This is a genomic window from Vibrio qinghaiensis (assembly GCF_002257545.1).
Taxonomy (GTDB): domain Bacteria; phylum Pseudomonadota; class Gammaproteobacteria; order Enterobacterales; family Vibrionaceae; genus Vibrio; species Vibrio ordalii.
In genome coordinates, this window is the sequence record NZ_CP022741.1 from 518,264 (window position 1) to 575,934 (window position 57,671).

General features: G+C 45.1%; 44 protein-coding genes, 2 tRNA genes and 1 pseudogene (2 of these 47 running past the window's edge). 28 read left to right on the forward strand and 19 right to left on the reverse strand.

From position 1 onward, the window contains the following. The 7 genes from CCZ37_RS02590 to CCZ37_RS02620 all read left to right on the forward strand — a co-directional run. Nucleotides 1-719 carry the 3' portion of a metal ABC transporter solute-binding protein, Zn/Mn family gene (locus CCZ37_RS02590; protein ID WP_094499674.1) on the forward strand. The gene continues 205 nt to the left of window position 1, outside the view, so 719 of the gene's 924 nt are visible here — the last part of the coding sequence; its start codon lies beyond the left edge, outside the window; it ends in the stop codon at nucleotides 717-719. After that, nucleotides 719-1,480: a metal ABC transporter ATP-binding protein gene (locus tag CCZ37_RS02595; protein WP_094499675.1), complete on the forward strand. Its 762-nt coding sequence runs from the start codon at nucleotides 719-721 to the stop codon at nucleotides 1,478-1,480. The genes CCZ37_RS02590 and CCZ37_RS02595 overlap by 1 nt, the downstream gene beginning before the upstream one ends. Next, nucleotides 1,480-2,358, forward strand: coding sequence for a metal ABC transporter permease (locus CCZ37_RS02600; protein WP_010319567.1), 879 nt, complete (start codon nucleotides 1,480-1,482; stop codon nucleotides 2,356-2,358). Before CCZ37_RS02595 ends, CCZ37_RS02600 begins: the two co-directional genes overlap by 1 nt. A gap of 89 nt (nucleotides 2,359-2,447) precedes the next feature. Next, entirely contained in the window at nucleotides 2,448-3,278 is an 831-nt protein-coding gene (locus tag CCZ37_RS02605; protein ID WP_162097692.1) for a metal ABC transporter solute-binding protein, Zn/Mn family, read from the forward strand. 71 nt (nucleotides 3,279-3,349) lie between these two features. Next, entirely contained in the window at nucleotides 3,350-4,027 is a 678-nt protein-coding gene (locus CCZ37_RS02610) for a response regulator transcription factor (protein WP_010319569.1), read from the forward strand. Nucleotides 4,028-4,047: 20 nt separating this feature from the next. Next, nucleotides 4,048-5,427 carry a HAMP domain-containing sensor histidine kinase gene (locus CCZ37_RS02615; protein ID WP_094499676.1) on the forward strand — a complete coding sequence of 460 codons (1,380 nt, stop codon included), beginning with the start codon at nucleotides 4,048-4,050 and terminating at the stop codon, nucleotides 5,425-5,427. A 147-nt stretch (nucleotides 5,428-5,574) separates the two neighbouring features. Beyond that, on the forward strand, nucleotides 5,575-7,836 hold the full coding sequence (locus tag CCZ37_RS02620; protein WP_244187277.1) for a TonB-dependent receptor domain-containing protein: 2,262 nt from the start codon (nucleotides 5,575-5,577) through the stop codon (nucleotides 7,834-7,836). 121 nt (nucleotides 7,837-7,957) lie between these two features. Here CCZ37_RS02620 and CCZ37_RS02625 read toward each other — a convergent pair whose 3' ends face one another. Beyond that, nucleotides 7,958-9,094, reverse strand: a complete 1,137-nt coding sequence (locus tag CCZ37_RS02625; RefSeq protein ID WP_094499677.1) for a glycerate kinase — start codon at nucleotides 9,092-9,094, stop codon at nucleotides 7,958-7,960. Nucleotides 9,095-9,280: 186 nt separating this feature from the next. On the opposite strand from CCZ37_RS02625, the gene CCZ37_RS02630 reads away from it, so the two are divergent. The 6 genes from CCZ37_RS02630 (at nucleotide 9,281) to CCZ37_RS02655 (ending at nucleotide 15,362) form a co-directional block, all read left to right on the forward strand. Continuing rightward, complete coding sequence (locus tag CCZ37_RS02630; RefSeq protein WP_010317535.1) at nucleotides 9,281-9,667, forward strand: YacL family protein; 387 nt, start codon at nucleotides 9,281-9,283, stop codon at nucleotides 9,665-9,667. A gap of 191 nt (nucleotides 9,668-9,858) precedes the next feature. Next, entirely contained in the window at nucleotides 9,859-10,197 is a 339-nt protein-coding gene (locus CCZ37_RS02635) for a P-II family nitrogen regulator (protein ID WP_010317537.1), read from the forward strand. 27 nt (nucleotides 10,198-10,224) lie between these two features. After that, complete coding sequence (locus tag CCZ37_RS02640; protein WP_026027365.1) at nucleotides 10,225-11,454, forward strand: ammonium transporter; 1,230 nt, start codon at nucleotides 10,225-10,227, stop codon at nucleotides 11,452-11,454. Nucleotides 11,455-11,594: 140 nt separating this feature from the next. Then, entirely contained in the window at nucleotides 11,595-12,608 is a 1,014-nt protein-coding gene (locus tag CCZ37_RS02645; RefSeq protein ID WP_010317541.1) for a Fe(3+) ABC transporter substrate-binding protein, read from the forward strand. Between the two features lie 100 nt (nucleotides 12,609-12,708). Beyond that, the gene (locus CCZ37_RS02650) at nucleotides 12,709-14,334 is read left to right on the forward strand and encodes an ABC transporter permease (RefSeq protein ID WP_094499678.1); all 1,626 of its coding nucleotides are present in this window, start codon (nucleotides 12,709-12,711) and stop codon (nucleotides 14,332-14,334) included. Continuing rightward, the gene (locus CCZ37_RS02655; protein ID WP_094499679.1) at nucleotides 14,334-15,362 is read left to right on the forward strand and encodes an ABC transporter ATP-binding protein; all 1,029 of its coding nucleotides are present in this window, start codon (nucleotides 14,334-14,336) and stop codon (nucleotides 15,360-15,362) included. The genes CCZ37_RS02650 and CCZ37_RS02655 overlap by 1 nt, the downstream gene beginning before the upstream one ends. A 107-nt stretch (nucleotides 15,363-15,469) precedes the next feature. Here the strand turns inward: CCZ37_RS02655 and CCZ37_RS02660 are convergent, their stop codons facing one another. The 14 genes from CCZ37_RS02660 to hemL all read right to left on the reverse strand — a co-directional run bounded on the left by CCZ37_RS02660 (nucleotide 15,470) and on the right by hemL (nucleotide 38,103). After that, a complete protein-coding gene (locus tag CCZ37_RS02660; RefSeq protein WP_094499680.1) occupies nucleotides 15,470-16,882 on the reverse strand; it encodes a phosphoglucomutase/phosphomannomutase family protein in 1,413 nt (470 codons plus the stop codon). A 62-nt stretch (nucleotides 16,883-16,944) separates the two neighbouring features. Then, entirely contained in the window at nucleotides 16,945-19,350 is a 2,406-nt protein-coding gene (locus CCZ37_RS02665) for a glycoside hydrolase family 94 protein (protein ID WP_094499681.1), read from the reverse strand. A 93-nt stretch (nucleotides 19,351-19,443) separates the two neighbouring features. After that, the gene (locus CCZ37_RS02670; RefSeq protein ID WP_094499682.1) at nucleotides 19,444-21,357 is read right to left on the reverse strand and encodes a beta-N-acetylhexosaminidase; all 1,914 of its coding nucleotides are present in this window, start codon (nucleotides 21,355-21,357) and stop codon (nucleotides 19,444-19,446) included. A gap of 9 nt (nucleotides 21,358-21,366) precedes the next feature. Beyond that, nucleotides 21,367-22,242, reverse strand: coding sequence for a glucosamine kinase nucleotide-binding domain-containing protein (locus tag CCZ37_RS02675; protein ID WP_094499683.1), 876 nt, complete (start codon nucleotides 22,240-22,242; stop codon nucleotides 21,367-21,369). 2 nt (nucleotides 22,243-22,244) lie between these two features. After that, nucleotides 22,245-23,966 (reverse strand): glycoside hydrolase family 9 protein, encoded by a 1,722-nt coding sequence (locus CCZ37_RS02680; protein ID WP_094499684.1) that lies wholly within the window; start codon nucleotides 23,964-23,966, stop codon nucleotides 22,245-22,247. A gap of 147 nt (nucleotides 23,967-24,113) precedes the next feature. After that, complete coding sequence (locus CCZ37_RS02685) at nucleotides 24,114-25,106, reverse strand: ABC transporter ATP-binding protein (RefSeq protein WP_010319473.1); 993 nt, start codon at nucleotides 25,104-25,106, stop codon at nucleotides 24,114-24,116. Nucleotides 25,107-25,143: 37 nt separating this feature from the next. Beyond that, complete coding sequence (locus tag CCZ37_RS02690) at nucleotides 25,144-26,127, reverse strand: ABC transporter ATP-binding protein (RefSeq protein ID WP_010319474.1); 984 nt, start codon at nucleotides 26,125-26,127, stop codon at nucleotides 25,144-25,146. Nucleotides 26,128-26,129: 2 nt separating this feature from the next. Beyond that, nucleotides 26,130-27,155 carry an ABC transporter permease gene (locus CCZ37_RS02695; protein WP_094499685.1) on the reverse strand — a complete coding sequence of 342 codons (1,026 nt, stop codon included), beginning with the start codon at nucleotides 27,153-27,155 and terminating at the stop codon, nucleotides 26,130-26,132. A gap of 2 nt (nucleotides 27,156-27,157) precedes the next feature. Then, a complete protein-coding gene (locus tag CCZ37_RS02700; RefSeq protein ID WP_010319476.1) occupies nucleotides 27,158-28,144 on the reverse strand; it encodes an ABC transporter permease in 987 nt (328 codons plus the stop codon). A 166-nt stretch (nucleotides 28,145-28,310) separates the two neighbouring features. Next, nucleotides 28,311-29,981, reverse strand: a complete 1,671-nt coding sequence (locus CCZ37_RS02705; protein WP_010319477.1) for an ABC transporter substrate-binding protein — start codon at nucleotides 29,979-29,981, stop codon at nucleotides 28,311-28,313. A 746-nt stretch (nucleotides 29,982-30,727) separates the two neighbouring features. Continuing rightward, nucleotides 30,728-34,120, reverse strand: a complete 3,393-nt coding sequence (locus tag CCZ37_RS02710; protein ID WP_094500784.1) for a response regulator — start codon at nucleotides 34,118-34,120, stop codon at nucleotides 30,728-30,730. 198 nt (nucleotides 34,121-34,318) lie between these two features. Next, on the reverse strand, nucleotides 34,319-35,362 hold the full coding sequence (gene rsmC / locus CCZ37_RS02715; RefSeq protein WP_094499686.1) for a 16S rRNA (guanine(1207)-N(2))-methyltransferase RsmC: 1,044 nt from the start codon (nucleotides 35,360-35,362) through the stop codon (nucleotides 34,319-34,321). A gap of 83 nt (nucleotides 35,363-35,445) precedes the next feature. Further along, complete coding sequence (locus CCZ37_RS02720) at nucleotides 35,446-36,531, reverse strand: AI-2E family transporter (RefSeq protein ID WP_094499687.1); 1,086 nt, start codon at nucleotides 36,529-36,531, stop codon at nucleotides 35,446-35,448. Between the two features lie 276 nt (nucleotides 36,532-36,807). Then, nucleotides 36,808-38,103, reverse strand: a complete 1,296-nt coding sequence (hemL, locus tag CCZ37_RS02725; RefSeq protein ID WP_094499688.1) for a glutamate-1-semialdehyde 2,1-aminomutase — start codon at nucleotides 38,101-38,103, stop codon at nucleotides 36,808-36,810. Between the two features lie 320 nt (nucleotides 38,104-38,423). Here hemL and erpA point away from each other — a divergent pair, with 320 nt between their 5' ends. From erpA to CCZ37_RS02740, 3 genes are all read left to right on the forward strand, one after another. After that, complete coding sequence (erpA, locus tag CCZ37_RS02730; RefSeq protein WP_010319613.1) at nucleotides 38,424-38,765, forward strand: iron-sulfur cluster insertion protein ErpA; 342 nt, start codon at nucleotides 38,424-38,426, stop codon at nucleotides 38,763-38,765. Nucleotides 38,766-38,887: 122 nt separating this feature from the next. Then, on the forward strand, nucleotides 38,888-39,994 hold the full coding sequence (locus CCZ37_RS02735) for an efflux RND transporter periplasmic adaptor subunit (RefSeq protein WP_094499689.1): 1,107 nt from the start codon (nucleotides 38,888-38,890) through the stop codon (nucleotides 39,992-39,994). Nucleotides 39,995-40,002: 8 nt separating this feature from the next. After that, entirely contained in the window at nucleotides 40,003-43,101 is a 3,099-nt protein-coding gene (locus tag CCZ37_RS02740; RefSeq protein ID WP_094499690.1) for an efflux RND transporter permease subunit, read from the forward strand. Nucleotides 43,102-43,150: 49 nt separating this feature from the next. Here the strand turns inward: CCZ37_RS02740 and shyC are convergent, their stop codons facing one another. Next, nucleotides 43,151-44,446: a peptidoglycan DD-endopeptidase ShyC gene (gene shyC / locus CCZ37_RS02745; protein ID WP_094499691.1), complete on the reverse strand. Its 1,296-nt coding sequence runs from the start codon at nucleotides 44,444-44,446 to the stop codon at nucleotides 43,151-43,153. A gap of 129 nt (nucleotides 44,447-44,575) precedes the next feature. On the opposite strand from shyC, the gene tyrS reads away from it, so the two are divergent. Together tyrS and CCZ37_RS02755 are read left to right on the forward strand one after the other, a co-directional pair. Then, nucleotides 44,576-45,763: a tyrosine--tRNA ligase gene (gene tyrS, locus CCZ37_RS02750; RefSeq protein WP_013857629.1), complete on the forward strand. Its 1,188-nt coding sequence runs from the start codon at nucleotides 44,576-44,578 to the stop codon at nucleotides 45,761-45,763. Between the two features lie 54 nt (nucleotides 45,764-45,817). Further along, a pseudogene (locus tag CCZ37_RS02755) lies at nucleotides 45,818-45,934 on the forward strand (magnesium transporter); the annotation flags it as partial. On the opposite strand, the gene dacB reads toward CCZ37_RS02755, so the two are convergent. Further along, complete coding sequence (gene dacB / locus CCZ37_RS02760; RefSeq protein WP_094499692.1) at nucleotides 45,913-47,355, reverse strand: serine-type D-Ala-D-Ala carboxypeptidase; 1,443 nt, start codon at nucleotides 47,353-47,355, stop codon at nucleotides 45,913-45,915. The pseudogene CCZ37_RS02755 and the gene dacB overlap by 22 nt on opposite strands. 99 nt (nucleotides 47,356-47,454) lie before the next feature. Beyond that, a complete protein-coding gene (ompU, locus tag CCZ37_RS02765; protein WP_094133696.1) occupies nucleotides 47,455-48,420 on the reverse strand; it encodes a porin OmpU in 966 nt (321 codons plus the stop codon). Nucleotides 48,421-48,971: 551 nt separating this feature from the next. On the opposite strand from ompU, the gene greA reads away from it, so the two are divergent. Further along, on the forward strand, nucleotides 48,972-49,445 hold the full coding sequence (gene greA, locus CCZ37_RS02770; protein ID WP_010318528.1) for a transcription elongation factor GreA: 474 nt from the start codon (nucleotides 48,972-48,974) through the stop codon (nucleotides 49,443-49,445). 87 nt (nucleotides 49,446-49,532) lie between these two features. On the opposite strand, the gene yhbY is transcribed toward greA, so the two are convergent. After that, nucleotides 49,533-49,829: a ribosome assembly RNA-binding protein YhbY gene (gene yhbY / locus CCZ37_RS02775; RefSeq protein WP_010318529.1), complete on the reverse strand. Its 297-nt coding sequence runs from the start codon at nucleotides 49,827-49,829 to the stop codon at nucleotides 49,533-49,535. A gap of 119 nt (nucleotides 49,830-49,948) precedes the next feature. Here yhbY and rlmE point away from each other — a divergent pair, with 119 nt between their 5' ends. The 9 genes from rlmE to nusA all read left to right on the forward strand — a co-directional run. Continuing rightward, nucleotides 49,949-50,578: a 23S rRNA (uridine(2552)-2'-O)-methyltransferase RlmE gene (gene rlmE / locus CCZ37_RS02780; protein ID WP_010318530.1), complete on the forward strand. Its 630-nt coding sequence runs from the start codon at nucleotides 49,949-49,951 to the stop codon at nucleotides 50,576-50,578. A 98-nt stretch (nucleotides 50,579-50,676) separates the two neighbouring features. Further along, a complete protein-coding gene (gene ftsH / locus CCZ37_RS02785) occupies nucleotides 50,677-52,626 on the forward strand; it encodes an ATP-dependent zinc metalloprotease FtsH (RefSeq protein WP_094499693.1) in 1,950 nt (649 codons plus the stop codon). 58 nt (nucleotides 52,627-52,684) lie between these two features. Next, nucleotides 52,685-53,515, forward strand: coding sequence for a dihydropteroate synthase (folP, locus tag CCZ37_RS02790; RefSeq protein WP_094499694.1), 831 nt, complete (start codon nucleotides 52,685-52,687; stop codon nucleotides 53,513-53,515). A gap of 22 nt (nucleotides 53,516-53,537) precedes the next feature. Then, nucleotides 53,538-54,878: a phosphoglucosamine mutase gene (gene glmM, locus CCZ37_RS02795; protein WP_088720912.1), complete on the forward strand. Its 1,341-nt coding sequence runs from the start codon at nucleotides 53,538-53,540 to the stop codon at nucleotides 54,876-54,878. A gap of 263 nt (nucleotides 54,879-55,141) precedes the next feature. After that, nucleotides 55,142-55,477 carry a preprotein translocase subunit SecG gene (secG, locus tag CCZ37_RS02800; protein ID WP_010318534.1) on the forward strand — a complete coding sequence of 112 codons (336 nt, stop codon included), beginning with the start codon at nucleotides 55,142-55,144 and terminating at the stop codon, nucleotides 55,475-55,477. A 26-nt stretch (nucleotides 55,478-55,503) separates the two neighbouring features. Beyond that, nucleotides 55,504-55,587 (forward strand) — tRNA-Leu (locus CCZ37_RS02805). A 54-nt stretch (nucleotides 55,588-55,641) separates the two neighbouring features. Then, nucleotides 55,642-55,718 (forward strand) — tRNA-Met (locus tag CCZ37_RS02810). 210 nt (nucleotides 55,719-55,928) lie between these two features. Further along, nucleotides 55,929-56,384 (forward strand): ribosome maturation factor RimP, encoded by a 456-nt coding sequence (gene rimP / locus CCZ37_RS02815; protein ID WP_013857619.1) that lies wholly within the window; start codon nucleotides 55,929-55,931, stop codon nucleotides 56,382-56,384. A 36-nt stretch (nucleotides 56,385-56,420) separates the two neighbouring features. Continuing rightward, nucleotides 56,421-57,671, forward strand: partial view of a transcription termination factor NusA gene (nusA, locus tag CCZ37_RS02820; protein ID WP_094499695.1) — the 5' portion only. Its footprint extends 237 nt past the window's final position; only the first 1,251 of its 1,488 coding nucleotides appear in the window; its start codon is at nucleotides 56,421-56,423; its stop codon lies off the right edge, out of view.

The following is a 57,671-nucleotide window of genomic DNA, read 5'->3' on the forward strand; positions in this document are numbered from 1 at the left end:
CTGCGGACTTACTGCGGCTACAAAAGATGGATGTGATCGTCGTAAATGGTATCGGCCACGATGATTATGCGATAAAGGTATTAGCCGCAGCCGATCAGCCGAGCCTGAAGATCATTTATGCAAATCAACAAGTGCCCTTACTTGCCGCAATGGGAGCTTCTGTTGGCGATGGGGCGAGAAATCCTCATACCTTTGTTGGCATTGCAACCTCTATTCAAAAGGTCTACACCATTGCTCAAGCTTTGTCGGAGATTGACCCTCAAAATGGCCCGTTTTATCAAGCTAATGCTCGTAAATTTGCCAAACAGATGCGGCAGATAAAACAGCAAGCGATGCGGCAGCTACTGAACGCTAACGTTCAAACACTGAAAGTGGCGACCACTCACAACGCTTATAATTACCTCCTACAAGAGTTTGGCATTGAAGTCAGTGCCGTCATTGAACCGGCCCACGGTGTTGAACCGAGTGCCAGTCAATTGCAAGAGACCATCGAAAAGATCCACCGTTCAGGTATCAACGTCCTGTTTTATGAGCTCGATATGCCCAACCGATTTGTCGAGACTATCGAGCGAGAAACTGGGGTTCAGCTTTATCGTTTCTCTCACATGACGCACGGTGAATTTACCCGTGACAAAGTGTTACAGGAGATGAATGACAATACTCAAACTCTAGTGCAAGCGGTGCAGTATGCCAGTCAATTAGCTCGGGAACGCTCGTGATGAAAGGGCCAGCGATTGATCTTACGAAGATGAGCCTGAGCTATGCCTCACAAACGGTGATTGAAATGATGGATCACCATTTTGCTCAGGGACAGTGTCATATGGTGATGGGACCGAATGGCGGCGGAAAAACATCGCTATTGCGCTCAATCATGGGATTAACGCCCTTCGACGGCCAGATAGAGATCCACTGGCCAGAAGGTGCGCGGCAACGTATGGGTTATGTGCCACAAAAAGCGCTGTTTGAGTCCAGTTTACCCATTAGCGTATTGGATTTTATGTTACTCAATATGAGCCGTATTCCACTGTTTCTACAGTGGTTATCACCTCAACGCCATCTTGCAAAGCGTAAGGTGTTACTCAGCTTAGAGCGCGTTGGAATGGCGCAGCGTGCGCATTTGCGTTTGGGGCAATTGTCCGGTGGCGAGTTGCAGCGGGTGCTATTTGCACAAGCATTATTAGATGAACCTGAATTACTGATTTTAGACGAACCGACTACGGGGATGGATGAGAAAGGAGTTCAGTACCTTGAACAGTTGATCGTGCAGCTAGTGAACCAAGGCGTGACAGTGCTTGCGGTACATCATGATATTCACGCAGTAAAACGCATTCTTAACCAAACGCAAGGTGTTGTACATGTGATCAATCGCGGTTTGGTCGACAGTGGTTCAGTGAGTGCTGTCTTGCACCCTGATAAAATTGAACATCTTTTCCAGCATTACAGCAAGCACGCGAAATTGAATCCCAAGGTGGCAGCATGATGGACGCGCTGTTACACGCTTTACAGTGGGCTGTGGACAAAGGATGGCTTGCGCAAAGCTTTGGTTATGCCTTTATGCTCAATGCGTTAGTCGCTGCTTGTGTATTGGGGCCGCTACTGGGTGGGCTGGGTACTTTAGTAATTGCTAAGCGTTTAGCGTTTTTTTCTGAAGCCGTTGGTCATGCGGCGATTACGGGTATTGCGATAGGTATTTTACTTGGTGAAAGCCCTGAATCACCTATGATAGGTTTGTTTAGTTTTTGTCTTATCTTTGCTCTTTTGCTGCATTATGTACGCAATCGCACTCAAGTGCCTTATGACACTTTAGTCGGTGTTTTTCTTTCTGGTGCGTTAGCACTTGGCGCTGCGTTATTGATGTATGTGGCGCGTAAAATTAATATTCACTTACTCGAAAATGTTCTGTTTGGCTCGATTTTAACCGTGACACGGCAAGACATTACGCTGCTGGTTGCCATCTGCGCCTTGATCTTGGTCGTGCTGCTTTTGACCTACAACCGCCTCCTTCTTTCTTGCTTAAGTCCAGATATTGCAAAAGTTCGGGGCTTGTCTGTGCATGGTTATGATTATCTTTTCGTCATTATGATAACACTGGTTACCATAGTGGCAGTCAAGGTGATTGGTGCGGTGCTAGTGGGGGCATTACTGCTGATCCCCGGCGCAACCGCCCGTTTGCTGACTCGCCACAATGCCAGTTTTGTGCTGATGTCAGCCTTATTGGCCACCACAGCTTGCCTTGGCGGCACCATTTTACCACTGATTTATCAGTGGCCGATCCCCTCTGGAGCGGCGATCATTTTACTCTCTTCTCTCTTTTTTATGATGGCCACAATTTGGCGCGTGGCGAGGCCTAACGGATGATGATTATCAAGCAATGTTTTCTATCACAGTATTTTCAAACTAGGTGCGTTTTTTTTCGCCGTTTGTGCCTACTTGTTTGCTGCCTCTCTTTGAGTGGTTATACGTCTGCGAATCAAAGTGTATTGACTTCACTGCCAGCGACTTATTTGCTCACCAGCCAACTGCTGCAGGGTACTGATCAATCTGCAGTTTACCTACCGTCGCCGCGTTTTAGTTTGAATCGCCATCTCAGTTGGTTTACAAGCCATCAGCAAGAGGTCGCGGAAAAAGCACGATCTGCGCTTGCTGCAGTGACCATTGCATCGATTTGGCCGCAAGATCCTATCTATCCTCAGGTGCGTCAATTTAACGTACATATTGTCCCGATTGATGCTGCGCAAGCCATTTCTCCCAGAGCGCAAGCGGTTGCATCGTTGCGTGATAAAGAGGGCTCACTTTCGCCGTATGTGTGGCTCAATCCCGTCAATTTAACCACAATGCTCAATATTATCAGCCAAGATTTGCAACAACTATTTCCGCAACATGCACAGCGTATTGCGGATAACCAAAGTCAATCAGCGGCTGCGATTACGGCGCTTATGTTAGCGAATCAACAATTTTTATTTGACCAAGAGATCGAGAGTGTCGTGTTACTCGACCCCGCATTATTGGACTTTGCTGCGGGTTACTCTTTGTATGTGCACGGTCATTTATTTAAGCCAGAATTAGAATGGAATCAAAAAGATAAAAATCAGTTGAAACAATGGGTTGAGCAAGATCCTAGTGCTTGGGTTATTGCGACGCGAGCTCAAAGCAAGCAGCTAAAGCAGATCCTGCCGCAGTTTTCTCGTTATTTACTGGTTGATCCCATTCAGCGTTTTGACCGCGGCTTTGAGCGCACTTTACCTTGGCAGCGTTGGCAATTTACTTTAGCGAATTGATCATACTAGACTTGTATTCATCTTAATAATAAATAGAATAATAACTATTCTTATTTATATGTTTATTGATTATGCCCAATATCTTAGTTGCCGATGATGATCCTGCAATGTGTCAGTTGATCGAATCTGTCCTGCTTTTGGAAGGCTACCAAGTGATGAGCGCGCAAAATGGTGAGCAAGCCCTTGAGCTATTAGCATCGCAGCCTTTTGATCTGGTTTTGCTTGATGTTATGATGCCCAAGCTGAATGGATTACAAACCGCAAGGCGGATCTGCCAACGATTTTCTACACCGATTGTGATGATCAGTGCATTCGGTGACGAATCAGCCAAAATTGAAGGCTATGATGCTGGCGCAGATCACTACCTAGCGAAACCCTTCAGCATTGTTAAGCTGTTGACGTTAATTAAATCCACTCTCAGACGAGTAGCGCTGGAAAAGCAGCGCTACCAACCCCGTATGCAAGCGTGTGTGGATGAACTTGATTCACACGTCATACAAATACGCCGTTTACCTTTCACTCAGACTGAACTGGATTTAGTGACCTACCTAGCGGCGCATCCGCAAAAAGTGGTATCGAAAGCTGAATTACAACATACAGTATTACGCAAAGAGTTAAGCCCATTTGATCGCAATTTAGACATGCACATCAGCAATATTCGCCGTAAATTAACCCAAGCGGGTTTTTCAAAAAATACCATTCGCACCGCAAGAGGCTCTGGCTATCAATTTGAACTGGTTAATGGTTAATGGTTAATGGTTAATGGTTAATGGTTAAGGACTGGGCGAGGGCGAAACGCATTTTTCGCACCGTATCACAGCACCTAGTCGTCAAACTGTTTATGCATTTATCGGTTGGCGTGGTGCTGCTTCTCTCTTCGTACACCGCGATAGAAGTGCTGTTATTAGAACACTTTTTACGTTTACCCACTGCGATACATCGAGAGTTTCAAGTGCTCTCGGATGAGGCCGATACACTATTACGGCAAAGCAATGCACAGGATCTTGCTCGGTGGGAAGAAAAACAGAAGTATCTACTGTACGTGGTTGATGAGCATCTGCAGGCGATTGGCGGGCGAGAGGTTCACCCGCACGTACAGAAAAAGATGCATTACCAGAGGGGAATGGATGAGCCGATGGGCAATAAGGTGTCGCGCCCCATGATTGGTATCCCTCTACGCGATGCACATCAATTGATGATTCAACTGCCTTGGGAACTGCACCCAGCTCGGCGTTCGGCTTATTATCTATGGGCGTTGAACCTCATGATCAGTTTATTGATTTTAGGTATTATCTCGTGGGTGTTAACCAAGCAACTTCAATTGCCACTGACGCGTTTAAGATCCGCTAGCCACCGTTTATCTCAAGGGGCAACATCAGTGAGAGTCGCGCAGCAGCTTGGTCGCTCATCGATTGAATTTCAGCAATTAGCACACGATTTTGATCGTATGGCTGAACGTATTGAAGGACTCATTGGCGAACAAAAAAAGTTAGTGCGAACCTTGTCTCATGAGTTGAAAACCCCTCTTGCCCGCCAGCTACTCTTGTTGCACTTGCTCAAAAAAGATCACAGGGATGAGAGCGCTCAACTCTTCCTTGATCAGTTAGAGCATGAATCGCATCTGATGAACTCGATGATTGAAAAGATCTTAGAGCTTAGCCACCTAGATAGTGAGCATCTACATATTGTATTGACTCCACTTGATGTCAACGCTTACCTTGCTGAGCAAACGGCGAAGTTTGAATGCCATTTACAGCCAGAGCAACGTTTAACATTTATCGCCTCTCAATCAGCGCCTTGGATTTTAGCCGATAAGGTCTTGCTTGGAAGCGCGCTGGATAATGTCTTAACCAACGCGGTCAAATATGCTGGACCACAGTGCGCTATTGTCGTGCGAGTAACGCTTGATGAACAGCATGTACAGATCAGCATTTCTGACAATGGACCGGGAGTAGCACCTGCCGATTTAGCGCATATTTTCGAGCCATTTTATCAAGCAAAGCAAAGCTCCTCTTCTGATTCTGGGTATGGATTGGGTCTCTCTATCGTTTGCCAGTCGATTGATAAAATGCAAGGTAAGATCAAGGCCTATAGTGTGTCGGGGCTTGAGCTTGTCTTTACCTTTCCTTGTGAGCGATCCCTCCATTGAGAAAAGTTCCCTAAAACAGTGTAAAGATTGTAAAGTAAATACAATTGATAATTGTTATCAGTTAAATTCTGCGAGTTATTTTACTTAACCGTTTTGAAGCCTTTAAGGCTATCGAGGTGGTTCATCGAATAAAAAAGGAATAAACCGATGTTGTTGACTCGTAAAACGAGCTTAGCGATTGCGATTGCATCACTATCTCATTTGCCTTTTATTGCTCATGCGCAGAATCAATCTGACGATGTCATGGTGGTTACTGCGGCTGGTTTTGAGCAGAAACTGACTGATGCGCCTGCAAGTGTTACTGTGATCACCTCAGAGGAGTTGCGTACACAGCCTTATACTAACTTGCTTGATGCGTTGCGAAATGTCGAAGGCGTTGACATTGGTGAAAGTCAGGACAAGAGTGGGCAAAGTACCATCAGCATTCGAGGCATGGGTTCGGACTATACGTTGGTGTTGATTGATGGTAAGCGTCAGAACAATAGCGGTGATCTCTATCCCAATAACTTCGTCGGTTTCCAAATGGCGCACATTCCGCCACTTGATATGATTGAGCGGATTGAAGTAGTGCGCGGTCCAATGTCAACATTATACGGCGCGGATGCGATGGGTGGCGTCGTTAATATCATCACCAAACGTGCCAATAGCGAGTGGGGCGGGTCGATTTCTCATAGTCGCACACTGCAAGAAAATTCTGCATTAGGTGATGTTACCACTACTGATTTCTTCAGCTCTGGCCCTCTGATTGAAGATAAACTGTACCTTTCACTACGCGGTAGCATTTACGACAAAGCGGAATCGACACCCAGTTATGCGGCTACGACTGCGCCAGATGGCTCCACCTTCCAACCCTCGACCACCTTTGGTGGTGGTGGCAAAACATCAGATAATCAAAATTGGTCAGCGGGTTTTGGTCTGACATTTCTAGTTAATGAAAACAATGAACTGTTGCTTGACTATGATGCTTCTCGTCAAAAGTACGATAACAGTGAATCACAATTTGGTACGACAGATTCTGCCGATACGATTTATAAAAATGCACGTGTTGGTTATGCGCCAACGCAAAGAACATTACGTGATCAAATCTCGCTGACTCATATTGCTAAATGGGATTTTGGCCGTACCGAAGTGGGTCTTTCACATGTTGTGACCGAAAACTTAGGTCGTTCTTTGCCGCTGAGCTTACAACAGCGTCAGGAGCTTGCGAGTAAAAAAGCCTCATCTTCAAAAAATGAGACGATAGCTTGGATTGAGTCTGAATTGCTGCCTCGTCCACAACGTGAGTTGAGAAGTGCAAGTACCACCTTAGATGCGAAATTAGAAATGCCGTTCGGCGATCACTTCGTCGTGGTCGGTGGACAGTTGATCGACTCTGAAATGGAAGATGGCGTGTTTGGTATGCTAAGCAGTGGTTATCAAGCAGGCGCAGTGCAAGAACATAAGCAGTATTCACTGTTTGCTGAAGATAGCTGGCAGTTGACAGATGAATTGTCACTGACAGGTGGCGCACGTTATGATCATCACAGCACTTTTGGTAGTCATGTTTCACCTCGTTTGTATGCGGTCTATGCCCTCACTACCGATTGGACGCTAAAAGGTGGTGTATCAACGGGGTATAAAACACCTAAAACTTCCGATTTGTATGCGGGGATCACAGGTTTTGGCGGACAAGGAACAAGCCCATGGGTTGGTAACCCAGATCTGCAACCAGAAACCTCGGTCAATAGTGAATTTGCCGTTTATTACAGCTTGCCACAAGGCCACACATTCAATGCCACACTATTTTATAGCGAGTTTAAAGATAAAATAGAAAGTATTCATAACTGCTATGAGAATGCATCAAATTCGGCTTGTACAAATGTCGATGCTGCGAGTTGGAATGCACTTAATAGTGGTTATAAGCTGAGCTACAAAGATAACGTTGGTGATGCTGAAGTGAAAGGTTTAGAGCTGGCGGGTCGCTATGTAATGCCTTACGGACTTTCGTTGAAAGCCAATTATACCTACACAGATTCTGAAATTAAGAGTGGCGTGAGCAAAGGCAAGCCATTAACCAGCAACCCGGTGAAGCACATGCTTAATACCACCTTGAACTGGCAAGCGAATCAAGACTTCGCACTTTATCTTGTGATGGAAGCGAACTCTGATCGTTACCAAGGTCAAGATAGCCAAGGCAATGATCTTTTCTACAAAGATTTTGAAATCTTCCATTTAGGCAGTACGTGGGATCTTTCATCGGATCTAACGATTTCAGCAAGAATCAACAACTTGTTTGATAAAGATTTTTCTACCTATGATGTGGAGTGGACGCAAAACGGTGATGGAAGCTATATCGGTAGTAAGCAAGATCACTATAACGTGATCCACCAGTCACGTAATTTCTGGATCTCGGCCAATATGCGCTTCTAATTTTTGATTGATGCCCTTGGTAGTGATTGAGTTTGTGAACAATTAGCCGCTTTAATTGATCACTTATAGTTTTAAAGTAAGCCGAGCATTCTAGCTCGGCTTACTGTTTTAAAAAGGGGTATTACTTGCGAGACAAGCTAAAAACACACGCGACATTACGCGCGGTCATTTCTACATTTTGCGCCGCTTCGGCAAGGGCTGTCGGCAAGTCGACCGAGCGTGGAACGACACTGAATACCGCATCAATACCATGTGGGTGAACAATGGCGCAGTCCGCTGACAAGCAGCCTGCAATGCCGATCACTGGCACGGAAAAACGTTTGGCAGTGCGTGCAACACCGATTGGCGTTTTACCGTGAATGGTTTGGCTATCAATGCGTCCTTCCCCGGTGATGACTAAATCGGCATCCTTTACTACATCGCTAAGGTTCACGGCATCCATCACAATTTCAATGCCCGGACGAAGGCTCGCTCCTAGTAGACCAACCAGCGCCGCACCTAAACCGCCTGCCGCGCCAGCGCCCGGCATCTCTTTCACATCACGGCCTAATTGCGTTTTGATGATGTTTGCATAATGCGCAAGGTTGTCATCAAGTTGCGCGACCATCTCAGGTGTTGCTCCTTTTTGTGGGCCAAAGACATGCGAAGCGCCTTGTACGCCGCACAGTGGATTATCGACATCGCAGGCGACCTCCAGTTTGATGCGGGTTAAACGTGGGTCCAGTAGTGTGAGATCAATCGAGGCCAGTTTCGACAATTCACCGCCCCCAAAGCCTAATGGATTGCCATCTGAATCAAGCAGTTGAATGCCGAGGGCTTGCGCCATGCCGAGGCCACCATCGTTGGTTGCACTGCCACCAATGCCGATGATGATGTGTTCAACACCTTGATCGAGCACGGTTTTAATCAGCTCACCAGTACCGTAGCTGGTGGTGTTCATTGGGTTGCGTTGCTCTGGCGGCACAAGGTGTAAGCCCGATGCGGCCGCCATCTCAATGATCGCTGTTTTACCATCACCCATTAAGCCATAAAAAGCCTCGACTTGTTCACCTAGCGGCGCCGTTACGGTTGTGGTAACAATCGATCCATTAGTGGCATCAACCAGTGATTGGACCGTCCCTTCGCCGCCATCGGCCATCGGTAACTTAATGTAGTGCGCATCGGGCAACACTTGTTTGAATCCATTCTCTATCGCAGTGGCGACTTCCATCGCCGTTAGGCTCTCTTTATAAGAATCTGGAGCTATAACAATTTTCATTTTTAACACCTTAGCTGCGTTAAACAAACAAACTAGATTGAGTAAAAGTAATAATGGTCTAGCTTGCTATAGATGGGTATAAACCTTGATATCAAGGTTAGATTAACGCCCTAGTTTCTTTGAACCGCATAATCACCGATAATAACAAAGTTATCCGTATCCCCAAGCACCAATATCGAGAACCCGATGGACTACGAATTTAAAAAAAATACCCTAGATGGCAGCTATTACTGCTCTTTTTCGATGGGGCACGAAATTATTGGCCGTTGGCTACAAGAGGAGATCAGCAACGATCTTCCCAAAATAGATCAAGTTATTGCGCTAATGGCAGCATCGAAACGTGCATTTAATCAAGAGCAGACGCTTGAGGGGCAGGAAATCAGCGTGATGATTCTTGCCGATGAGGTCACGGTTCAGGCCAATGTTTTGACGCATGGTGAAGCGCTTGATAGTGACAGTGAGTTTGATTTTTACGATTGTGAAAGCACCGCAAGCTGCGGCATTGATGATTTTGCTTTGATGATCAAGCAGTGGTGCGAATTTGTACGTTACTCACCTGCGGACTTCACTTAGCGCTGCACAAAACTGGTGAAGATTAACCACTTCGCTTTATTTTTGGGAAAGGGTTGCACCTCATTTGTGCAACCCTTTTCTTTTTGGCATAGGAAATGGTTAAAAATCTTTTAAAATCATTGATTTAAAAAGTTGGCACGCAGCTTGGATTGTATTGATCGTAAACGGACTACTGCTTGTGAGAGGATGCAATGAAACTGATCAACGCGATAATTAAACCATTTAAGTTAGACGATGTGCGTGAAGCTTTGGCCGATGTCGGCATCGAAGGGATGACGGTTTCCGAAGTGAAAGGCTTTGGTCGCCAAAAAGGGCACACCGAGCTCTACCGAGGCGCGGAATATCAAGTCGATTTTCTGCCTAAAGTGAAATTAGAAATAGCGACACAAGCTGAAAATGTCGATCGCGTGATAGAAGCGATTATCAAAGCGGCGCACACCGGAAAAATTGGTGACGGAAAAATTTTTGTGTATGACCTCAGCCAAGCTGTGCGTATTCGCACTGGCGAAATGGACAGTGAAGCACTGTAAAGATTCAAAGGATTGGAGATAACCATTATGGAATTAGCAGCAACGGTAACAGAGCTACGTTACGCACTCGATACGTTTTTTTTCTTAATTTCGGGTGCGTTGGTCATGTGGATGGCAGCTGGCTTTGCCATGTTAGAAGCGGGTTTAGTCCGTTCTAAAAACACCACTGAAATTTTAACCAAAAACTTTTGTTTGTACGCGATTGCCTGTACCACGTATTTAGTGGTTGGTTACAACATTATGTATGTTGATAACGCAGAAGCAGGCTGGCTGCCTTCATTCGGCTCCTTGATAGGTAGCCAAGCAGAAGGCGCGGATCACTCCCTTGAATCAGACTTTTTCTTCCAAGTGGTGTTTGTAGCAACCGCGATGTCGGTGGTTTCTGGCGCTGTCGCTGAGCGAATGAAATTGTGGTCGTTCCTTATTTTTTCCGTCGTTTTGACCGCATTCATTTACCCAATGGAAGGCTATTGGACTTGGGGCGGTGGCTTTCTTTCTGCTGCCGGTTTCAGTGATTTTGCAGGCTCTGGTATTGTTCACTTAGCGGGTGCATCGGCGGCGCTAGCTGGGGTCATCTTGTTGGGAGCACGTAAAGGTAAATACGGTAAAAATGGTGAAATTTACCCTATTCCGGGCTCCAACATGCCACTTGCGACTTTGGGTACATTTATCCTGTGGTTTGGCTGGTTTGGTTTTAACGGTGGTTCACAATTAATGCTGTCTGATTTTGAAAACGCGACAGCGGTGGGGCAGATCTTCCTCAACACCAATGCCGCTGCAGCAGCGGGTTCTATCGCGGCTCTATTAGTGTGTAAAACCACTTGGGGTAAAGCGGATCTAACCATGGTACTCAACGGTGCGTTGGCCGGGTTAGTGGCTATTACTGCTGATCCTCTCTCTCCATCACCACTGTATGCGGTAGCAATTGGTGCCGTAGCGGGTGTGTTGGTGGTGTTTAGCATTATTGCCCTTGATAAAGTGAAAATTGACGATCCTGTCGGCGCAATTTCAGTACATGGCGTATGTGGTTTGTTCGGTTTAATGGTTGTGCCAATCAGCAATACTGATGCGACTTTTGGCGCTCAACTACTTGGAGCCGCAGTGATTTTCGCTTGGGTATTTGGTGCAAGTCTTGTGGTTTGGGGCATCCTTAAGGCAACGATAGGCATTCGAGTTTCGGAAGAAGAAGAGTTAGAAGGGATGGATATGCACGACTGTGGGGTGGGGGCCTACCCAGAATTCGTCACAATAAAGTAATATTTCCTTACAGATAACCTACCTAAAAACCTGCCGATTAAGGCAGGTTTTTTTATTGATTGAATTGTTTTTCAATCCATCATCAATATAATAACGAAACTGATAAACATTATCATTACCAATTTTAAAGGGAACTAGAAATGAAGAAACTGCTTACTCTTTCTGCTATAGCATGCAGTGTTATTGCTCCGAGTGCGATGGCGGCAGAAGAGGTCAACGTTTACTCATACCGCCAACCATTTTTGATTGAGCCGATGTTTAAAGAGTTCACTCAACAAACGGGCATCAAAGTGAATGTGAAGTTTGCGAAAGAAGGGATTGCTGAGAAATTGGTACAAGAGGGTGAATACAGCCCTGCAGACGTGATTTTAACCTCAGAATTTAGCCGTCTTTTTGAGTTATCTGAAAAAGGTTTAGTCCAGGCGGTGGATAACAAAACCATTGAAACCAACATTCCTGCCCAGTATCGCGATAGCTCCGATGAGTGGTTTGCACTGACTGTGCGTACCCGTAGCGTCTATTCATCACGCGATCGCGTAGGCAAGCTGGGTGATGACTTCAATTACGCTGACCTCGCGAAGCCTGAATTTAAAGGCAAAATCTGTACTCGTAGTGGTAAGCACCCTTACAACGTGGCGCTGGTTGCATCCATGATTGCAGAGCAAGGCGAAGCGAGCACTAAAGTTTGGCTTGAAGGTGTCAAAGCAAATTTAGCACGTAAGCCTCAAGGTAACGATCGTGACCAAGTTAAAGCGATTAAAGAAGGTTTGTGTGATGTCTCATTGGGTAATAGCTATTATTTAGGGAAAATGTTAGCTGATGATAAGCAAAAATCATGGGCTGAAGCTGTCTACATCAACTTCCCAGGTCAGAATGCGCAAGGCACGCATGTTAACGTGAGTGGTATGGCGATGGCGAAGTACGCGCCTAACAAAGAAAATGCAGTTAAGCTGATGGAGTTTTTGACCAGCGATAAAGCACAGCACATGTACGCTGACGTCAACTTTGAATACCCAGTAAAAGCAGGTGTTGAGCGTTCTGCACTAGTCGCTTCATGGGGTGATTTTAAAGCGGATCCACTGCCGCTCGAAAAAATTGCCGACAATCATGCCGCGGCAATTAAGCTGCTTGATGAAGTGAAATTTGACCTTTAATCGGTTCTAGGGGTATAACAGTGCCCCTATTCTATTGAAGGGGCATGAGATGTATTTGCAAACGCATTTATGTGTCAGTAAGCCTTATTGTAATTAGGCAATGAAAGAAAAAAATACATTATGGAAAACCAGTAGTGCCAGTGTCACTGTGCTACTGGTTTTGCCGATCTTAGCCATCTTTATTACCGCTGCGGGACAAAGTGATGAGGTTTTTGCTCATCTCATGTCAACCGTGATGCCCACCTATACCTTTAATACCGTCGTATTAACGTTCAGTGTGATGGGACTTTCTTTGCTATTTGGCATTCCCAGTGCTTGGTTAATGGCGATGTGTAAGCTGCCTACCGAACGCATTTTACAATGGGCTTTGGTGTTACCACTTGCGATGCCTGGCTACATTATCGGTTACATCTTTACCGGTTGGTTTGACTACGCAGGCCCAGTGCAAGTGTTACTTAGAGATCTTACTGGCTGGGGTGCAGCTGATTACTGGTTTCCCGACATTCGCAGTTTGGGCGGGGCAAGCATTGTGCTTGCGCTGGTGCTGTATCCATATGTTTACCTACTGTGCCGCGCGGCATTTATGGAGCAAAACGTTTCCTTATTACAATCCGCTCGTCTATTAAAATGCTCTCCGTGGCAGAGTTTTCGTCTTATTTCACTACCGCTTGCACGGCCAGCGATGGCGGTTGGCCTCTCCTTAGTGGCGATGGAAACGGTGGGTGATTTTGGTACGGTGAGTTACTTTGCCGTTAATACCCTAACGACTGCGGTGTATGACACTTGGCTCGGTTATTCTAATTTGAATGCGGCAGCGAAAATATCCGCCATCATGTTGGTGATTGTATTATTACTGCTGAGCGCAGAGCGCTATAGCCGTCGTAAACAGAAATTGTTTCAAAGCCAATTTAACAGCCATGAAGATTTTCGCTATCAGTTGCAAGGGTGGAAAAAATGGGCCGCTTTGTGTTGGTGTTGGGGGCTAGTTGTGCTCGCGTTTCTGCTGCCTTTATTGCAGTTGGCCTCATTCGCTTATCATTATTTTGCGAAAAGTTGGACTTCGGAGTTCCAAGACTTTGCGATCAATAGCTTAATGGTTTCGTTGACGGCCGCGCTGGTGGCGGTGTTGATTGCTTTGGTAGTGAATTTTTGCCATCGGTTGAACGCCAATGGGGTGACTTTAGCCTTTATGCGCTTGTCTTCTATGGGTTATGCGGTTCCCGGAACCGTGCTAGCGATTGGTGTGATGGTTCCGGTGCTGTTTATGGATCATTGGGTCAATGATGTTGCTAAAGCGATGCAATGGGGGCGACCGGGTCTTATCTTTTCTGGTTCGATGTTTGCTATTATCTTTGCTTTAGTGGTGCGTTTTTCGGCCGTGGCGATTGGTAGTATTGAAAGTAGCCTCAATAAAGTCTCACCTTCTTTGGATATGGCGGCTCGAACTATGGGTTATCGATCAAACGCTATGCTGTGGCGAGTTCATCTGCCATTGATCCGCCGTGGTACGCTGATCGCTGGGTTGTTGGTGTTTATTGAGTCAATGAAAGAGCTGAATGCCGCTTTGTTATTGCGTCCGTTCAATTTCGAAACCTTGGCGACCTATGTTTATAACTACGCATCGGATGAACAATTAGAAGTGGCTGCTTTGCCTGCGATACTCTTGGTTGCGGTTGGTTTAATTCCGCTTATCGTTGTTAACCGTTCACTGGAGCAAAATCACTGATGAGTTGTGCGCTGTCTATTCATGATTTGACTTGCAAATATGAAAACCAAACGGTTTTACAATCACTGTCGCTGGAAGTTAAACAGGGAGAAATCGTCTGTTTATTAGGAGCAAGTGGTTGTGGGAAAACGACCTTATTGAAAGCTATTGCGGGTTTGCTGCCGCTCAGCTCAGGGGTGATGAGCCTTAATTGTGTAACGATTGATGATGGTCAACATTGGTTGCCACCGGAAGCGCGCAACATAGGGATGATTTTCCAAGATTATGCGCTGTTTCCTCACTTAACTGTTGCGGAAAATATCGCGTTTGGATTGCGTCAACTCTCTCAAACCGAGCGTAAAGCGAAAGTCGAAGAGATGTTGTCATTAGTGCATTTGGTGGGGCTGGGAAATCGTTATCCTCATCAACTATCGGGTGGACAGCAGCAGCGAGTGGCGATTGCTCGCTCCTTGGCGTATAAACCGGATCTACTGCTGCTTGATGAGCCGTTTTCCAACATCGATACCCAAGTTCGCCATGAGTTGATCGGTGAAATTCGCAACATTTTTAAAAAGCAGGGGGTAACGGCTATTTTTGTGACCCATAGCCGCGAAGAAGCTTTTGCTTTTGCTGATAAAATGGCGGTAATGAACCACGGTGTGATTGAGCAATATGGCACCGCATCAGAGCTGTACTACCAACCGTCGAGTAAATTTGTGGCCGATTTCTTGGGTGGTGGAAGTTATTTAAGCGCCAAACGAATTTCAGAATGGCAATTTGAGACCGATTTAGGTGTAGTTGACGCCAAAGCTCAGCAACCCATTGAGCTTGAAGCCAAATGCGAATTACTACTGCGGCCACAACACATTCAAATTTGTGCGCAGCAAGAGAGTAAGGTCCGCGTGTTAGAGCAGCAATTTATGGGCGATCACTGCCGTTATGTGATTGATGCTTATGGCAGTAAGTTGCTGGCGAGTTCTTCACAGCCGTTGAGTGTTGGGCAAAGTGTTGCAGTCAGCATTGATACGCAAGGTGTGTTGGCTTTTTAAAAAAAAGCCCGGCATGACGCCGGGCAAGTGTTCTTCATCGATACACCTACAACCTCTACATACTGTGCGGGTATAGCGACTCAAATTTGAGTCGAAGTAGGTAAAAGCTATAACGATAGAAAATCTTTCACCTGTTGAAGAACACGTTCTGCAGTGTCTTTATCTGCCATTTCAGCAAAAATGCGTAGTAATGGTTCGGTACCAGAGAAACGAGCAATAACCCAGCCGCCGTTTTTAAAGTAGACTTTGGCTCCGTCTTCGTAACTGACTTTCTCAATCTCATACTCAAATTGGGGCAACTGTTTCTCAACGTAGATTTTGTTATACAACGACTCTTTTTGCGCGGCTTTAAATTGACAGTCACCTTCTGCGGTGTAAGCGTAACCGTATTTCGCGTAAATTTCCCCCAGTAATTCGGAGAGTTTTTTACCTGTCACGCTGATCATTTCAACCAACAAACTCGATGCAAAAACCCCATCTTTACCTTTGATGTGTCCACGAATGGTTAAACCGCCGGAGCTTTCACCACCAATTAGTGAATCATCCGCTTCCATTTGTGAGCTGATGTGTTTAAAGCCAACCGGGACTTCAAAACTTTTCTCATCGTGGTCAGCGGCAATTTTATCCAGCAGGTGAGTGGTGGCGATGTTACGCACCACGGATCCTTTCCAACCCTTATATTCAAGCAGGTAGTAGTAAAGCAGGATCAGTACTTCATTAGGATGGATGAAGTTGCCTTTCTCATCAATAATACCAAGTCGGTCTGCATCGCCGTCGGTACCTATCCCAATATCGTAACCTTCTGCGGCCACTAAATGTTTTAGACGATAAAGCGTCGCTGCATTAGGAGAAGGCATTAAACCGCCAAAATCGGGGTTTTTGCCATCATTGATCACATCCACATCGCAGCGGCCATTGATCAGAACCGTCTGCAATGCATTTTTCGCGACGCCAAACATAGGGTCAATCAACACACGCAGGTTGGCTTTTTTGATCGCTTCAATATCGATAAAGTTGATGATTGAATCGACAAATTCATTCATTGGATTGATGATGACGATCGATTTATCTTGCAGCGCTTGTTCAAATTCGACGTGTTTTACATCGGCAAGCGTCAGTGACGCGATTTGTTGTTCAATCTTTTGTGTGATCACCTCATCAGCGTCTCGTCCACCTTCAATGAACACTTTGATGCCGTTGTAGTCCGCAGGGTTGTGGGATGCCGTAATACACGCCGAATAGGCGCAATTCATCTCTTTAGCCTTGAACATCACAATAGGGGTAGGAACAAACTTATCGATAAAACTTACCACCACGCCATTCGCGGCTAAGACTTGCGCAAACCAACGTGCGGCTTTGTCAGAAAGAAAGCGGCGGTCGTAGCCGATAACGAACCCGTTGTTAGCCACATTTTCGTGGTTAATGATGTTGGCAAGTGATTGAGCCACTAGACAGACGTTGTCTTTGGTAAACTCTTCACCAATAAAGGCGCGCCAGCCACCTGTACCAAATTTGATCATAATAAAATCCTTGTGGGACGAATGTTGAGCCTCAGCTCCTTCGCGCTGAGGCTCAAATCGCGTTAACCGAGAATAACCACTACATCGTTGACACTGCCTTGTGCCATGACAGGAATCACGCCTTCTACTGCTTCGCCATTCACTGTGATTGTTTTCACCCCTTTACTGACGGAGTTCGGGTTTTGCACTGTGATGTTGTAAGTCGCGCCGCGCCATTGGCGAGTGACTTCAAAACCAGGCCAATTGGTAGGAATGCATGGGTCGACGACGAGGCCATCAAAACCGACACGAACACCCAAAATGAAGTTGGTGACGGCAAAGTAGGCCCAACCAGACGTGCCTGTTAACCATGGATGGTTCGCACGGCCGTGATCTTGGTGATCACGTCCCATAATGAACTGCACGTATGAGTAAGGTTCTGCAATGCGTTTTTCAATGATGTCATTTTGGTTATAAGGGTTTAATGCGTCGTAGAACTTCATGGCTCGATCGCCACGGCCGAGCTTCGTTTCTGCAACCCATGCCCAAGGGTTTGGATGTGAGAAAATAGCGCCATTTTCTTTAACACCTTGATAAACACGAGTAACGAAACCGATATCATCATTAGGGGTAGAGAAGGACGGTGCATTCAGATGTAAGCCGTATTCGGAGAATAGATTCTCATCAACGGCATCCATCGCTTTTTCACCACGATCTTGCGACACTGCGCCCGATAAGACGGCGAGTGTGTTTGATTCAAGGTGAACTCGACCTTCAGTTTGCTGAGCGGTTCCTATCTTGTCGCCATTTTTCGTCAGGCCACGGATATACCAGCCACCTTCTTCATCCCAAAGGTGAGTTTCACAAGCTTCACGTACGTTCGCCGCCATTTCGCTATATTTCGCAACATCCTCTGCATTGTCACGGTATTTTGCAAGGTCGATAAACTCTTGCAGCGCCCAAAAGTGGAGGAAAGAAACCATAGATGATTCGCCACCACCTAAGTTCAAGCAGTCGTTCCAGTCAGCGCGTAAGCCTTTGCAGATACCTGTTTGCCCCACGTATTCTGCCGAGAAGTTAAGCGCCGCCTTCATGTGTTCGTAAACCGTTGCATTGCCACCATCGGCGTAAGGGATCACTTCATCAAAGAAGGATGTTTCACCCGTTTCCATCACGTATTTACAGATGGTTGGAACGAGCCAGAGATGATCGTCAGAACACGTATCTTCAATGCCGTGGATCTTATCTTCATCACTTGGCGTTGGTACAACGGTTGGCGATTTTGATGGTTTGACATCCGCTTTTTCTGGATCAAACCAGTCAGGATCAAATAGGTGCAGGCCATAGCCTGCTTTGACTTGACCACGAAGCAGATCAACCAAGCGTTTACGAGTCATCTTCGGGTTTGCGTGCGGTACTGAAATGGCATCTTGCGCCGTATCACGGTAACCAAGGCCAGTACGACCGCCCACTTCAATGAAAGAGGCAAAGCGAGACCACACCACACACGTTTCCGCTTGATAAAGCGTCCAAGTGTTGATCATGGTATCAAGGCCTTCATTCGGTGATTTTACTTGGAATTTCGCACAACGTTCATCCCAATGCGCTTTGATCCCAGCAAAAGCGGCATCGACATTAACCAAGTCTTGGTACTTAGCCCGCAAACGCGCGCCATTGCCTTTACCAACTCCCAAAATATAAGCAAAGCGAACTTCCTCACCCGGTTGGATCACAAACTGTTTGTGCAGCGAACCGCAATGGTTGTAGCAGGTTTGCGCGCTGTTCGAGCAGTGACCACGTTCTACTGCAATGGGATTGGCTTCGTCACGATACAAACCAAGGAAAGTATCGCGTTGGCCATCATAAGAGTCTGGATCAAACGTCGAGGCTAAGTAGTAAAAGCCTTCAAAATCATTGGTGTTGTAGTAAAGATCGTACTCAATCACACCCGCGTGATAAGCGGTACCTGCAGAGTAAAGCGACATCTGATGGTTTTGGTTATCGGATTGAATGTGACTAAAAGAGAATTCAACAAACGAAAAAGCGCTGATAGTGCGAGTCTCAGTGGAATCGTTTTTAATGACGACATCCCAAATTTCAGCATCTTCGCCTTTCGGTACAAACAGAGTTTTAGTGGCAGTAATGCCGCTGTATTCACATTTGAATTTGGAGTAAGAGAGGCCGTGGCGGACTTCATACTTCGCTTCTTCTAAGCTTTTTGCTACGGGTTGCCAAGAAATAGACCAATAGTCGCCAGTTGCATCGTCACGTAAGTAAACATAGTGCCCCGGGCGATCAAAAGAAGCGTTCGGGCGAAATTTGGTAACACGGTTATATTCTGGTGAATTGTAAAAAGAGTAACCGCCCGCGTTATGAGAGATCACGGTGCAGAATTTTTCTGTCCCTAAGTAGTTGGTCCAAGGCGCTGGAACGTCAGGGCGTGTGATGACATATTCACGATTGTCGTTATCGAAATAGCCGTATTTCATTGTCATTTCCTTTTAAACAAACTGCGTCTTTTGCAGCCAAAAATTATGCTAGTGAAAACCAAGGAGAGGCAATGCCGACTCCAAGTGTTGTGTTTATTTCCATGGTGCTCGGTAACGGATGCCTTGCTTGTCCAACATAGGCAGATGTCCTTTGAGCCGTGACAGATAATCTTGCCAATCACGATGCACTTTATGAGTCCATCCTGCTTCGGCGAGTGCAGTTAAGCGTGGATAAAGCATGTATTCCATACGCTGTGGGTTATTGATTAATTCACACCATAAAGCGCACTGAATACCGAGAATTCGCTTACGGAGTGGATCGTTTTCGGGCACTTCGGCTAAAGGTTCATAGCGATAGGCTTTTTCTAATGGGGTAACACCTGCCCAGTCAACGCCCGGTTCTTCTGGCGCATAATCTTGAGCAATATCCAGATAGGTGTACTGACCGGGTTGTAAAATCACATCAAACCCTTGTTTGGCGCAGTTCAATGCCGCTGCTTCAGAAAGCCAAGAGTAGATAACGGTATCTTTACTGACCTTATTGCCATGATGTGCTTCTTCCCAGCCGACCATGCGTTTGCCAAGCGTACGCAGTTTTTGTTCGGCATAACGTAGCAAGTGTCCTTGCAACTCTTTGGCCTCGGTATAGCCATTGTCAGCCATCAGTTGTTGACATTTAGGGCTGTTAATCCAGACCCCATCGGGCACTTCGTCGGCACCAATATGGATAAAGGGGGATGGAAATAGCTCAGAGACTTCTTGCAAGACGATATCTAAGAACTCATACGTTCCTTCAAGGGCGGGGGAGAGGACGTTATCGTTATAATATTGAATGCTGCGATAGTGTGATTGATCCTCTTTATCGGCCAGCAGATGAGGCAGCGATTTGATCGCGGCGCGGCAATGTCCGGGAACATCAATTTCTGGGATCACTGTGATACCACGCTCTTGAGCGTATGCAATAACCTCTTTGATCTCTTGTTGTGTATAGAAACCACCGTGGCGCTGCGTTAACAAGCTGTATTGAGGTTCGAGCACTTCATCAACCCCTCGCCATGCACCGATGTTGGTGAGTTGAGGCAATGCTTTAATTTCGATACGCCATCCTTCGTCATCGGTCAAATGCCAATGGAACGTATTGAATTTGTAATGCGCTAATTGGTTAATAAGCCGCTTAACTGTCTCGATTCCATGGAAATGGCGCGCACAATCGAGCATCATGCCTCGGTACTTAAAGCGTGGCGCATCACTGATTTTGACGCAGGGGACTAACCAGGATTGATCTTGAACTTGGATCAACTGCAACAGGGTCGCGCTAGCATACATAAAGCCTTGATGGCTACTCGCCTCTAAGCGAATGCCGGTACGATCGACGTTGAGTTGATACGCGCCCTCGTCAAAGGTCGGGTTAGTGCGGTAGATAATATCAGCGCTGCCAATGGGTTTGGGCTGAAAATCAAATATACGGTTGAGTTCCTGTTGTAACCAAGTCGCAGCTTGCTCAGCGCACGTGGATTGCAAGGTAATCTGGCTCGAAGTCGTTAAGGTGTAATGCCCTGTGCCGGATTCAATCTTGTTTGGTAATGGAATGAGGCTGAGGCTCGCAGCTTCTGCTACAGGTATTTCACTGCGCTCACGATAAGGCGAGGCGAGAGCAATCGGGGTTACGATCACATCATGACGTTCGATCGGTTGCTCGCCATTGCATTGAACAAAGGCGTGCTTTACGCCATCAGTGTAAAAATGGAAAGGAGCGGTTTTGATGCTAAATTCACAGTAAAAATGCGAGTTTGCAGCAAGCACGGTCATATCTGGCGCTAATGAGCAGAAACTGCCTATTTGCACTACGTTGCCATGGGTGATGCTGTCTGGCTGAATGAAGCGATCAATCACAAAATGTAACGACCAGTCTTTGAGGTCTTGATCGCTTAAGTTATGGAACGTTAAACCAAAACGGCAAAATTGCTTCTGTTCTGAGAGTACCGCAAAGTCAATTCGATAGCTCATAGTGATTCCTTAATACAAATTATGCTCGGCTTTGCCGGCAAACATAATCGCGCCTTCGATAGCGTCGAATTGAGGTTGAACAATCCACTGCTGTACTGGTGGAGAAAGCCAATACAAGATACGCTCAGCAATGCTACCCATGAGGCAGATTCGTTTGGCTCCTTTGTTATGAAGAGCGACAAGAAACATTTCGATGTCTGCCGCGGTTTGTTTGAGAAGCTCGATCGCCAGCGCATCACCTTGTTGCGCTAGAGAAAAAATAACGGGAGAGAACTGGCCATAGTCGCGTGGGAGTGCGTTTTTTGACCATTCGACAATCTGATCAACATCGTGGTTAAAATGTTGCATCACATGAGCGCTTAATAATGAAGGCTCGCTGATACCATCCTCAATGAGCAGCACGCGCTGGATTAGGCGTAAACCCATGATGGCACCACTGCCTTGATCGGATATGGGAAACTCTCGTCCACCCACCACATGCTGCTGCCCAGCGTGTAAAAATAGGCCACAAGAGCCCGTTCCCGCGATCATAATTGCGCCATCGTCGCCATTATGAGCACCAATACAGGCACCGTAAGCATCTGTGTTGAGCGTTAGTGAAGCAAAAGGATGCGCCTGAGACATAAACGCATGCCATGCGGATTTTTGTTCTGCGCCAGCCAGAGCAAGACCCACGTGCATCTGAGCAAAATTCTCTTTCGTCAGCCCGCTTTGGTGGGCCGCTTGAGTAATTGCATCAATGATCGCTTGCATGGCAAGTTCCACACCCAATAAAATATTGGCGCTACCGCTTTTCGCTTCACCCAACAGCGCGCCTTGCTCGTTGCGGATGCGTGCGCGACATGAGGTGCCGCCTCCATCAATACCGACATAATAAAAAGCCATGATTACCTCTCTAAGTCTGGTGTTGAGAAGTGGCAAAACTGGGTTGTGATGGCCAGCAGATACCAAGCACCATGAGGAATCCATTGCTCAGCCCAACGCCAGTTTTGCAGCATGTCATCCTTCTGTTTCGCTGGGTTAAAAGCGATATCTTCTTCATCTTCAAAACCGCCTGTAATGCCATTACACACTCCCCCTTTGGCGTTAAAAAAGCCTAAATGGGGTAGGTAGTCTGGATTGTTGCGACCGTGCCCATCGAGCATGCACATATCGTATGGATTTAATCCGATAATCCAGTTCAATGCATTTTGTGCAAAGGTGGTTAAAGGGGCATGCAGATCTGCGTTGACGAACGCTTGGGCGCGATAAGCCATACACGCGAGTGATCCTAAACGCGCATTTTCGCCTTGCCACCAGTAGCCGGATTCATTGTCGTGAGCGACAAAAAATGCGCAGCGTTTGTCGCCATTTATCGGTTTCACATATTGGCGTGGATAGCCAAATGGGTTACTGACTTGATGAGTAATGGTGAGCTCAAAGCGGCAAGCATTCTCAATCACTTGAACGACTGATTGTTTGCGGTGTTCTTCCGTTTCAATCTCGAGATATTCGCACAGTGCAATCACAGGTAGCCCAGCTTCGGCGGCGTGATAATAAGGGCGACTGGCATCACTATTGGCTGCCCAATAATGAGCGATGTTAGCGTCGCTGTGTTGATAAGCGCATAACCTTTGCGCCCAAAGACGACACTCAACCAGATAATTTGCTTGATGAGTTGAGCGATAGAGTTCAACCGATGCAAGCAGAGCGCAATAGGCATCAATGATGTTCTCTTGGCCATCGTCGAGATAGCGCGTGTTATTTTCTTTTAAATGCCAGTAACCATGCTCCGCCGCTGTTAAATAGTGTTCTGAGGTGAAATCACCGTGAACATCTAAACGTGCTGCCACCGCAAGAGCGGCAATCGCAACGCCACCTCCTTGGCGAAATCCGGCTTGATAATCGTCAGACTTGTGGCCGGATTGAGTGGCATAGGCGCAGATCTCTCGCTGCTTAATGTCCTTGCTCCATTTGTCAAAGACCGTTGTATAAAAGAACCCCTCGGGGTTTTGCATGCGGATCAGAAAATCAGCACCAAATAACGCCTCTTCCTTAAGGCGAGTGCGAGAAAATGCAGCAAAACTCGAGTGATGTTCTAGTTGTGCCAATCCCTTTAACATATTCCAAACCACCATTGGGGTTTGTTGAGGGTTTAAATAGTTGGCGTAAGAAAGGTGACTCAGATATTTACTGACGTCACCGGAAGCGTCGTACCAGCCACCGTGTACATCGGCAGTGGTTGATGTACCAAGCAGTGGTACGAGCTTATCTTGCTGGTCGAAAATGCCACCACACCGTTGTGATTTGAAGTAGTGCAATACATCAGAAAACGTTTTTTTCATCAGTATCCCTTCACCAATTTCAAAAATAGGGGAGTGGGTATTTTCAAAACGCAGGTAATACTGCCCTGAACTAGTGTATTGGGAAAAGTCGATCGTATAAAAGCTACCTAAATGCCAATGCGCGACTTTAGCTTGTGGTTCAACAACGAAAGTCGACACAGTTTGATGGCTGTTTGCACAAACAAGCAGAGCGATATCGGAAGAAACACGGAGCGTGTTACTCATTAATATCGCCTGTTTTGGCCCTTGTGGCTCATAACCAATATGGTTAATCAGTAGCAGCATTAAACGTCTCCAAGCCAGAACTTTGATTTTTCGTCAGCACTTAACCAGTTGAGGCATGTGCTGACTTTGTTTTATAGGTTTACCTAAGGTATTGAAGCCGATGAGGTCATGTCAGTGGCTTCAATCGCTTAAGGTGTGCGTTAGTGATTATTCAAATAAGTAACAACGAACAAAGTGGTTATCAGACAACTGAGTCACCGCTGGAAGTTGTTCACGACATTTGTCACTCGCCTGCATGCATCGACCAGCAAAAGGGCAGCCTGTTGATACCGGGGTCCAAAGTGGAATTTCGCCTTTGTTCCCTTTGAGCTTCTCGTGTATCGATTTACTAGGATCGGGTACTGCGGAAACCAATAGCTGAGTATATGGGTGCTGAGGATCGTGAATGATCTCTTCGGTATCGCCCCATTCCACCATATGTCCGACGTACATGACGGCTAAATCTTCGGCGATGTAGCGGGCAGTGGCGATGTCGTGCGTGATGTAAAGCAGCGACATCTGCTTTTCAAACTTCATCTCTTCCATCAGGTTGAGAACACCCGCACGAATCGACACATCCAACATGGAGGTTGGTTCATCAGCCAGTACCACTTCGGCACCAACCGCGATATTACGCGCTAAGTTGACACGTTGGCGCTGTCCACCAGACAACTGGTGCGGATATTTCGCGGCGGTTTCTTTTGGTGGAATAAGGCCGACTTGTTCCAGTAAATCATGAACGCGTTCTTCTAACTCTCTCTTATTACCTGACGTCACTTTTTTATGGATAAGTAGTGGACGAGCAATATGATGAAAAATGGTGTGAGTTGGGTTGAGTGAGCCAAACGGATCTTGCCATACCATCTGGACGCCTTCGCGATAGTGCATCAGGTCACTGCGTGAAGTGATGTCTAAAATATCGCGTCCTTTGTATTCAATTACACCGGATGTTGGGGCGTACATTTTGGCAATCATTTTAGCGGTTGTTGATTTGCCAGAGCCTGATTCACCCACGACAGCCAAGCCGCGGCTTTTGAACATTTTGAACGATACGTCGTTGATTGCTCGCATCATAGGTTGTTTTAGGGCGTTACTGTTGATTGGAAAATCCTTAACCAGATTTTTCCCCTCAACCAGTAATTCACCGAAAATTTTGCTCATAATTGTCTCCAGAAATTTGTGTAATACAGCTTGTGTTCTATAGCTTCACTTGAGCAATTGAGTCACCATAAAGGTGGCAACTGGAGAAGCGTCCAAGCTCTATTTGGCGCAAACTCGTTGGAATTTTGGTGCAAGCGTCATGTACGCGGTCGCAACGAGCTTGGAAACGGCAACCCTGAGGTATATCCAATAAGTTCAACGGGTTACCCGGTATGCCAGTTAACTTCGTTTTAGGGCCAGTTAGTGGAGGGAAAGAGCTACCCAGCCCTTTGGTATAAGGGTGGAAAGGGCTTTCCAGAATCTGTTTCGAAGGCGCCACTTCAATTAATTCACCGGAATACATGATGCCAATCCGATCAGAGAACTCGACCATCAAGGACAAATCATGGGTGATGAACAAGATAGAGAAGCCAAATTCTTCTTTCAGCGCATAGATTTTTTGCAATATTTCACGCTGGACAACCACATCAAGTGCCGTAGTCGGCTCATCCATAATGATCATTTTAGGATTGAGCGCGAGAGCAATTGCAATCACCAAGCGCTGACGCATACCGCCAGAGAATTGGTGTGGGTAATCGTTTAAGCGACTTGGGTGAATATCGACAATTTCTAGCAAACCTTCAGCGCGTCGTTTTGCTTGTTCACGAGTCATGTTGGTATGGCGCATGATCACGTCACAAAATTGTTCTTCCATCGTCAATACTGGGTTCAAAGCGTTCATCGCACTTTGAAACACCATCGACATTTGGCTCCAGCGAAAGGATTGCATGCGTTCATCGCTGTATTTAATGATGTTTTCACCATTAAAGATCACTTCTCCACCAGTAATAAATGCGGGCGGCTTATGTAGACGCATCAATGAAAATGCAATGGTGGATTTACCACAGCCAGATTCGCCAGCAAGGCCAAATATTTCGCCAGGTGCAATGTCAAAGCTGACGTTACTGCATGCTCGCACATCACCTGCATCGGTGATGTAGTCCACGCATAGGTTACGGATTGAAATAAGTGGGTTGGTCATGATTATTTATCTCCGCTCCAAAGTGCATTTTGTGGTGGCAGTTCAGGTTGACGCTCTTTCTTGTCTTGCTCTGCGAGTTTTTTCCAACGTTTCATTCCTTTGTGTGAACGCAGTTGTGGGTTGGCAATTTCATCGACCGCAAAGTTCAGTAAAGCCAAACCAGTAACGAGCAGAGTCAGAGCAATACAGGGAGCAAGCAGTTCCCACCAAGCGCCAATCAGCATAGAAGAGGACGTTTGAACGTTGTACAACATGATGCCCCAACTGATGGTGTTTGGATCGCCAAGACCAAGGAAAGAGATGGTGGCTTCCATCATGATGGCGTACATCACTGAACCAATGAAGCTAGCGCCAACGATAGAGATGAGGTTAGGTAGAATCTCAACGAAAATGATACGCCATGATGATTCACCCAAGACTTCCGCTGCTCTGACAAACTCTTTCTCACGCAGTGCGAGTGTTTGTGAGCGTACGACCCTTGCGCCCCAAGCCCAAGAGGTACAGCCAATGATGAGTGCAATGGTTAATGGGCCTGCCTCTCCAATAAATGCCGCAACAACGAATAAAAGGGGGTATTGCGGTATCACCAGCATGATATTCATGGCGGCGGTGAGAATGTCATCGACCTTACCGCCAAAGTAACCAGCAGAAACACCGATCACAGTAGCCAGAAAACAGACCGTAATCCCTGCGCCAAAACCAACGGCGAGCGAGACTCGTGCGCCATATACTACTTGTGACCAAACATCGCGTCCCATACGAGAGGTGCCTAGCACATGGTCTTCACCTTTTGAGAGTAGTAAGGTGCGGCGGTCAGTCGCCAAGTTTTCAGCAATCCAGCCATTCGGATCTGCTTTAGCGGCTTTGACGACAAACGATGGGTACTCGTGTGGATTTCCGGTACGTTTATCTGGCGCATGTTTAGTGATCAGTGGCGCAGCAAGGGCGATGAATAAAAATAGGCCCAAAATAATGACACCGACCATGGCAACGGTATTACCGCGAATGAGTTTAATGAGATCTTTCATGATTATTTACCTCCCTTGCGTAGGCGAGGGTCTAGTACGACATAAAGCATGTCCGCCAACAGGTTAAAGAACAGCATAAAGAGCGTCATAATCAGCAGTTGCCCTTGCAGAACTTGGTAATCACGAGCGTTGATCGCATTGAATAAAACACTGCCAAGACCTGGATAGTTAAAGATAATTTCAATAATGAGCTGACCACCGATAGCCATACCCAAAGACATCGATAGAGCGGTGACACTTGGCAATAAAGCATTACGAGCGGCGTAATGGAAAACCACACGGTTTTCGCTGAGCCCTTTCCCTTTCGCCATCGTGATGTAGTCTTCAGCGAGCAAGTTAATCATGTTGTTACGCATGTTGACGAGAAACCCACCGATTTGTACTAGAGACGCACAGACAAGAGGCAAGAAAGCGTGGTAAGCCACATCTTTAATGAATGTCCAACTTGTCCAATCTGGCATCGTACCAGCAGTGTAGGCATAACCCGTAGGGAACCATTGCAAGCCGATAGCAAAAGTAAACATAGCGATCATCGCAATAACTACTTGCGGAACGGCTTGTATAACCAACATCCCCGGGGTAATAAACGTATCGTAACGACTACCTCTTTTCCATGCGGCAAAAATACCCAGTAGAGAACCGATTGAGAACGAGATCACAACCGCAGTACCCGCTAGAAATAACGACCAACCAAATGCACTACCCAGTAATTCATTGACACTTAACGGATAGAACTTAATTGATGTGCCTAATTCCCAACTCAGAATGCTTTTTAAGTAGGTCAAATATTGCACTGGCAACGGGCCATCAACGAAACCGAGAAGCTGCTTCATCGCTTCGATTCGTTCTGGTGTTACTTGTGTTGTTGCATTTGCGAACATCATGGTCACTGGGTCTCCAGGCATGGCTCGCGGAATAATGAAGTTCAATGTTGCTGCAACCAGCAACGCGATAAAATAAAATGACAAACGTCTTAAAAAATAACCCATAACTCACACCTTACTCACCCAGTTTTATCCTGTACCTGGTTTCAGGTCGCTCCTAGCGAAATTTAGAGCGAAAAATCCCCTAACGACGAGCGTTATACTTTTGCTAGGTAGTTAGGGGATTTTATTTAGCGGCGCACGAAGTACGCCGCAAGGAATGAACTTCTACTTACTTAACTGGTTTTAGGTCCAGTACGTGCAATAGACGCTCAGGGATACCAGCCCAAATATTTGGACGACCCTTAGGATTTTCTTCGTTCCACCAGCCGCTAAAGCGTGCTGTGTTGTATTGGTACATGTAAGCACCTGACATTACAGGGATGGTAACTTGGTCTTCAGCAATGATTTGCTGAATTCCGTGAGCGATTTCTAGCTGCTCGTTTTTATCCGCTGTTTTATAGAAGCTGTCTAGCAAAGTATCTAGCTTGTCGTTTTTGTAGAAGTGCATTGCAAAACGAGGCATACCGTCACCTTTCTGTAGTGCAGAGTTGTATGCACTGTTCCAATATAGATGTGGGTCTGCGCCGTGGAAGTAGTTGGTGTAAGCGACGTCATAAGTACCTTCAAGCATTGCTTGGTTATAAACCGCAAACTCTGGAGTACGTGCACGTGCTTTGATACCTACTTCAGCAAGCTGTTCAACGGCAAGTTGTACGGTGTTGTTGAAGTCAGTCCAGCCATTGGGTGATTGAACCAGTAACTCAAAAGATTTACCTGATGGAGTATCAACAAAGCCGTCTTTGTTCACGTCTTTGAAGCCCGCTTTAGCAAGCAGTTTTTTCGCGCCTTCAACATTGTACGTGTTGTAGCCTTTGTACTTATTGTGGACGTTTTCATCAGACCAAGCTTGGAACGCATAACCGAGGCCTGAAGCGAAGTCGTTAACGGTACCACCGCCGTAGAAAGCGATGTCGATAATAGTTTGACGGTCAAGAGCCATAGAGAACGCACGACGGAAATCAACGTTGCTTAGCGCTTCATTTTTCACTGCATCTGGATTTTTGAAGTTAACAACAAATGCTTGTGTGCCTGATGGCGGATACCAGTAGTGGTGGCTAGGGCTTGCTGCGGCATAAGTACGGTCAATATCTGGAACGAATGAAGAGGTCCAATCGAGTTCAGAGTTAACAATTTTACCGAGCAACTGATCATTGTTTGCAATTTGAGGCACACGTAGACAGTCAACCTCAAGGTTTGCAGCATCCCAGTAATTAGGGTTACGACATTGAATGTATAACTGTGGAGTGAAGGTGTCGATTTCAGTAAATGGACCAGTACCTACGGGTTTCTCGTTAGTGAAAGTCGTTGGATCTTTCACGTCTTTCCATACATGTTCAGCAACGATAGGTACCAAAGAAATCTCATAAGGTACGTTTGAGTTCGCTTCAGTTAAACGGAAACGAACTTGGTAGTCGTTCAGTTTTTCTACGCTCGTTACCCATTTGTTGATACCGCGCTGGTCAAGTTCAGGTTTATTTTCCAATAAGCCATAAGAGAACACGACATCATCCGCTGTAAATGCTTGACCATCTGACCATTTAACACCTTTACGGATATCAAAAGTGACGCTCATTAGGTCATCAGACATTTTAAAGCCTTCAGCCAAACGCATAACGGGTGTATTACCATGCATTTCGTTGAAGATGACCAGTGGTTCATAGATGAAATCAGTGGTCGTACGTAGGTTTGTTGCTAGATACGGGTTAAAGTTACGCACCATTGTAGGGTAGAAATCAGGTACGATCGTTAGCTCACTGCGTGCGACTGCTGGAGCTGAAACGCTCGCGGCGGCGGCGATAACTGCAGCGGCTAGCGCTGTTTTTTTAATATTGGCAAGCATAGCTGTTCCTTACTATTTGCTTTCATTTCACTAATGGATATGAATGTCATCAATTGATAAACACTCTCCAAGGCCTACCTCATTGCGTGTTAACAAACCGGAGGAGTTGGTCAACATGAGTGGCCTGTAGACCTTTGGCAGGAGTAAGAAGACACCTTGGAGAGAAAATTATCAATTTGAATTCCCGTTAAAAACGTCAATTTGTAGAAAGTGACCGTTATAAACGTCAATTTACCATCTTTGGTTTGATTTTTACTCTCATTTAGGTCAGTGATCTACCTCTCATACTCAATTCGACTAACTTATGGTTGTAAGCGCTTGCTATCTTTTTATCCCTTTATTTTTAATGTTTTTTTTGTTTTTTTTGTATCATGAGATCTTGCTCACTTATCGTTTTGTCATTAATTTTTTCACTTAAATTAATTCTGCCGAATTGTTGTGATTCGGTTCGCAATCTGGATCTTTATTCACCTTCAATTGAAAATGTTCTGATTTTTTTGCCTGAAAATCAGTTTTTACTTCCAATTATTCTCGTCATTCTCTCTCTTTTTTTCTATTGAGAAGTAAGGATTGCAATATGCAATGAGTAAGATACTCCGAGAGTAGTGGATGCTTGAGGTTAGCATGAATTAAATTTAACTAGTCATAACTCTGGATGCATCAATGGGTTGGTTGTCACGTTGAGGGTAATCGAAATATAATGATAAAAAAGCCTGCAGTGTGCAGGCTTAATGGTATTGATGTGCTTAGAGTGATGAGGTCAGTAGCTTTTGCAACTTATCGCGCTGCGCTTCGATATGAGTACGTTCTGGGCCGTACTCCTGACAATGCTCAAGAATGTAATCTAACGAATTAAGAACCGTACGCCAGCGAGGTGTCTTGGGCAATGTCTCGATACGTAAGTACTTGTCTAGTGTCCGAGTCTGTAATGTGCTTCTATCGAGATACACTCGCCATAGCCCACTCTGCTCTGCAAAGGTAAACTTGCTTTGGTTACTGACCCGTTCCCAGTAATCTAAAGCACTGGTCATTGCTTCAACCAGTACTTCGCGCATTAAATCTTGCTTAGATTGACTCTCTCCCGATACTTTGTCGGCGATACGTGTGAACTCACCACCGAGTTCTTTGAGCTGCTGCAGTTTTTCTTTATCGCCTTCAAATGCGTAACTGGATAGCGCTTCAATAGCGGTTTCAAGGTTATTGATGCGCGCTGCATTGATGTTTCCACCTACGTTAAAGATGTACATAGCCTGCAACCCAGAGCCATCCGGTAGCCGTAACACATCAGCAGACATATGCTGACGTGAATCTTCGACATAGATATCGATATTACCGCAGTAATGCTCTTGCTCGACGACTAAGTATTTGGGAGCGATGAGTTCTTCCGCATTTGAGCGCTTTAGTTGTTCTTGGCTACGCTTAAATAACCGAGCAGCAGCTTCATTTGCAAAGCGGATTTTATGATCGTCTCGAATGCAAATAATCGCCTCAGGAGCAGATTCAAGTTGCTCTAGTAGGCGGCCTTGGGTTTCCAATAAACTGGCTTCTACCATGGCTCTACGTTTCAGCTCTTGTTGCAGTTGGTTGTTCTCAATACGTCTTTGTTCAGCTTTGCTGGCCGTTAAATGCGCCGTAATACGTGCAGCGAGCTCTTGCTTATTAAACGGCTTCGATAAGTAATCGTTCGCTCCCGCTGCAAAACCACGAACTCTATCGTCAGTTTGATTTAATGCCGTCAACATAATGATAGGTAGTTCGGCATGATCGTATGTTTCTCTTAACTTTTCACAGACTTGGTAGCCGCTTAATCCTGGCATCATAATGTCGAGCAGTAGAAGTTCCGGTTTTTCTTTTTCGACCGCGCTAATGACTTCATTGCCATCTTTAGCGGTGCGGACTTGATAGCCTTCTAAACGTAGGAAGCTGTCTAGGACACGCAGATTGACGGGTTCATCATCGGCTATCAGTAGCACTGGGCCTTCTTTATTTTCAGGCAGTGAATGCATTTCAGGCAGTTCAATGTCTGAAATGGTCGGAGATTGGAAATGGCCGGTTTCCATATAGCTTGTCGACTCAATTTCCGCTTTTGATGCTAATGGCAAGGTAAAGCTGAATGTTGTACCGACCATAGGTTGGCTACTGACATAAAGCGTTCCTTGCATCAATTCGATCAATTGACGGCTGATCGAAAGACCTAAACCAGCGCCTTGTCGATAACGACTGGCATCTTGCCCTGCTTGAATCAGTGGTTCAAAGATGTGTTCAAGTTGCTCTGCTGGAATGCCTTGTCCCGTATCGACAACTTGGACGCGAATCTTGTCATCAACCACATTGGCTGAAATGACAATTTTCCCTTCAGTCGTATATTTAATGGCGTTTCCTACAAGGTTATAAAGCACTTGCTCTAATCGTTGTGGATCGGCAGAGACCCAAATGCATTCGTCAGGGATTTGGTTTATTACGCGAATGGGCTTTTTGTTGAGTAGATGATTCGACAGCTCTAACACTAAGCGTGTTGCGCCGGATAGATCAACGGCACACTGTTTGATATCCAAGCTGCCATAGCGCATTTTATGGTAATCGAGTAGGTCATCGACCAAGTTTGTCAGCCGTTGTCCACTGCTGATGATTATGCCCAATTGATAACGGTGATCGGCGGTGATAGTTCCACTTGACCCAGAGATCAGTGCTTCTGCAATACCGACCATGCCGTGCAGCGGTGTTCTTAATTCATGTGAGGTTGTGGCTAGGAATTCATCTTTTAGTTTGTTAGCGAGATGCAACTCATCGTTCTGTTTGCGGATTAATTGAATGTTGCTTTCGAGCTCTTTATTTTGCGCTTTAATCAGCTGCATTTTTTCTCGGATTGAACGCTGCATACGCTCAAAACTCACTGCGAGTCGACCAATCTCATCTTTACGATCGGTATTGATAACATTTTCATCTAAATCCCCAGCTGAGACTTTTTCTGCCGCCCAAGTGAGCTTCAGTAGGGGAGAGGTAATAAAATTAGAGAGATAATGTGAAGCGATGACGACTAAAATAATCGCGGTTAGCATGGCGAAAATAAATAATTTCTCAAGTTGATGAACTCGCGCATAAGCCTCTTTTTCTGGTATCTCTACCACCAAAGCCCAATTGATATTTTTGTTTGCAACAGGTGCATAGGCGGCAATGGTTTTCTCATTCAATGTATTGGTGTAAGTACCAACGGCACTCAACCCAGAAAGCGCAAGATTGATCACTTTTTGACTAGTCTCGATTTCTTGCTGCGTGTAAGAGAGTATTCGAGAATGATGATCTTGCCCGACCAGTAAAGTCCTTATTTGCGATGTCGCATTGGTGTCAGCAACGAGTTTTGTGATGCCATTGTTTGGTAGGCGGAACATGGCGTAGCTGTGCAGGTAGCCCTGTTGAATAATGGGCGCGCCAAGCCAAGCAACTGATTGCCCTTCTTGTGGTGAAAAGTCAGAAATAATGACTGGTGTATATTCTTCATTGGTTTTTCGTTGTTCGCTAACTTGCTGCTCTAACTGGCGGAATGTTTTACCCAGATTACTATCTTTGTATTTTCCAGTCAGTAAATTGGTCCCATAGTTGTCGTGCTTATAAACGGAATAAACAACATCACCGCCGAGATCCACCAGTAAAATATCGTCAAAATCAGAACGTTTAAGCAGTTCTAAATACGCCCAATGATAGCGTTTGTGCAGTAGGCGATACCGTTCACTGCCTACATAGCTACTCGATTGTGGCAATATTGACGTTTTTATCTGATCACCAGAGCCTGGAATATAACGCTGCTGGGCATGCTCACGAGCTTGGTCAATATCCAGACCAAGTCTTTGGAACGCATTGACTAAGCCGTAAAAGCGCCCTCCACTGGCATAAGCTAACTCTGAACGAACAAACCCCATCACTTCTGATTCTTTGGCCGCGAGGTAATCGAGAACTTGCTGTTGCTTGGTGTCTCTGACTGACAATAAGTGAGACGTGCTTTGTTCTTGAAGATCTTTAGTGTGTGATTGTAGAAAAAAAATGGCAGTCACAGTTAAAGGCGTGATGCTCAAAACGAGAAAAGCCAGCATAAGAGTATTTTGCAGGCGCTTAAATTTTTGCTTACGAGAGAACCTAAACATAGAAAAAGGCATTACTTTCCGTGAGGTTTTAACGGCATGAGGTAGTCGTTAAAGTGAATGAAAAAACAAAGAAAACCTAAAGTGACGAAATTAACGAGTTTTTTTACTTTGACAAGTAAGTCCTGTGGAAAGCGTGGTCACTAACACAAAATTGGTAAAAATCATTCAGTTTAGTGACCAGTTGAGAGTGGATTACACTTATTGTTGCGACTTTTGTAATGTTTTTTTTGCGTGGTAAATGATGAATTTGTTAGTTTTATTTAACACCTCGCAATGACCATAAGCCTGTTCAATCAGCGGGGTATATTTAAGAAAACTGTTGGCCACAATAAAAAGTTCGCCTTTTGCGGTTTGATGGCTTGGTGCGTTCGCCAGTAAGGCTTCTGTCGCACTATAGCTGGTCTCTAATCCGGAGTGGAAAGGGGGGTTTGAGACGATAAATTGGTAATCTTTAGCGGTATCTGAGTAGACATCAGAGGCAAATACATTCCCTGATATGTTATTCGCTATCAAGGTTGCTTTGGTTGATTCAATCGCAAGCGCGCTGATATCGCACAGTTCAATCTCGATATCTGGGTTTAATGTAGCCATTACTGTACCCAGGACACCAGCACCACAACCAAAGTCGAGAACTTTACCCCTCAGTTTAGGTAGTGTATCAAGTAACAGTTGGCTGCCGAGGTCAAACTCACCATGACTAAATACGCCAGGTAAACTTTTAACAATCAGTGAGTGTTGCTGATACTGCACCTGATAAGTTTTGAACCAGTCTGCAATTTGGAAGCTCGGTGGCTGCTGAGTGCATTGCCCCCAATAGAACGAACAGCGTCGAGCTGAATCATACTTTTTAACCAGCCCATAAGCTGCAAACATTTTTTCAATGCTTTTTATGCCCGAGCGGTTTTCACCTACCACCACAATCTCAGTCTCTTTGCCCAGTTTGGCCAACAGCATCGCAAGCAGATATTGAGCTTCCTGCTTCGCTTTGGGCCAGTAAAGCAAAATCATGTCAGCATCGGTTTTTTGCTCAAATTGAGCGCCAAAATGACATGTAATTTGCGAATAGGATTCGAGTTGGCGGTAGTAACCATAATGAGTGGTGAACACCGAAACAGAGCGACAATGATTGGCTAACTCTACAGGAAATAAATCCTCCGCTTCTCCAGCCACTAAAAGATGTTTTCCTTCGAAATAAGCAAGCTGACGTTGGGCAATTTGACTTGGTGCGGTGTAACTGGACATAGTGGGCTCTGCGCTGAAAAAGAGGGGCAGATTCTCGCACAGTCTGCCCCTTGCTTCTAGCTTGATCGTCAGTAAGTCAAAAGTTAGCTATTATCTTGTTGATTGAGAAAACCTTTAAACTCTTCCTCATAAATATTAAACAGCACCATAGTGATGGCAAAAATAAGTGGTCCGTAAATTAACCCAATCAGGCCAAATAGCTGAATACCACCGAGCAGAGAGAAGAAGATCATTAAGGTGTTCATGCCCGCGCTCCCTTGCATTAAAAAGGGCCGCAATAAATTATCAATTGAGCCAACAACGATAACGCTCCAGAGGGCCAAGAATATGCCCCATGTGCTATCCCCGGTTAGAAAGAGATAAACAGTGGCTGGAATCCATATCAGAGCTGTACCGATAACCGGAATAAAAGAAGCAAATCCCATCATAGTTCCCCAAAATAACCCAGGGAAACCTGCGAGCCACATACCAAACCCGCCCGCAAAGCCTTGCGCTATTGCGGTTAAAAATGACCCCATGACAGCCGATTTGGAGACTTGCTCAATTTCGCAGAGCAACCTGTCTTCTTGACTACGCGACAACGGCAAGATATGCCTAAGAGCACTGATGAGTTTATCGTGATCACGCAGTAGAAAAAACAACACGAACAGCATTAAGAAGAAATCCATCAAAAAACTGGTCGCATCACCGAGCACTTTTGCACTGATACTAACTAAGTTGGCACCAAATGAGCTGGCAAATTGCCCCACTTTTTGTGCGATTTGTTGTGGCTGAATTTCATCAAAGGGCAAATATTGATTGGCAATGGAAAGCCCTTTGACAACCCAAGGATGCGCGAAGGCAGTTTGAATGCCCCCATGAGTCACCCATTGATACATGTTCTGAGAAAATACCGACCCTTGCTGCACAATAGCAGCAAAGACAAACAGCAGTGGAATCACAATAATAAAGGTCAAAATGATGCACGAGAGAAATGAGGCGGTATTTTTGTATTTGGGAATTTTTCGTTCGAGCCACTCATGAATGGGAAACATCAATAACGAGATGATGAAAGCCATAACAATCGAGTTGATATAAGGTGCAATCAACAGATAACAAGCAATAGCCGCAATAATAAGTGCGGCAATGAGTACCCAGTGGCTAGAGGTGATTTTCACTTTTTCTGACACGTTGTTAATCCAACCTTGTAAAGTAATGGGGTTATAATGACTGCAAATCAGCGTGTTATCAATGAGGAACTGATGAGATGGGATGTTGTGATAATGAAAAAGGGTGTCAAAACCAGCATAAAAAAAAGTTGAAGCTACCGTGGTTTGCCATCAGCATGATGGCGTTGGTCGTTTTAGTGATTTATTACTGGCAATGATAGGCTGTTTATTGAATCTGAAATGAATAAAGGGCTGATCTACAGCCCTTTATACTATGATGAGTCTGCCTAATGGTGCTTATCCCGCTTGAGCTGCCATCATCGCAAAACAGCGATCGGCTGCTTCTAGTGTTGCTTCAATCTCTTTAGAGCCGTGAGCCAAAGAGGTAAAGCTTGCTTCAAAAGCTGAAGGTGCTAAATAGACACCATGCTCAAGCATCAAGTGGAAGAAGCGCTTGAAACGTTCAACATCACATTTTACGACTTCTTCATAACAGGTGACGCGCTCTTGATCGGTAAAAAAGAAGCCGAACATGCCACCAACTTGGTTCACCAGCAAAGGAATACCGTGTTTGTCTGCAAGTTCTTTGAATCCATCAGCCAATTGCTTTGTTTTGGCCGCGAGACGTTTTTCATTGCCTTCTTCTTTTAGAAGCGTCAAGCAAGCATAACCCGCAGCCATAGCCACAGGGTTACCTGATAGCGTACCAGCTTGGTACACCGGACCCGTTGGAGCGATGTATTGCATCACATCACGGCGTCCACCAAAAGCGCCAACAGGCATACCACCGCCAATCACTTTCCCCAGTGTTGTTAAGTCTGGTTTGATGTTGTAGTAAGCCTGTGCACCACCTAGTGCAACACGAAATCCTGTCATTACTTCATCAAAGATCAGCAGAGCACCTTCTTGGTCACAGATGTCACGCAAGCCTTCATGGAACCCTTCAACTGGTGGAATGCAGTTCATGTTGCCCGCGACCGGTTCAACGATAATACAGGCTATTTGGCCTTTATTGGCCGCGAACAATTCGCGTACAGATTCTAAATCATTAAAAGTGGCGGTCAGTGTATGTTTAGCAAAATCAGCAGGCACACCAGGAGAGCTTGGTTGACCTAACGTTAAGGCGCCAGAGCCTGCTTTCACTAGCAAGCTGTCTGCATGACCGTGATAGCAGCCTTCAAATTTTAAAATTTTATCGCGGCCAGTGAATCCACGAGCTAAACGAATGGCGCTCATCGTCGCTTCGGTACCGGAACTGACCATGCGTAGTTGTTCCATCGATGGAACCAGCTCAGAAACCAACTCCGCCATATCGATTTCCATCTCGGTCGGCGCACCAAAACTGAGACCACGCTGCGCAGCGCCTATCACAGCTTCACGAATAACCGCATGATTATGGCCAAGTATCATTGGCCCCCAAGAGCCGACATAATCAATATAAGCTTTGCCATCAGCATCAAAAATCAACGGGCCGTCTGCGCGGTCGATAAAAATCGGCGAGCCACCAACTCCGTTAAAAGCACGTACAGGAGAGTTCACTCCACCGGGAATTGCACGTTGTGCCTTTTGATAAAGCTCTGCTGATTTGGTCATGGATTTATCCTCTTTTGCTTGTTCGGACCAGTTGGTGTCGCATTGTATACCCAAACTCACCAAAGGCACTTTTTTTCACTCATTTTCTGAGTCCATTCACAGCCCAATGAATGCCGTATAGTGTACAACTTACGCGACAGTGACTGCTTTTTAAGTGCATAATGCCTCGTTAGTTGGAGTTTTAACTTAAGTGGCGGTGAATACTTGAACGAATAGGTCAGGTATTAGATAATCAGCGCATTATTAAAAGAATCACCTTTACAGGCATAAGTTCATCATAATAAGCCTGACAGGTATTAACTCGAGTGAGAGAGGCCATCGTGAGTGAAGTCAATATACCCTTGTCATTTTCTGATACTGCAGCACAACGCGTAAAAGCGTTGATTGCTGAAGAAGAGAACCCAGCGCTGAAACTGCGCGTTTATATTACCGGTGGTGGTTGCAGTGGTTTCCAATATGGGTTTACTTTTGATGAGAATGTAAACGATGGCGATACAACCATTATTAATAGCGGCGTGACCTTAGTCGTTGACCCAATGAGTTTACAATATTTGATGGGTGGAATAGTCGATTATACGGAAGGTTTAGAAGGCTCGCGTTTTTTTGTCAATAATCCTAATGCAACAACAACATGCGGTTGTGGTGCATCATTTAGTGTTTAACTAAAATCAATTCGATGTGCGATCAAGTGGCCGTTGCCGATTAAAGATTAAGAGCTCTACCTATTAGGATATTTCGTAGGGCTTTGCCTAGTTAAAGGCAATAACATCATAAAGGACTATCTATGCCTGATACCAACATCAGCCGTTCATCTATTGGCCGCTTTTTTTCGCAACGACCTTGGCTACTCTCGACGATTTTTATTCTACTTCTCTGTTTTTGGTTAGGTTTTGGGGCATTGAAAGCGGAAGAGCCCCGGCAAACTACCAATGACACCATTCCTCTTGCGAAAGTGATTTACCAATCTTTTGAGGCTGAATTGACCGATAAGCATATCGATCTTTACGGTCGGACCGCACCTAATCGTCAAGCTAAAATTGGTGCTGAAATCGCAGGGAAAATTACTCAGATATCGATAGCAAAAGGGCAGCCTGTCAATAAAGGACAACAGATCGTCTTAATTGATCAAGCTGATCTAGCGGCTCAATTAGAGAGTGCGCAAGCTTTGTTTAAACTCAAACAAAAAGAATTCAGTGCCGCTGAGTCGTTAAAAAATCGAGGTTTGCAAGGCGAAGTGGCCTTTGCTTCGGCGCAAGCCGCTTTGGCGGAAGCCAGCGCTGTACAGAGCCGCGCTCAATTGGCTTTGCGTAATACGTCAGTTGTGGCTCCTTTCGATGGCATTGTTCAAGACATCTTGATAGAAAAAGGCGATTTTGTCGGAGTGGGTGACCCGATGGTCACCTTTATTGATCTCAGTAAATTAGTGATAGAAGCGGATGTCAGCGAACGGCACATCCAAAAAATCAAACAAAACCAAACCGCTCGCATACGTTTTATTGATGGCACTATCATCGATGGTAAAGTCCGCTATATCTCTCGTGTTTCATCGCCTGCCACCAATACGTTTGCGATTGAAGTCGAGTTTGACAATCCCAATCAGTCTATCCCTGCGGGTGTGAGCGCTGAAGTTGAGATGAGTTTGGAAACGCAACTGGCGGTGAAAATCACGCCCGCCATGCTCGCGCTTGATGATCAAGGAAATTTAGGCGTTAAAACTCTGCAGCAAGATCGTGTTCGTTTTATACCGATAACATTGGTAAAAGCCGAACAGGATGGCGTGTGGCTAACTGGGCTAGGGGAGACGGTGGATATTATCACCGTTGGGCAAGGTTTTGTTCGAGATGGTGATCAGGTGATTGCGGTCAAGAAACCTAACCACTCAGCGCAGTAGGGGGCTTTATGTTTTCCATTATTGATGCGGCGCTATCTCGTTCGCGCACCATGTTATCGCTGCTGATTTTTATCTTGTTTGCTGGTGTGGCGACTTACTTGTCGATCCCTAAAGAATCGAGCCCCGACATTACCATTCCTATCATTTATGTCTCTGTCAGCCATCAAGGTATATCACCGAGTGACGCTGAACGCCTTATCGTACGCCCGCTAGAGCAAGAAATGCGCTCTATTGAAGGGGTAAAAGAGATGACGTCAAATGCCTCTGAAGGTCATGCTTCTGTTGTCTTGGAATTTAATGTTGGCATCAATCTTGATAAAGCGATGGCAGATGTCCGAGATGCGGTTGATTTGGCTGAACCAAAATTACCAGCAGACAGCGATGAGCCGACTGTGAACGAAGTGACATTCGCATCAGAGCAACCGGTATTATCAGTGGTGCTTTATGGCACTTTACCAGAACGAGCTATTGTACAAATTGCAAGGCAGTTGAGAGACAAATTAGAAAGCTACCGACAAGTATTAGAAGTTGATATTGCTGGCGATCGCGAAGATATTGTTGAGATCATCGTCGATCCCCTATTGATGGAAAGTTACGGGCTCGATCAAGGCGATATCTATAATTTAATCGCGCTGAATAATAAAGTCGTTGCGGCGGGTTTTGTCGATACGGGCTACGGACGTTTTTCCGTAAAGGTTCCTTCTGTCTTTGAATCCTTGAAAGATGTATTAGAGCTTCCGGTGAAGGTTGATGGTAAGCAAGTAATCACTTTTGGTGATATCGCGACCGTCAGACGCGCATTTCGAGACCCTGAAAGCTTTGCTCGTTTAGATGGTAAATCGGCGGTGGTGTTAGATGTTAAAAAGCGTGCAGGTGAAAACATTATCGAAACCGTTGAGCTGGTAAAAACGGTGATGACAGAGGCGCAAAAACGGGAAGATTGGCCAAGTAATCTATTGGTCAAATACACGTGGGATGAGTCGAAAGACGTTGAGATCATGCTCAACGATCTGCAGAACAATATCCTATCGGCAATCATCTTAGTTGTAATTGTGATTATTGCTATTTTGGGAATGAGGACCGCCTTGCTGGTTGGAATTTCGATTCCGGGTTCATTTCTAACTGGGCTGTTAGTGTTGTCTGTATTTGGTTTGACCGTCAATATTATCGTGTTATTTGCTCTGATTATGGCGGTTGGCATGTTAGTTGACGGTGCTATAGTTGTGACTGAATTTGCCGATCGGCGTATGCAAGAAGGTATGCCTCGCAAAGAGGCGTACCGTGATGCTGCAAAACGGATGGCATGGCCGATTACCGCATCAACCGCTACTACTTTAGCTGCTTTTGCCCCTCTGCTTTTTTGGCCGGACATCACGGGTGAGTTTATGAAGTACTTGCCCCTCACGCTTATCGCTACTCTTGCCGCATCGCTGATCATGGCACTGCTTTTCGTACCTGTGCTGGGAGGCTTAATTGGTCGACCGCAACATGCTTCGGCTGCCAGTCAAGCACGGATGATTGCTTTACATGAAGGTGATTTTTCCCAAGCGACGGGCATCACCAAGCTCTATTATCACACGTTGGCCATTGCGATTCGTCACCCACTTAAAATACTGTTCAGTGCGATAGTGCTCGCGATTGTGATTGGCTTTGCTTATGCCAAAGCAGGGCTCGGTGCCGAATTCTTCCCAGAGGTTGATCCGCCTTATTTCACCGTTAAAGTTCGTTCTTATGGCGATCTTTCCATCCAAGAAAAAGACACCTTAATGCGAGAAATTGAGCAGGTGATGCTTGGTCATGAGGAATTTGAGAGCGTCTATACTCGAACGGGGGGAGAGGATGAAATTGGCCAGATTCAAATTACCCCTGTTGATTGGCAATATCGCCGCACCGTCAAAGCGATTATTGAAGAGCTTAAAAGCACTACGGATCAATTTTCAGGGGTAGAAATTGAGTATAAGTTTCCAGATGCAGGGCCACCCGTTGAACATGATCTGGTGATTGAAATGTCGGCGCGTACTCCTGAAAACCTTGATACGGCCGCTAAAATGGTCAGAAAGTGGGCTGATAACAATCTTGCGTTGACTAATATCAGTGACACCTCAAATAAAGAAGGAATTGACTGGCGAATTGATATTCGACGTGATGATGCTTCTCGATTTTCAGCCGATGCGACATTGGTAGGTAACACAGTGCAATTTGTGACTAATGGACTAAAAATTGGTGACTACTTGCCTGATGATGCAAACGAAGAGGTCGATATTTTGGTGCGTTATCCAGAGGATAAGCGGGATATTGGTCGATTTGATCAGTTACGGGTCAACACACCCGCAGGTCTGGTGCCGATAACCAATTTTGCGCAGATAAAACCGGATCACAAACAAGATACGATCAAACGGATTGATGGTCGACGGGTTATCGATATTATGGCGGATCTAAAGGAAGGGTATAATCTGGCCCTTGAATTGCCGAAAGTTACTCAAGCATTGTCGGAACTGAATTTACCTAATGGGGTGGAGTTTAAATTACGAGGGCAAAATGAAGAGCAGGAACATTCTTCAGAATTTCTAAAAAATGCCTTTTTGATTGCGCTGGTGGTTATGGGGTTAATTTTGGTTACGCAATTTAATAGTTTTTACCAAGCATTCCTCATTTTAAGTGCAGTACTGTTTTCAACGGTCGGAGTATTTGCTGGTCTGCTGATTTTCCAAAAACCTTTCGGCATTATTATGTCAGGTATTGGGGTCATCGCCTTGGCCGGCATCGTGGTAAATAACAATATCGTATTAATAGATACTTATAATCAACTGATACGCAGAGGCTTGTCAAAACAAGAGGCGATTTTACGCACTGGTGTTCAGCGTTTAAGGCCCGTTTTATTGACCACAGTGACGACTATTTTAGGGTTATTGCCAATGGTGCTGGAGATGAACATCGATTTAATTAACCAGAAAATTGAGTTTGGCGCTCCCAGTACGCAATGGTGGTCACAACTCGCCACGGCCGTTGCGGGAGGCCTTGCTTTTGCTACTGTCTTAACGTTAGTACTTACGCCTTGCTTGTTGATGTTGGGGCGTAAGGAACCAACACGGACTCTCGAAGAGTAATCGGCTCAATCATTACACAATGAGGCCCACATGATTGGTGGGCCTTTTCTTATTCTTTATTGGCATAGAGTAATTGGCTATAGCGTTCTAGCTTCCCAAGCCTAATTTGAGCATTGGCGATAAAGGTGGTTTTTGCTTGGCCCGTTAAGGATTTAGATTGCGGTAAAGAGACCGTTCTAGGGTTTTTGTGTACACCGTTGACCAAAAATTCATAGTGAAGATGAGGGCCGGTGACTCTGCCCGTCCCGCCTAATGTACCAATCGTTTGTCCTTGTTTGACTCGCTGACCTGTTTTAACCATGCGTCGTTGTAAGTGCAAATATTTGGTAATGTAGGTATTACTGTGACGTATAAACACATAATTACCATTAAATTGGTTGTAACTTGATTTTTCAACCACACCATCGCCAGCAGCCCAAATCGGGGTACCAACGGGCGCGGCGTAATCGGTTCCTCTGTGTGCAGTGACTTTTCCTGTGACGGGATGGCGACGGACAGGATTAAAATTCGATGTTACGCGACGAAAATCGATCGGCGAGCGCAAAAAAGCCTTTTTCATGGCTCGGCCATTTTCGTCATAGTAATTACCCGTAGCATCGTCCAATATTGCTGTGAACGTCGTTCCTTGGTTGGTAAAAGCGGCGGCAATAATATTTCCGCGGCCAATCACTTCACCTTCCACCACTTTTTCTTGGAATAGCAGCTTAAATTGGTCACCTTCACGAATATCTAACGCAAAATCGACATCCCAACCAAATATCCCCGCCAGCTCCATAATTTGATTTGCAGTTAAACCCGCGCTTATCCCCGCGTTCCAAAAATTTGAAGTAATACTCGCTTCAGCATAGTTGTACTGGAACATCAGCTCTTTTTTATCAAACTCAGAAGTAAAGCCATCGCCCGATTTAGTGATGCGAAAGCTTTCAAAAGCGCTAATAATGCGATTGAGTTGAACAAGTTCATTATTTTCATCAAAGCCAAATTGCAGCTCATCTCCTGGCTTAAGTCGTGACAGCTGGCTGTCAATATCACGATTTGTAGCCGTGAGTTGATAGAGTAAGCGAGCCGAAAGCCCAATTCGCTGAAATAATACCGCAGCACTTTCGCCAGGTTTAACTTGATAAGTTTCCCAACGTAACATCGCCGACGGAGATATGGGCACCCCGGGGGAGAGGGCTTCAGCATTAATGGTTAATGGATAGTGACGACCGATTTCTAGACGATTCGGATCTTTAGCAAGCTCTTCTGGATTTGGCAGAAATATCAGCGCGAAAACCATGAGAGCGCTTAAAAAGGCGATGAGGGTTCGATGCACCCAAGGGAGACGAGCAAAAATTGAAAGCATATCTAGGTTCGTTTAGTCAATTATAAAGAAATTAGCCAGTTCATTAGTCTAACTGGTTTCAAAAAGCATCGCTATTCAAGTAAGATGTTCAACTATTAAATTTTGCCAAATCTGTAGGAGTGAACAAGAATGGCGAGTATTGAAGCGGCTTTAGCTGAAATTAAACGCGGCGTTGAAGAGCTAATCCCAGAAGATGAATTGATTGCGAAACTGAAAGAAAACCGTCCACTGCGTATTAAATTAGGTGCTGATCCAACGGCTCCTGATATCCATCTTGGACATACGGTGATCCTCAATAAATTACGTGCATTTCAAGATTTGGGCCATGAAGTCACCTTTTTGATTGGTGATTTCACGGGTATGGTTGGTGACCCAAGCGGTAAAAATACCACGCGTCCACCGCTCACTCGTGACGATGTTTTGCGTAATGCTGAAACCTATAAGACACAAGTGTTTAAGATTCTTGATCCGGCTAAAACGAAAATTCAGTTTAACTCTGAATGGTTGTCTCTATTGGGCGCGGAAGGCATGATCCGTCTTGCATCGAACCAAACGGTGGCACGCATGCTAGAGCGCGATGATTTCAAAAAGCGCTACGCTAATGGTCAGCCTATTGCCATTCATGAATTCATGTATCCACTCCTACAGGGTTATGATTCAGTCGCGATGGAGACAGATGTTGAGCTTGGCGGTACTGACCAAAAATTCAACCTATTGATGGGCCGTGAACTGCAAAAAGCACATGGTCAAAAACCACAAGTTGTCTTGATGATGCCACTGCTTGTTGGTTTGGATGGCGAGAAAAAAATGTCCAAATCTGCGCACAACTACATTGGTGTCAGTGAATCGCCAAGTGAAATGTTTGGCAAAATCATGTCGATTTCTGACACATTAATGTGGAGCTACTACGAGCTGCTTTCTTTCCGTCCATTGGAAGAAGTCGCACAGTTCAAAGCTGATGTTGAAAATGGCACAAACCCACGCGATCTCAAAATCTTACTGGCGAAAGAGATCATTGCACGTTTTCACTCTAAAGAAGAGGCGGATGCGGCTGAGCAAGAGTTCATCAACCGCTTCCAAAAAGGTGCGATGCCAGAAGAGATGCCAGAATTTGAATTTGCAGCGGGTATTGCTATCACTAACCTGCTCAAAGAGGCGGGTTTAGTGGCTTCAACGTCTGATGCGATGCGAATGATCAAGCAAGGCGGTGCCAAACAAGATGGCGAAAAAATCGACGACAGTAAAAATGTACCAGCCGCGGGGACTTATGTTTACCAAGTCGGCAAGCGTAAGTTCGCACGAGTTACTGTAAAGTAACAATCACAATAAAGTGAACCGTTATTCATCAAAGCTCATCAAAGCGCCCAAGGGCGCTTTTTTAAATTAGAACCAGCGGTATTAGTTAGCCCAGTACTGCCTTCTATCGTCGATATTTCGGCTATGTGGATATACTTTAACGTGGTGAACTATTCATTAGAACTGAGCTGACTGAACTTAACGACATCTTCAAAGAAGAGCGTCTCAAATTGAGCAATTGGGGCGGTAACACTAGTGTTATTGCCTTGATCTTGCGGATAATAATCAGTGATGAATTGAACAAATAATGTACTCGGTTTTCCTTGTTTATCTAAACCGAAGCCCGCCATGTTATGCGTTCCATAAAGCGAACCACTTTTGGCAATCAGCTGCCCTTGTATAGCTTGGCCACGCATACTACGTCGGTACTGTAAGGTACCGGATTCACCTGCTTTAGGCATGATATCAATAAGCTTAAGGGTTTGATTATTAATCCAAATGTAATTCAGCACATCCACCATGTTTTGTACTGAAAGGCGGTTGTTACGTGATAAACCCGAACCATCAGCCAACTGAGCTTGTGCCAAGTTGATGCCTGTTCGAGAAAAAAGGATCTGCTTGATCGCCTCGGTGCCATTACTAAAACTGCCGGGTTGAATAAAAAAATGCTGGCCAAGTGTTTTGGTTAAACTGTCAGCAATCAAATTGTCAGACTCTTTAAGCATCATATCTAACAACGGGTACAGTGGTATAGATTGATGTGTTGCTATCAATGAACCCTTTTCTATGCTCAGCTCATCTTGCTTTACACCCAGCTTAACCTCGCCTAGCAATTCAATGCCCACTTGTTTGAGTTGCTTATAAAGCATACGTGTGGCGTATAAGTTTGGGTCTTGCACGGCAAACTTTAGTGGCAGAGGTTGTGTTCGCTCGGCCAAACAGCCGTCGAGCTGGTAATGGTTCTGCTCTGAAGTGCGCAGTTCTAAATCACAGCGAGCACTCTCTTGTTCAGTCTTAGTGACACTTCTTGCGTAGCTGGTCACGTGAATGGGATAGTGCTCAGGCACATAAACCCGAGTTTTCCCGTTCGGTTGCGTATAAATAGAGGCTTGCACACAATTACCATCCAGTGTGATTGCACTTGATGGGGCGCTATAGCATACCCCCAGAATATCCCAAGGTGATCCAACCGCGCGGTCGTAACCTGAAAAGGCTGAATTATCTAACCAAAGGTTGCCTTTTATTTGTGAGATGCCCTGTTTTTTTAGCTCGCTGAGTAGCTGCTTCATATCTTGGCTGGTTAACGTAGGGTCGCCAGAGAAGTGAATAACAATGTCATCGCCATGTTGAGTTAGCTGAGTCGTGAAGCGAAATTGTTCGCCAAGCTCTAGCGTGGCGGCAAGCGCGGTGAGTATTTTTAAAGTGCTGGCAGGAGGGAAAAGCGCTTGTATGTTATTAGTATCTTGAAAAACCTGTTCAGTGGCTAAAGAGTGAACGAATAAACCCACCCGAGTACCTTGTGGCAGTGTTTGCAAAGGCGTATACGCCAAAGTCGATAAAGGAAAGAAGAAGGAGAGGATGAATAAAAAAGCACTGCGGTTTAATAAGAGCATAACACGGCATTTCAGGGCGGAGTGTACATACAGTATAGCGAGATAAAAAAACGCCTGCTAGCAAGCAGGCGTTTTAAATCTATGACATTAAGCCAAGAATTAGAAGTCGTAACGTAGACCTAGTGCTAGTTCGTCTTCAGATGCAGCTTTACCTACTTTGTCTGAATCAAGTAGGTTGAAGTTGTAAGAGATGTACGAACGGAAGTTAGGTTTGAAGAAGTAAGTTGCATCAACTGCAAAGTTATCTTTTGAAGTTACATCACTTGTTTCAGCGTTGTTGTAAGTTGTTGTGAATACTGCTTGACCCATTGTGTAGGCTGCAGCTAGTTCATAACCAGTGTAATCAACGTTAGTGTCTTTTTCGCCGTCAGTGAATACACCTGCGAAGTAGAAATCAGAGATAGCGTAAGATGCAGCAAGCATGTACTCGTTTTGAGTATCTTGATCAGCATAACCTGCACCTAGCTTAACGCCAGTGTCGCCGATTGCATAGATAGCCGATAGAGAGTAGCCGTCTTGACCGTTATCCACATATTTATCGTTGGTAGTATCAACTGAAGCATCAGCAAAACGATAGCTTGCTTTAACGCCTAGGTTTTCGAATTGGCCTTTATAAGCCACCATGTTGTCTACGCGGTCCGCTACAGCAATTTTGTCTGCTGCAGAGTTACCGTGGTAAGCCATGATATCCGTAAAGTCAGTGATAACACCTAGCGCGCCGTCGTTTTTACCGTAAGTCACTTCACCGAAGTTACCGCCGATACCTGCATAAGTGTAACGGTTGTCTAGGTTGTTGTTAGTTTTGTTTGTACCTTGGTCGTTAGTAGTGAATTCACCTTCGTAGAAACCAACACCGTATAGGCTGTCGTTGATTGCTACTTTACCTAGGAAGTTTAGACGTACGCGTGATGCATCGTCCGCTTTGCCATCTTTAAGAGAAAGACGTGCTTCTGCGCGGCCACCCATTTCTAGAGATGTACCGTCTTGGTTGTATAGCTCACCAGCATTTACACCAGTTACTACTGCAGCAGCTGATACTGCTAAAGCAATCAGAGTTTTGTTCATCTTATTAGTCCTAATTTACTGTCCATAAATATTTTTATTTGCGACGTCTATATCGTCCTTCGAGTGCTTTTGAACATTGAGTTGCATAGGTTGGGTTTTGTAAACCTTCACTAACGAACAACCAAACGTTACTAGCATTTCGTGTTCTACTTTTTACTCTTAAGTTCCGAAATTAGTTAGTAAAATGATATAAAACAGGTTTATGAACACCGTTTTATTTCATGTAAATAAATATCAAGATTTTGTTTTTAAAGTGTTTTTTTTGTTTTTATTAACTGGTCTGAATAGTTCAATTTTTATTTTTTTTTAGCGAGGTGGGTCGTTTTTTTAAACAAAAACATTGGCTTAAATGAGGTTTGCGTCTATTTATTATCATATTCTTATGGGCACGTTGACGAACATCTGACACTGATGAGTTGTGATTTAAGATGATTTAGTCACGAAGTTTGATTACACTATTTAGCAACTATGTTAATCCATGTACTACCTAACCTTTGTGGTTGGGTAGTTTTGTTTTGCCCAAATACGAATTTTGGCACTAGAGGTATACAATGGAAAAAGTTCCAATGACAGTTCGTGGTGAACAGTTGCTGCGTGAAGAGTTAGATCGGCTGTTAAAATTACGTCCTCAAATTACCCAAGCAATTGCAACCGCACGTGAACTTGGCGATTTAAAAGAAAATGCGGAATATCACGCAGCTCGAGAAGAGCAAGGTATTTGTGAGGCTCAAATCCGTGATATCGAATATAAGCTATCTGTGGCTCAGGTGATTGATATCACTAAAATGGAAAATACAGGTAAAGTGATTTTTGGTTCAACAGTGACATTGATTGATAGTAATACTGATGAAGTGAAACGCTACCAGATTGTGGGTGAAGATGAAGCTGAGATTAAATCTGGGCGCATTTCTGTCAGCTCACCGATTGCCCGCGGTTTGATCGGTAAAATGGAAGGTGATGAGGTGATTATCGCCACCCCTGGTGGTGATAAAGATTTCGAAATCGATAAAGTTGAATACCTCTAATTCATTTCAACAACAATCAAAAAGGTCGCAGTGTGCGACCTTTTTTGTCTGTATCCATCAGAGTCAGAGCGTCAATGACGCGACTGATTACTTGCGAGGGATCTCGATTTTACGTTGCTCTGTTTGACGAAATAGTACGAGAATCTTACCAATGGTTTGTACTTTTTCTGCGCCAGTCTCACGCACGATAGCATCGATAATCAACTGCTTAGTTTCGCGATCTTCGGATGCGACTTTCACTTTGATCAGTTCGTGGTGGTTGAGGGCAATCTCGATTTCCGCTAGAACAGCCTCAGTGAGTCCATTCGCGCCCATCAGTACAACAGGTTTCAAACTGTGTGCTAGGCCTTTAAGGTGCTGCTTTTGTTTGGTGCTTAGGTTCATTATGCGGCCAATTTTATTTAATATAAGGGTTGAAAAAAGCTATTTTAACGCCATCTATCCCTGAAGACTATATTTTCTACCATACTTTCTTGGATGGAAACATTTCAGTTAGGAATCGAATGAGTAAACAGAAGCATTCGGCCAGCTCCAGCCGCTGGTTGAAAGAACATTTTGATGATAAATACGTGAATGAAGCCAAAAAGAGAGGTTATCGTTCGCGTGCTATTTTCAAAATAGAAGAGATTCAAAATAAAGATAAACTGCTTAGACCTGGAATGACGGTTGTGGATTTAGGGGCGGCTCCCGGCGGTTGGTCTCAATATTCAGCGGGTATCGTCGGTGATAAAGGTCGAGTGATCGCGTGTGATATTTTACCTATGGATCCTATTGTCGGTGTTGCTTTTTTACAGGGCGATTTTCGTGAAGAGGCCGTGCTGGAAGCACTATTAGATCGTATACAGCCTGATATGGTTGATGTAGTGATGTCAGACATGGCACCTAACATCGCCGGAAATAATTCGGTTGATCAGCCAAGGGCAATGTATTTGGTCGAACTAGCTCTAGATATGTGTCGACAAGTTCTTACTCCAAATGGTAGTTTTGTGGTCAAGGTTTTTCAGGGAGAAGGCTTTGATGACTATGTCAAAGAAGTTCGAAACCTGTTTAAAGTCGTGAAAATAAGAAAACCAGACTCTTCGCGAGCTCGCTCAAGAGAAGTCTTTGTTGTAGCCACTGGTTACAAAGGTTAACGTTTTTGCCGTACAAGGCATAAGTTAACATATGGCTACAGGTTACAAACTGTAGTACCCTACCTTTAATTACAATTAGTTATCGCGAGGCTTACACCTTGAGTGATATGGCAAAAAATTTAATTCTGTGGCTAGTTATTGCTGTCGTTTTAATGTCGGTATTCCAGAGCTTTGGCCCTGGAGATAGTAACGGCAAAGCGGTGGATTACACCACGTTCGTACAGGAAGTTGGCCAAGGCCAGATTCAAGAAGCTCAATTTAACAATAGTGAAATTTCCTTTACTCGTAGAGGAGGCGGTACTCGCTATGTAACTTATATGCCTGTGTATGATCAAAAACTGCTTGATGATTTGATTAATCAAAACGTTAAAGTACAAGGCACACCACCAGAAGAACAAAGTTTGCTCGGAACCATTTTTATCTCTTGGTTCCCGATGATCCTACTGATCGGTGTTTGGATATTCTTCATGCGTCAAATGCAAGGTGGCGGTGGCAAAGGTGCCATGTCATTTGGTAAGAGCAAAGCTCGTATGATGGGTGAAGAGCAGATCAAAACCACGTTTGGTGATGTAGCGGGTTGTGACGAAGCTAAAGAAGATGTGAAAGAGCTTGTGGATTACTTGCGTGACCCAAGCCGATTCCAAAAACTGGGTGGCAAAATTCCAACCGGTGTTTTGATGGTTGGTCCTCCTGGTACAGGTAAAACATTACTGGCAAAAGCGATTGCTGGTGAGGCGAAAGTTCCATTCTTCACTATATCTGGTTCTGATTTCGTTGAAATGTTTGTTGGTGTCGGTGCATCTCGTGTACGTGACATGTTCGAGCAAGCGAAAAAGGCTTCACCTTGTATCATCTTTATTGATGAGATTGATGCGGTAGGTCGCCAACGTGGTGCTGGTGTCGGCGGTGGTCACGATGAGCGTGAGCAGACGTTAAACCAAATGTTGGTTGAAATGGATGGTTTTGAAGGCAATGAAGGCGTTATCGTCATTGCAGCAACCAACCGTCCAGACGTTTTAGACCCAGCATTGCTGCGTCCGGGGCGTTTTGACCGTCAAGTGGTGGTCGGTTTACCTGATGTTCGCGGTCGTGAACAAATTTTGAAAGTTCATATGCGCAAAGTACCTTTAGCTGGTGATGTTGAACCTTCATTGATTGCTCGCGGAACACCGGGTTTCTCTGGTGCCGATTTGGCAAACTTAGTGAACGAGGCGGCGTTATTCTCTGCTCGCGGTAACAAACGCAATGTTTCAATGGTTGAGTTTGAGTTAGCAAAAGACAAAATCATGATGGGTGCTGAACGTCGTTCGATGGTGATGTCTGAAGAAACGAAAGCATCGACAGCTTATCATGAAGCAGGACACGCCATTGTTGGTCGTTTGGTGCCTGAACATGACCCTGTTTATAAAGTATCGATTATTCCACGTGGTCGAGCTTTAGGTGTAACGATGTACTTGCCTGAACAAGACCGAGTCAGCATGTCTAAGCTGCATCTTGAGTCTATGATTTCAAGCTTGTATGGCGGTCGTTTAGCGGAAGAGTTAATTTACGGCCCAGAAAACGTTTCAACTGGTGCATCAAACGATATCGAACGTGCGACAGCTATTGCTCGTAAGATGGTTACTCAATGGGGCTTTTCGGAAAAACTTGGCCCATTGTTGTACGCAGAAGATGAAGGTGAAGTGTTTTTAGGGCGCAGCGTGACTCAAACTAAGCATGTGTCTGAAGATACGGCTAAGTTGATTGATGACGAAGTGCGTAAAATTATTGATCGCAACTATGATCGTGCGCGTAAAATCCTTGAAGAGAACATGGACATTATGCACACAATGAAAGATGCGTTGATGAAATACGAAACGATTGATGCAGGCCAAATTGATGACTTAATGGAGCGTAAAACCGAGATTCGTGAACCTGCAGGATGGGCTGATCAAGCCAAAGCTCAAGCAGAAAAAGCGGAAGCGGAAAAAGCTCAAGAGCCAAAAGTAGAGCCAGCAGCAGAAGACGAAGTAACCACTGAGTCTTCAGAAAAGAAAGATGCTGAGTAATCGTTAATATTCAAATTAAACCCCGAGCTTTCTCGGGGTTTTTCTGTTTTAGAGCAAAATGAAGATTCAAACCCCAACAAAGACACTTATCCTCGATCGTCCTCATGTCATGGGTATCTTGAACATGACACCGGATTCATTTTCCGATGGTGGGAAATTTAACGCGCTAGATCTGGCACTAGAGCATGCCGATAAAATGATTGCCGCAGGTGTCAGTATTATTGACATTGGAGGGGAGTCAACTCGGCCGGGCGCTCCAGAAGTGACTCTCGATGACGAATTATCTCGTGTTATTCCTATTATTAAAGCTATTCGTGCAAAGCATGACGTCTGGATTTCAATTGACACCAGTAAAGCTGAGGTGATGCGTCAGGCGGTTGAGGCTGGTGCTGACTTGATTAATGATGTTCGTGCACTGCAAGAGCCGGGGGCATTAGAGGTTGCGGCTAAAGCACAAGTGCCTGTCTGTATCATGCATATGCAAGGCCAGCCACGAACGATGCAAACTAGCCCACATTATCAAGATGTGTTAGCTGATGTTAAGCTCTTTCTAGAAGATCGAGTCGCAGCGTGCACGCGCGCGGGGATCGCGCGCGAAAATATTATTCTCGATCCTGGTTTTGGATTTGGCAAAACCGTTGAGCATAATTATCATCTGCTTGCTCATTTAGATGCCTTTCATCAATTTGGTTTGCCGATATTGGCTGGAATGTCTCGTAAGTCAATGATTTTTAAAATACTCAATAAAAAACCAGCTGAATGTATGGTGGCGAGCGTTACCTGCGCAGCTGTTGCTGCAATGAAAGGTGCACACATTATTCGGGTTCATGATGTGAACGAAACCATTGAAGCAATGAAAATAGTACAAACCATTATTCAAAATAGTTAACAATAATAATTAAGGAAAAACCATGTCTGACAAAAGACGTTACTTTGGTACAGATGGTGTCCGCGGTAAGGTTGGACAGTATCCTATCACTCCCGATTTCGTATTAAAGCTTGGCTGGGCGGCCGGTCGTGTATTGGCAAAACAAGGCACGAAAAAAGTCATTATTGGTAAAGATACGCGTATTTCAGGCTATATGCTTGAGTCGGCTTTAGAGGCGGGCTTAGCCGCCGCAGGATTAAAAGCAATTTTTACCGGACCTATGCCGACGCCAGCGGTTGCTTACCTGACTCAAACCTTTCGTGCGGAAGCGGGGATCGTTATCTCAGCGTCGCATAATCCTTATTACGATAACGGCATCAAATTCTTCTCATCCGAAGGGACTAAATTACCTGATGAAATTGAATTGGAGATCGAAGCTGAATTGGATAAACCGATTGAGTGTGTCGAGTCTGCCGAACTTGGTAAGGCTTCACGAATGGTCGATGCTGCAGGGCGATATATTGAGTTTTGTAAAAGTACCTTTCCATCTCAATGGAATTTATCAAAGCTGAAAATCGTCGTTGACTGTGCTCATGGTGCCACCTATCACATCGCGCCTAATGTGTTTAAGGAACTTGGCGCTGAAGTGATAGCAATGGGGGTTGAGCCAGATGGTCTGAATATTAATGACGAAGTTGGAGCAACGGATGTCCGTGCGTTGCAACAGCGCGTTGTGGCAGAAAAAGCAGATTTAGGACTGGCATTTGATGGTGATGGCGATCGCTTAATTATGGTTGATGAGCTTGGCAATAAAGTGGATGGAGATCAAATTGCCTATATCATCGCCCGTGATGCCCTGCGACGTGGAGAATTAAAAGGTGGTGTTGTTGGAACGCTAATGACAAACCTTGGTATGGAAAACGGCTTAAAGCAGTTAGGTATCCCTTTTGTGCGCGCGGCGGTTGGCGACCGTTATGTGATGGAAAAATTGCTGGCAAAAGGTTGGAAAATTGGCGCGGAAAATTCAGGGCACATCATACTGCTAGACAAAGTGACTACGGGTGATGCGATTGTTGCGGCGTTGCAAGTTCTTGCTTCCGTTGTGGGCAGTGAAATGTCGCTCAATGAACTGGCTAAAGGCATGACGCTTTACCCGCAGGTTTTAGAAAACGTACGTTTTAGTGGTGATTCCAACCCATTAGAAGCTGAAGCGGTAAAAGCGGCTGTAGCTGCCGTAGAAGCGGAACTTGGTAACCAAGGTCGAGTGCTCTTGCGTAAATCAGGTACTGAACCTTTATTGCGCGTGATGGTGGAAGGGGAAGATGCTGAGCTAGTAAAAAATTCAGCATTAAAGATAGCGCAAGCGGTTAAAGATAATTGCTAACCAGAAAAATAATATGAGTTAACCTAGGATTTCATGACCGTAATTCGGCTTGAAATCTTATGGTTAGCTATACATATAGGGTGTTGTTGCCCTTTTTTTAACCGCTTGAAGCATAAACTCCATTTTTTTATAAAATACTCCTTGTCAGCATGGGATGCATTCGTTAGTATTGCGTCCGCCTTCGTTGAGGAGGTCGCTAGCCTTGTTCAAGTCAGTTGATAAGAACGGCGCTGGCTCAACTATTTGGAACATAGGTGGAAGTAATGTTTACAGTTCTACTTGTGATTTACCTGTTGGCAGCGCTTGGTATCATTGGCCTAGTGTTAATTCAACAAGGTAAAGGCGCAGATATGGGAGCCTCTTTCGGTGCTGGCGCGTCAAACACTGTGTTTGGTGCTAGTGGCTCAGGAAATTTCCTAACCCGAATGACTGCAATTTTTGCAACCGTATTCTTTATTCTTAGTTTGGCATTGGGCAATTTGTCTACGCATAAAACTGAATCACAATGGATTGACCCAACTAAAGGTCAAGTGATTGAGCAAACTACGGATACAGCGAGTGACGTGCCAGTAAAATCTGGTGACGAAATCCCGCAATAACTTATCTTAGATAAGTACAAATAATTGCCGAGATGGTGAAATTGGTAGACACACTAGCATGAGGTGCTAGCGCCTTAGGTGTGAGGGTTCGAGTCCCTCTCTCGGCACCATTATTTACAAACTTGTAAATCACTTGATAGAGCGTATAATGCTCGCAAGTCGGACGCGGGGTGGAGCAGCTTGGTAGCTCGTCGGGCTCATAACCCGAAGGTCGTCGGTTCAAATCCGGCCCCCGCAACCAATTCTTTTTGGGTTTTGGATGCAAGTTTGTGCAGTGTCAACCTCACTGCAATTGAGAATTTAGATTCTCAATCATCAGGGTCCAGCAACAAAAAACCCCGACTAATCGGGGTTTTTTGTTATCTGAGTTTCTCAAGTATGAGATTTTCAGATAGTTGCTTGGAATTTAAATTGGGCTCTGTGCCCTTTTTTTGTTTCTGGAGTGGTTTAAATGACTGGTTTAGAAAGACAACTTACTGAAATGCTTGACGCTCCAGTAGCGGCATCAGGTTATGAGTTAGTTGGATTAGAATTTATTCGTGCCGGAGAGCACTCAACATTACGCATCTATATTGATCATGAAAACGGTATTAACGTTGATGATTGCGCAGAAGTGAGCCATCAAGTGAGTGCTGTGCTCGATGTTGAAGATCCAATTTCTGTGGCTTACAACCTAGAAGTTTCTTCACCAGGTTTAGAGAGACCACTTTTTAAAGCAGCGCATTATGAACAGTTTATTGGTCACGAAGTCAGCATCGTTTTGAAAATGGGTGTCGGCAACCGTCGCAAATGGAAAGGAATTATCCATTCTATTGATGGCGAAACCGTTGCAATTAGCGTTGATGGGAAAGAAGAACTATTTGCGCTAAGCAATATTTCTAAAGCTAACCTGATCCCTAAATTTTAGTTCTCCTAGAGAAAAGAGCTTAAGAGGCTAGATTAAATGAGTAAAGAAATTTTAGCGGTAGTTGAGGCGGTTTCGAACGAGAAGGCCGTACCTCGTGAGCGTATTTTTGAGGCGCTTGAAACTGCGCTTGCCACATCAACAAAGAAGAAACATGAAATTGAAGTCGATGTACGTGTTGCTATCGACCGTAAAACGGGTGAGTTTGAAACTTTTCGCCGTTGGTTAATCGTTGAAAATGTTGAACATCCAACAAAAGAAATTTCATACGATGCAGCTAAATACGACGACGAAACGGCTGAACTTGGTCAATATATTGAAGATCAAATTGAATCAGTGACCTTTGACCGTATTACAACACAAACAGCAAAACAGGTTATCGTACAAAAAGTGCGTGAAGCTGAACGTGCGCAAATCGTCGAACAGTTTATTGATAACGAAGGTGAGTTGGTTACTGGCGTTGTTAAGAAAGTAAACCGTGATTCGGTTATTCTGGATTTAGGTAATAACGCTGAAGCGGTTATTTTACGTGATGACCAGCTACCGCGTGAAAACTTTCGTCCAGGTGACCGAGTGCGTGGTCTGCTATATGCGGTACGTCCTGAAGCGCGCGGATTCCAACTCTTCATTACTCGTTCAAAACCAGAAATGCTCGCTGAGCTATTCCGTGTAGAAGTGCCAGAAATCGGTGAAGAGCTGATTGAATTGAAAGCCGCGGCTCGTGATCCGGGTTCGCGTGCGAAAATTGCAGTCAAAACCAATGACAAACGCATTGACCCTGTGGGCGCGTGTGTCGGTATGCGTGGAGCACGTGTTCAAGCCGTATCGAGTGAACTTGGCGGTGAGCGCATTGATATCGTTCTTTGGGATGATAACCCAGCCCAATTTGTTATCAATGCAATGGCACCAGCAGATGTTGCATCGATCATCATGGATGAAGATACGCACTCAATTGATATTGCTGTTGAAGCGGATAACCTAGCGCAAGCAATCGGTCGTAATGGTCAAAACGTACGTCTCGCTTCTCAACTGACCGGTTGGGAATTGAATGTCATGACGGTTGCTGATCTACAGAAAAAACATCAAGAAGAGTCGATGGCTTCTATTGAAAACTTCATGAAGTATCTTGATATTGAGCAAGACTTCGCTGAGTTATTGGTTGAAGAAGGCTTCTCAACGCTTGAAGAAGTGGCTTATGTACCAGTTGCAGAGCTACTTGAAGTTGACGGTCTTGATGAAGATATTATTGAAACATTGCGTACTCGTGCGAAGGATGCGTTGACTACGATC

Excerpts from the sequence above, each read along its gene's own strand:
- dacB (WP_094499692.1), bottom strand. The coding sequence starts at position 47,355 with ATGCTCTTATTAAACCGCAGTGCTTTTTTATTCATCCTCTCCTTCTTC.
- yhbY (WP_010318529.1), bottom strand. The coding sequence starts at position 49,829 with ATGAACCTAAGCACCAAACAAAAGCAGCACCTTAAAGGCCTAGCACAC.
- CCZ37_RS02690 (WP_010319474.1), bottom strand. The coding sequence starts at position 26,127 with ATGACCAACCCACTTATTTCAATCCGTAACCTATGCGTGGACTACATC.
- CCZ37_RS02680 (WP_094499684.1), bottom strand. The coding sequence starts at position 23,966 with ATGCTGCTACTGATTAACCATATTGGTTATGAGCCACAAGGGCCAAAA.
- CCZ37_RS02670 (WP_094499682.1), bottom strand. The coding sequence starts at position 21,357 with ATGAGCTATCGAATTGACTTTGCGGTACTCTCAGAACAGAAGCAATTT.
- CCZ37_RS02710 (WP_094500784.1), bottom strand. The coding sequence starts at position 34,120 with ATGTTTAGGTTCTCTCGTAAGCAAAAATTTAAGCGCCTGCAAAATACT.
- folP (WP_094499694.1), top strand. The coding sequence starts at position 52,685 with ATGAAGATTCAAACCCCAACAAAGACACTTATCCTCGATCGTCCTCAT.
- CCZ37_RS02740 (WP_094499690.1), top strand. The coding sequence starts at position 40,003 with ATGTTTTCCATTATTGATGCGGCGCTATCTCGTTCGCGCACCATGTTA.
- CCZ37_RS02700 (WP_010319476.1), bottom strand. The coding sequence starts at position 28,144 with ATGGGTTATTTTTTAAGACGTTTGTCATTTTATTTTATCGCGTTGCTG.
- CCZ37_RS02595 (WP_094499675.1), top strand. The coding sequence starts at position 719 with ATGAAAGGGCCAGCGATTGATCTTACGAAGATGAGCCTGAGCTATGCC.
- CCZ37_RS02695 (WP_094499685.1), bottom strand. The coding sequence starts at position 27,155 with ATGAAAGATCTCATTAAACTCATTCGCGGTAATACCGTTGCCATGGTC.
- rsmC (WP_094499686.1), bottom strand. The coding sequence starts at position 35,362 with ATGTCCAGTTACACCGCACCAAGTCAAATTGCCCAACGTCAGCTTGCT.
- CCZ37_RS02735 (WP_094499689.1), top strand. The coding sequence starts at position 38,888 with ATGCCTGATACCAACATCAGCCGTTCATCTATTGGCCGCTTTTTTTCG.
- ompU (WP_094133696.1), bottom strand. The coding sequence starts at position 48,420 with ATGAACAAAACTCTGATTGCTTTAGCAGTATCAGCTGCTGCAGTAGTA.
- CCZ37_RS02635 (WP_010317537.1), top strand. The coding sequence starts at position 9,859 with ATGAAACTGATCAACGCGATAATTAAACCATTTAAGTTAGACGATGTG.
- CCZ37_RS02675 (WP_094499683.1), bottom strand. The coding sequence starts at position 22,242 with ATGGCTTTTTATTATGTCGGTATTGATGGAGGCGGCACCTCATGTCGC.
- tyrS (WP_013857629.1), top strand. The coding sequence starts at position 44,576 with ATGGCGAGTATTGAAGCGGCTTTAGCTGAAATTAAACGCGGCGTTGAA.
- CCZ37_RS02685 (WP_010319473.1), bottom strand. The coding sequence starts at position 25,106 with ATGAGCAAAATTTTCGGTGAATTACTGGTTGAGGGGAAAAATCTGGTT.
- CCZ37_RS02620 (WP_244187277.1), top strand. The coding sequence starts at position 5,575 with ATGTTGTTGACTCGTAAAACGAGCTTAGCGATTGCGATTGCATCACTA.
- CCZ37_RS02625 (WP_094499677.1), bottom strand. The coding sequence starts at position 9,094 with ATGAAAATTGTTATAGCTCCAGATTCTTATAAAGAGAGCCTAACGGCG.
- greA (WP_010318528.1), top strand. The coding sequence starts at position 48,972 with ATGGAAAAAGTTCCAATGACAGTTCGTGGTGAACAGTTGCTGCGTGAA.
- CCZ37_RS02610 (WP_010319569.1), top strand. The coding sequence starts at position 3,350 with ATGCCCAATATCTTAGTTGCCGATGATGATCCTGCAATGTGTCAGTTG.
- CCZ37_RS02640 (WP_026027365.1), top strand. The coding sequence starts at position 10,225 with ATGGAATTAGCAGCAACGGTAACAGAGCTACGTTACGCACTCGATACG.
- CCZ37_RS02645 (WP_010317541.1), top strand. The coding sequence starts at position 11,595 with ATGAAGAAACTGCTTACTCTTTCTGCTATAGCATGCAGTGTTATTGCT.
- CCZ37_RS02600 (WP_010319567.1), top strand. The coding sequence starts at position 1,480 with ATGGACGCGCTGTTACACGCTTTACAGTGGGCTGTGGACAAAGGATGG.
- CCZ37_RS02660 (WP_094499680.1), bottom strand. The coding sequence starts at position 16,882 with ATGATCAAATTTGGTACAGGTGGCTGGCGCGCCTTTATTGGTGAAGAG.
- CCZ37_RS02665 (WP_094499681.1), bottom strand. The coding sequence starts at position 19,350 with ATGAAATACGGCTATTTCGATAACGACAATCGTGAATATGTCATCACA.
- CCZ37_RS02705 (WP_010319477.1), bottom strand. The coding sequence starts at position 29,981 with ATGCTTGCCAATATTAAAAAAACAGCGCTAGCCGCTGCAGTTATCGCC.
- glmM (WP_088720912.1), top strand. The coding sequence starts at position 53,538 with ATGTCTGACAAAAGACGTTACTTTGGTACAGATGGTGTCCGCGGTAAG.
- CCZ37_RS02630 (WP_010317535.1), top strand. The coding sequence starts at position 9,281 with ATGGACTACGAATTTAAAAAAAATACCCTAGATGGCAGCTATTACTGC.
- hemL (WP_094499688.1), bottom strand. The coding sequence starts at position 38,103 with ATGACCAAATCAGCAGAGCTTTATCAAAAGGCACAACGTGCAATTCCC.
- secG (WP_010318534.1), top strand. The coding sequence starts at position 55,142 with ATGTTTACAGTTCTACTTGTGATTTACCTGTTGGCAGCGCTTGGTATC.
- rimP (WP_013857619.1), top strand. The coding sequence starts at position 55,929 with ATGACTGGTTTAGAAAGACAACTTACTGAAATGCTTGACGCTCCAGTA.
- rlmE (WP_010318530.1), top strand. The coding sequence starts at position 49,949 with ATGAGTAAACAGAAGCATTCGGCCAGCTCCAGCCGCTGGTTGAAAGAA.
- CCZ37_RS02655 (WP_094499679.1), top strand. The coding sequence starts at position 14,334 with ATGAGTTGTGCGCTGTCTATTCATGATTTGACTTGCAAATATGAAAAC.
- CCZ37_RS02650 (WP_094499678.1), top strand. The coding sequence starts at position 12,709 with ATGAAAGAAAAAAATACATTATGGAAAACCAGTAGTGCCAGTGTCACT.
- CCZ37_RS02615 (WP_094499676.1), top strand. The coding sequence starts at position 4,048 with ATGGTTAAGGACTGGGCGAGGGCGAAACGCATTTTTCGCACCGTATCA.
- shyC (WP_094499691.1), bottom strand. The coding sequence starts at position 44,446 with ATGCTTTCAATTTTTGCTCGTCTCCCTTGGGTGCATCGAACCCTCATC.